The organism is Actinomyces sp. HPA0247 (genome assembly GCA_000411415.1).
Lineage (GTDB): Bacteria > Actinomycetota > Actinomycetes > Actinomycetales > Actinomycetaceae > Pauljensenia.
Genome location: KE150451.1, coordinates 254215 through 310511 on the forward strand (window position 1 = coordinate 254215; position 56297 = coordinate 310511).

A 56297-nucleotide genomic window follows, 5' to 3' on the forward strand; every position below is an offset into this window, starting at 1 on the left:
TAGCGGTTGCGCTGACACCAGCCCATCACGACGATCACAAGTGTGCGTCGATCAGAACCTCGCGCGACATTTCCCCGTATTTCCTAGGCGTCGCAATGCCGTACGCAAGCAAAGGATTCGCCTGTAGCAAGGGTTCAATGACGGTTCCAAGCCAGTCTTCACGGAGCCCAGCACGAGTCGCTAGATCATGGAGAGCGGCGAGAATCTGATAGGACGAGTGTTTATCGAAGGGGCGATACGTTCGTTGTATCCTGCGCCTGGTGTTCTTCTGCATAGCCGGCTCATCTGTCACAGCTGTATTCCAGAGTCTGCCGTAGTGTGAACACCGATTACGCAAGTACACGAAGGAACGAACTTGTGAGGGAAGGACAGCGCGCGAGGTATTCAGAGACTCTGCCATGTCATCAAGAACTCCAGACTCTCCGGAGGCCGTGATCATGCGAGACAGGCACCCAAAGCTCAGTACCTCCACTGCGACCCATATCGGCATCCTGTCATAGGACGCGGGTAGATACATCGCACCTTCTTTGTTTTCGTCGCGGTAGTGCGCAATAAAAGCATCTGTACTGCGGCCAAGGTCGGACAAAATCCGGTCATCGACACGAGCGATTTTCTCGGATGGCGGAGTCGTGAAGCCAACGCCCCGAGCAAAAGTTCCAACGGGACCGACACGTGTTCCGTAGTGGTAAGCGAACCGCGTTCGTAGGACGATTTCACACGTGGCCAATAGATCTTGACACGCAGTGGCGAGTGCCCGCTCTGCCACATACAGCTGATAAATCCGACTAAAGCTGGTTCCCGGAATGAAGTTGTTGTCACCATACTCTGGGTCCTTCTGCCAGTAACGGAAGTACCCCGAGAGCCTGTAGTAGCTGACACAAGACAAAACCTGAACAGCAGTGCACTCATCCTCGATACACATACCACGCCCCGCGAGCAGTTCCAGCTGATCATCGGGGTTAAAGGACAAAAAGAGTTGGTGGAGGGTTAGTCCCAGTTGTTTCGGTGGGGGCTTGTGTGGTGGAGGTCGTGCCAGGCGATGGCGTCGCCCCATCTGGGGATGACACCGGCTGCGGAGTGTGTGCGCGAGGCGTGTTCCCATTGGGCTTCAATCTGGGTGTCTGTGGGCATGATTTTGAGGATCTGGGCTGGTGGGAGCGGGTTTTCGGTGTGCATGTAGCACCACCAGAAGATCGCTTTGATCCGGCGGGTCAGCCGCATTCCCCGGTGGTCCCGCAACAGTTGACGCAAGGGCGCGTTGGTCGCGCCTTCGATCTGGTTGTTCATCGCCGGCAACGCCCCCTCAAACTGGGGGTCGGTGTAGGTGAACAACACCTCGGCTCCGATGAGCCGATTCACACTGTTGCGGGCCCGCACGAGTCGTTCGTGCGTGTATTCCCACCCGCCATCGTCCCTCTTGGTCTTCTGCGCGAGGAAGCCCTCCCAGCGCTTGCACCAGTCCAAGTAGGTGTCTATCCATGAGGCCGCTTGCTCTCGGTCTTTCACGTGCAAGAGCTGCTTGCCCAAGCCGTACAGTTCCTTGGAGGCTGCAAGCTTGGGGCGAATGGTGGTGGCTTGTTTGATGGTCCCGAACGCGTGGAAGGTGCACCGCTGGACCCGCGTGTTCGGCCAGGCTTTCTTGCGGGCTTTTTCGAAGCCACTGCCCCCATCCGTCACCACCACGTCTGGTGGGGCGATCCGGTTCATGAGCGCTTCCCAGGCGCGCGAGTTCTCACTGCGTGCCACATACCAGCCCAAGATGAAATCCCGGGACTGAGCAATCAATACGACCGCTTTGCGGCCCAGGTGGATCCCGTCAACGAACACGACCTCATGCACCTCATCCACCACCGGAGCAAGAGGCCACACCTCCCACAAACCCTGGCACCGCCGCCGAAACGACCTGCCCCCACCTGGCATATCCGCCTGCCGATTACCGCTGAGCAGCCAGGCAAGAAACTCACCCAGGTGCTTGGCCGAGGTATCAATCCGCTGCACGCCAGTTGAGTGGCACGAGGTGCAATGCCACCTCTGTTTGCCCGATTTCGACAGTCCGTACCGGATCAGCTTCCTGCCACAGGAATCGCATTTCGAGATGTTCACTCACCGAATCTGCCAGTACCAACTTTGACGCCCACTCTCCCGCACCACAAAGCCGAAAAGTCGACATTTCACCAACACATTTTGTCCACCCTCAAAGTTGGCCCCCAACAACTTTGAACCAGACTTTCTCGCACCGCAAAGCCGAAAGGTCGGGCTCAGACCAACTCTTTTTGTCCTTTAACCCGATCATCGAAGCTGAGCCAATCTTTCTGCATCGACAGCATCCTCGCTGATAAAAATGGCCCCGGTCATTTGTGCATTGCTGACGCAAGAGGCCTGACCGGGGATCTGTTACTGCAAGGTTACAACACTCCCCCTCTATGGGCAAGTAGGTGCTGCACGATCTCTGGTTAGCCTCGACACGGTACGAATCAACACCAGAACACAGGTAGATGATACCGACTGGTACAGGATTGTCCGGACAGGGTATCACCAGAGGATGGGAAAGCCCCGGGCCACTCGGCCCGGGGCTTTCCCGTGAGATCCTCACGCTCACGCGGTCTCGGGGAACGTGGAGGTGTCGACGACGTAGCGGTAGCGCACGCGCGAGGCGACGACGTTGTTGTAGGCCTCGGTGATCTCCTCGCCGGTGATCATTTCGACCTGCGGGATGACGCCGTGCTCGGCGCAGAAGTCCAGCATCTCCTGGGTTTCGGCGATGCCGCCGATCTGGGAGCCCGCGAAGGACTTGCCGCCGTTGACGAAGGCGCGCAGCGGCAGGGAGACGGGCTCGGTGGGTAGGCCCACGTCGACGAAGACACCGTAGGGGCGCAGGGCGGCCATGTATCCGGCGTAGTCGAGGCCGTCGGCGGACACGGTGCACAGGATGAGGTCGAAGGATCCACGCAGCGATTCGAGGGTCCCCTCTTCGCTGGTCGCGTAGAAGTGGTCGGCACCGAAGCGGCGGGCGTCGGCTTCCTTGGAGCGGCCGTGAGAGATAACGGAGACGTCCGCGCCCATGGCCTTGGCGATCTGCACGCCCACGTGCCCGAGGCCGCCCATGCCGAGGATAGCCACGCGCGAGCCGGGTCCCACCTGATAGTGCTTGAGCGGGGAGTAGGTGGTGATACCGGCGCACAGGAGGGGCGCGCAAGCCGCAAAGTCCAGTTCGGACGGGATGTGCAGCGCGAAGTCCTCGCGCACGGTGAAGCCGCGCGAGTAGCCGCCGGTCGTCGGGTTTCCGTCGGCGTCGGCGCGGTAGGTCCACAGGGTGCCCGGCGTCGAGGTGCACCACTGCTCGTAGCCGGATTCGCACATCTCGCAGGAGCCGCAGGATCCAACCAGGCAGCCGACGCCCACGCGGTCCCCCACCTTGAACTTGGTGACGCCGGGGCCGACCTTGGCGACGGTGCCGACGAACTCGTGGCCGGGCACGAGGGGGTAGACGACGGGACCCCACTCGCCGCGGGCAGAGTGAATATCGGAGTGGCAGATGCCCGCATAGGCGACATCGAAGTAGATCTCACCCTCGCCGGGCTCGCGAATGTCGATCTGCAGGGGGTGGAACTGGGTGGTGGCATCGTCGCATCCATAGGCGATCACGCGGGGCATGACAACTCCTTTGTCCGGTCAAATGAGGATGCTACAAGCATACAGCAGAAACAAAAACCCCGGCGCACTAGCGCCGGGGCAATGGGGTGGCTGACGGGACTCGAACCCGCGACGTCCTGGACCACAACCAGGTGCTCTACCAACTGAACTACAGCCACCATCGTGTCGCCATGAAGGCAACGGGTAGAGCTTAGCACTACCCATCCGAGATTGAAAACTCGAGCACTACCCTCACGGCGGTGGCGTGCGTCACCAGTGGGCGCGAGCGGAGATTGCGTCGGCGAAATTACCGAGCGCGTGGGGGGTGGCACCCAGGTACAGGTCCGCGTCCACGAGGGAGACCTCCATGACCAGGAAGGAGCCCTTACCGTCGGGAACCAGGTCCACGCGGTTGAACAGGAACTGCTCATCATGGCCCAGGCGGGAGCGCACGTAGCCGTGCAGGACGCGGCGAATTTCCTCGCCCCACTGCCACGCGACCGAGTCAGCGGCTTCGGCGGTCACCACGGCCTCGTGCATCTCCGGGTTGGTGACGGAGGCAGGGTGCAGGGCCGAGCGCTTCTCGACGGCGTGGGAGACCAGTCCGTTGAAGAAGACGAGCGAGATCTCGCCGTGCAGGTCGATTTCCTCAACATAGCGCTGGAGCATGACCGAGCGGCCGTTGCCCAGCAGCCCCTGCACCTGGCGCATGGCGGCCTGGCGCTGGCGCGTGTCCACGGTCGTGTAGCGGCCGATGTCGCGCACGCCGGAGGAGACCGCGGGCTTGACGACGAACTCGCCGAAAGCCGGGAAACGCGTGTGGATCTGGTGCTTGGAGAGCTTCTGCTCGGGCTCGAGCCAATTCGTGGGAATCGTCGGCATACCGAGAGCTGCCAGATCCCTCAGGTAGTGCTTATCCGTGTTCCAGTTGAGCACGTCCTTGGAGTTCTGCACGCGGGTCAGCTGACGGGTCCACTCGAGGAAGGCCTGGCGGTCGGAGGCATAGTCGGACACCGAACGCACGACGACCATGCCGGCCTCGGACCAGTCGACGTCGGGATCGTTCCACACCTTGATCTGGGGGTCGCAACCGCGCGACGCCAGCTCATCGAGCAGGCCCTCCTCGCCGGGGAACAGGTGGGGCATGGACGAGCAGGTCACCAGGGTGACTTTGGGGTGAGCCGTCATAGTTATCTTTCTATCGTGGGGTGAAGGAATTAACGAGGCGATGGCTGGGAACTCAGCGCAAGCCGAGCGGGCGCTGCGCGGCCTCGGTGAGAAGTTCGCTGAGCAGGTCCGGGTAGGACAGGCCTGCGGCAGCCCACATCTGCGGGTACATCGAGATGGGGGTGAAACCGGGCATCGTGTTCACTTCGTTGATGATGACGGTGTCGGTGGCCTCGTCGAGGAAGAAGTCGACGCGCGCCAGGCCCTCACATTCGAGCGCATCGAAGGCACGCCACGCGGTTTCACGGATGCGATCGGCGTACTCGTCAGACACGTTCGCCGGGCAGGACAGGCCCACGACATCGTCGACGTACTTGTGCTCGTAGTCGTAGAACTCGCCCTCGGGGATGACGATTTCACCCAGGGGCGCGGTGCCGCTACGCCAGTCGGAGCGCGATCCGAGGACACCGCACTCGACCTCGCGGCCGGAGATGGAGGCCTCGACGATGATGCGCGGGTCGTGGTTCGCAGCCTCCTTGATGGCCACGGGCAGGTCCTCGCGGCAGGTGACGCGCGAGATACCGACCGACGAGCCGGCGCGGCATGGCTTGACGAAGACGGGGAATCCGAGGCGCTCGATGCGGTCCATGCACGCGGAGGCGTCAGCCTCCCACTGACGAGCCGTGATCAGCTCCCAGTGGCCCACGTCAATACCGGCAGCCGCGAGCACGGTCTTGGTCAGGTGCTTGTCCATCGACACCGCCGAGGAGGTCACGCCGCAGCCCACGTAGCGCACACCGGCCATCTCGAAGAGGCCCTGGATGGTGCCGTCCTCGCCGTAGGGGCCGTGCAGAAGCGGGAAGACAATGTCCACGTGACCCAAATCCTCCACGCTGACGACACGCGAATCCGGCGCGTCCGGGTCGCCCTCGTACGTGAGCTCGACGAGGTTGCCCTCGCCCGGGGTCAGGGCCACACGGGTGGATCCAGCGGTGACGGACTGACCCTTCCCGTCCTTGAATTCCAGCGCCGACGGGTCGTCAGCGACGCGCACCCACTGGCCGTCACGCGTGATGCCCAGCGGGATGACATCCCACTTGGTGCGGTCAATGGCGGTGAGGATGCCGGCGGCGGTCGAGCAGGAGATTTCGTGCTCGGAGGAGCGTCCACCAAAAACGATGAGGACACGAGGACGAGAAATTGCAGTCATGGGTCCAAGACTACCGCGCGGAAGGCATCTGTCGCCCGCGTGCACACCGTTCAGACGAGCTCGATTTTCCAGCCGTCCATCTTTTGCGGGCGTGCCAGCAGCATACGGCCCATGTCCTCGATGCTCGCCCGCCCCTCAACAACCTCGACGACGGCACCCGTGATCGGCATGTCGACTCCCACGGAGGCGGCGACCTGCAGGATCGGGGCGGCCGAGGCAACGCCCTCGACGACGCCCGGGGACAACGCCAGGGCCTCGGCCAGGCCCATGCCGGAGCCGAGGCGGTGGCCGAGAGAGAAGTTACGCGAGAGCCGCGATGAACACGTGGCGACGAGGTCGCCGATGCCGGACAGGCCCGCGAAGGTCGCGGGGTCCGCGCCGAGTGCGGTACCCAGTCGCGTCATCTCGGCCAGGCCGCGGGTGATGAGGGTCGAGCGCGTGTTAATACCGAGCCCCATGCCCTCGGCCGCGCCGATAGCGACAGCGATGACGTTCTTGGTAGCGCCCGCCATCTCGGTGCCCACAACGTCGGTGGACACGTAGGGGCGGAAGTAGGAGTTGTGGCAGGCCTTCGCGATCTCCTTGGCGAGCTCCACGTCTGACGCCGCGACGACCGTCGCCGTGGGCTGACGCTCCGCAATCTCGCGCGACAGATTCGGGCCAGACAGGACCGCGATGCGAGAGGCTGGCACGCCCGAGGCCTCGGCGATAATCTCGTCGACGCGCTTGAGGGAGCCGAGCTCGAGGCCCTTGGCCAGGGACAGTAGGGCGACGCCGGGCGCAAAAGCCTCGCGGGCGGCACTCAGGGTGGCGCGCACGGCCTTGACGGGCACGGCGACGACGACGAGCTCACGCCCGGCCACGGCCTCGGTAATCTCGGCGGTCGCACTGATGCGATCCGACAGCGCGATGCCCGGCAGGTACGTCGGGTTCTCTCCCCCGTTGATGAACGAGATGGTGTCGGCGTTGCGCCCCCACATGGTCACGTCCACACCCGCGTCGGCGAGCACCTGCGCGAACGTCGTGCCCCATGCGCCCGTTCCCAGAACGGCTGCTGTTGCCAAAGTCATCGAGACCTCCTTGTCAGGGCCATTCTACTAGGATTGAATCAACCGACTGTTACCAGGAGGAACTGTGTCTCACCGCCGATCTCTCGCCGCGAGCGCAGTCGCCTGTGCGCTCTTACTCGGCGCATGCACACCCGGGGCCCGCACGAACGCGCCTCAGTCAGCTCCGGCCTCGTCGGGTGCCTCCCACTCCCCCGCTGCGTCTGCGTCCACGTCCGCGAGCGAGGCTCCCGCTGCTGAGCCGGGGCTTGACAGCACGAGGCCGATCAACGCCGACAACTGGATGTCGAGTGTGGAGGGGTTGCCGCCGGTGCGCTCGGATGATCCGGCCAAGGCCCTGGCGCTCACGGGGATCCGCGCGGCGGCCCACGAGGGGTTCACGCGCGTCGTCCTGGAATTTTCGGGCGAGGGAACGCCGGGGGTATGGAGTGCGGCCTGGGCGGATGAGGCCGTCGAACAGGGCCGAGGCCTGCCCATCCAGGTAGAGGGAGGAGCGGTCCTGGATCTGGTCATCGACGGCACCCCCATGACGGCCTCCAACACCGCCTACCCGAGCGGGACGCATACGCGCGCCGGGGACCTTGATATCGTCTCGGACGGCTCCTTCGAGGACAACACGCACGTCGTCATCGGCGCGCCGACCGCGCGCGAGTTCCAGATTGGGTTCCTATCCAATCCGGTGCGCATGGTGATCGATATCCGCGATTAGCCCTTCTTGCGGGCTTTCTTCGCTTTCTTTGCCTTTTTGGCGAGTTCTTCCTCCCACCAGGGTCCGGCCTGCGTGGCGGGGTCCCAAACCTTCTCGGGAACGGGCAGACCACGCAGCTTGCCCACGCCCGCACGCACGGCGTCGCTGATGCGCTTGGTCGCCTCGTTGACGGCCTCGTGGTCCTCGGAGCCGGCGGGGCTCATCAGGTCGGAGAGGTCGACCGGCTCACCGAAGTGGTAGGAAACGGGCCGACCCGGGCGCATGTCGATGCCCTTGGCGTTGTAGGGGGCCATGATGTCCTGCGGTCCCCACTGCGAGACGGGGATGACAGGCACGCCCGTGTCGAGGGCCAGGCGGGCGGCGCCGGACTTGAACTCCATCGGCCACTGGTCGGGGTCGCGCGTGAGCGTGCCTTCGGGGAAGATGCCGACGACCTCACCGGCTTTCAAGGCCTCGCGAGTGGGGGCTAGGACGGCGGAGGGGTTGGAGTCGCGGTTAACGGGGATCAGTCCCATTCCCTTGATGATCCAGCCGAACACGGGCACGGAGAACATCGACTTTTTCGCCAGGAAGCGCACGGCGGTGTCGCGCTTCATGAAGTACCAGCACAGGCACAGCGGGTCGACGTTGGACAGGTGGTTGGGGACCAGGAGAAAGCCGCCCTCGGCGGGAAGATTCTCTTCACCGCTCACGGTGAACTTGATCCAGGGCGTCATGATGGGCGTCAGTACGCCCTTCGCGAAGGTGTAAAAGCCGGAGACAGCACTCATGGCTTCATTCTACGGGGACCACTCCACCGGCGCGCACGCCCGCATCGACCTCACACGAGGACGGAAACAACTCCTGGAGCGACGTCCACGGTAAAGGGAATCGAGGCGACGCGATCCCCATCTGCCATGGCGATGGTTCCAGCCGGCGCAGCGAAAGAAACAACACGCGCGCTCTCCACTTCAATGGCGGGATGCGTCTTCGCCCGTCCGGCGACAACGCTGGCAAGCACCGGCAGAGCGCGAGACATAGGCAGGGGCCCCACGTGGCACACCTCGAGAATGCCGTCGTTCATGTCGGAGGAATCCACCAGGGTGATACCGCCGCCGAAACGCCCGGAATTCGACACCGACGCGATCCAGCCGCTCATGTTGCGCTCGCGCCCATCCACGGTCGCCACAATGTCGGTGGGTTCGTGCGAGGCCAGTGCTGCGAACGCCCCGTAGCCGTAGGCCAGCGGTCCAGACGTCAGCGAGGACTCGTTGGCGAGAATATTCGCGCGAGCATCCAGACCGATCGAGACGACGCCGAGGGCGAGGCGCACGCCCTCACGCGAACGCACCCACATACCGTCCAGGGGACGCACCCGGGAGGTCAGGGAATCGGAGGAGAGCGCCCCGGCCTCGTCGGACGTCAAGCCGAGGCGCGCCAGGGAGCGTGCGCGGGCCAGCGGATCCGTGCCGATTCCCAGCGCGCGGCACAGGTCGTTGCCGCGCCCGCCCGGGAGGGGAGCGAAAATCGCGTCGGACTCGTGGCACCCGCGCGCAACCGCGCTCAGGTAGCCGTCCCCACCCAAGGCCGCGACGATCGAACCCGCCACAACCCCACCGGCGATCGCCGCCGGGTCGTCGCCGGGAGTCGTCAGGCGAACCGCGACCTCCCAGCCGCCGCCGCGCAGGATGCGCACGATGCGCGGGCCCAGGCGCACGCTGCGCCCGCCCGCCGACATCGACGAGACCAGCAACAAAATGCTGCGTCGCGCGCCCGATGCGCCCGATGCGCCCGATGCGCCCATGATCTCAGGCGTCCAGGTAACGCACGCGCGCATCCAGCTGATGGAGCTTGCGCGTGAAGTGCTCGTAGCCGCGCGAAATCACGTCGATACCCGACACGGTGGACGTGCCCGTCGCGGTCAGGGCCGCAATCAGGTGCGAGAAACCGCCGCGCAGATCCGGAACCTCAATATCCGCGCTGTGCAGCGGGGTCGGACCCGAGATGACGGCCGAGTGGTAGTAGTTCTTCTGACCGAAACGGCAGGGGGTCCCACCCAGGCACTCGCGGTAGACCTGAATGTTCGCACCCATCTTGCGCAGCGCCTCGGTGAAACCGAAACGGTTCTCGTACACGGTCTCGTGCACGATCGATAGGCCCTCGGCCTGGGTGAGCGCCACGACGAGGGGCTGCTGCCAGTCCGTCATGAAGCCCGGGTGCACGGCGGTCTCCAGGGCGATCGAGTGCAGCGGCTCACCCGGGTGGTAGAAGCGAATGCCATCAGCGTCGATGTCGAAGGCGCCGCCCACCTTGCGGAAGGTGTTGAGGAACGTCGTCATGTCGGGCTGGTGAGCACCGCGCACGTAGATGTCGCCGCGGGTAGCCAGGGCAGCCGCGGCCCACGAGGCGGCCTCGATACGATCCGGCAGGGCCGTGTGACGGTAGCCGGTCAGCTTCGCCACGCCCTCGATACGGATGGTGCGGTCCGTGTCCACCGAGATGATCGCGCCCATCTTCTGCAGGACGTTGATAAGGTCGAGGATCTCCGGCTCGATGGCCGCGCCCTTCAGCGTCGTGATGCCCTCGTTGCGCACGGCCGTGAGCAGGGTCTGCTCGGTCGCGCCCACCGACGGGAACGGCAGCTCGATGATCGCGCCGTGCAGGCCGGAAGCGGGACGCTTGATGTGCACGCCGTCGGGCTGCTTGTCCACGATCGCGCCGAACTTGCGCAGCGTCTCCAGGTGGAAGTCGATGGGACGCCCACCAATTGCGCATCCACCCAGCTCGGGGATGAAGGCCTCGCCCAGCTGGTGCAGCAGCGGGCCGCAAAACAGAATCGGAATGCGCGAAGCACCCGCGAGCGTGTCGATATCCGAGCGCGAAGCGATCTTGACGTTCGAGGGGTCCATGCGCAGCGTGCCACGGTCCTGATCGAAGTCAATCTGGACGCCGTGCAGGCTCAGCAGGTCCGAGACCACGTCCGTGTCGCGGATCAGCGGCACGTTGTAGAGCTCGGAAGGGGTATCGGCGAGCAGCGACGCAACCATCGCCTTGGGGACGAAGTTTTTCGCGCCGCGCACCGTGATCTCACCGCGCAGCGGATGGCCGCCCTCAACCTGAAGGATCGATGACATGAGTGCTCCTCACTATGACGTAACTGGCCCCTACTCTAGCTAGGTAGGGGCCAGTATGCGCAGTGCGTTCAGTCGCGAGCGGACACGACGTCTTCCTTGGGCAGGAATTTCGCCGGCAGCGTGCGCGGCTTGAAGGAGGGGCGCGCCGCTTCGTAAGCCGCGATCTCGTCCTCGTGGCGCAAGGTCAGGGCGATGTCGTCCAGTCCCTCCATGAGGGTCCAGCGCACGTAGTCGTCGATCTGGAAGGTGCCCGAGATCGCACCGGCGCGCCAGGTCTTGTCTTCGAGGGAGACGGTGACCTCGGTACCGGGCTCAGCCTCGAGAAGCTTCCACAGGGACTCGCAGTCCTCCTGGGAAATGATGCCGGTGACCAGGCCCTGCTTGCCGGAGTTTCCGCGGAAAATATCGGCAAACTTGGGGGCCAGGACGACGCGGAAGCCGTAGTCCTTGAGCGCCCACACGGCGTGCTCACGCGAGGAGCCGGTGCCGAAGTCAGGTCCGGCAATGAGGACGGATCCATTCTTGTAGGCGTCCTGGTTGAGGACGAACTCCGGGTCGCCACGCCAGGCGGCGAAGAGAGCGTCCTCGAAGCCCGTGCGGGTCACGCGCTTGAGGTAGACGGCGGGGATGATCTGGTCGGTGTCGACGTTGGAGCGGCGCAGCGGGACGCCGATGCCGGTGTGGGTGATGAACTTTTCCATGGGTGGTTGAGTCTTTTCTTCCGTGGGGGACGAGGCCGGGGCCCTCCCCCGCTGTCGGGTGGCGGAGGGGCGTCAGAGGTCGGCCGGGGAGGACAGGGTGCCTCGTACGGCGGTGGCGGCCGCGACGAGCGGGGACACCAGGTGCGTGCGGCTGCCCTTGCCCTGACGGCCTTCAAAATTGCGGTTGGAGGTCGAGGCCGAACGGTCTCCCGCGTTCATCGTGTCGGGGTTCATGCCCAGGCACATGGAGCAACCGGCGTTGCGCCATTCGGCGCCGAAGTCGGTGAAGATCTTGTCGAGGCCCTCGGCCTCGGCCTGCAGGCGCACGCGGGCAGAGCCGGGCACGACCATGACGCGCACTCCATCGGCCTTGCGGCGGCCCTTGACGACGCTGGCGGCGGCGCGCAAGTCTTCGATGCGCCCGTTCGTGCAGCTGCCGATGAAGACCGTGTTCACGGCGATCTCGCGCATCGGGGTGCCGGCCTTGAGGTCCATGTATTCGAGGGCACGCTCGGCGGCCGCGCGGGCCGTCTCGTCGGTGAAGTCCTCGGGGGCGGGGACGGTGGCCGAGAGCGGCACGCCCTGGCCGGGGTTGGTGCCCCAGGTGACGAAGGGCTCGATGTCGGCAGCCTCGAGAATGACCTCGGCGTCGAAGACAGCGTCCTCATCGGAGGCGAGGGAGGACCAGTATTCGACAGCGCGATCCCAGTCCTCACCCTCGGGGGCGTGGGGGCGGCCCTTGATGTAGTCGAAGGTCGTCTGATCGGGGGCGATCATGCCGGCGCGGGCACCGGCCTCGATCGACATGTTGCAAATCGTCATGCGGCCCTCCATGGAGAGCTCGCGGATCGCCTGACCGCGGTATTCCAGGACGTAACCCTGGCCGCCACCGGTGCCGATCTTAGCGATGACAGCGAGGATGATGTCCTTGGCCGTCGATCCCTCAGGCAGGGAGCCGTTGACGGTAATCGCCATGGTCTTAAAGGGGGCCATCGGCAGGGTCTGGGTGGCGAGCACGTGCTCAACCTGGCTGGTGCCGATGCCGAAGGCCAGTGCACCGAACGCGCCGTGCGTGGAGGTGTGGGAGTCGCCGCACACGATGGTCATGCCGGGCTGGGTCAGGCCCAGCTGAGGGCCGACGACGTGAACGATGCCCTGGTCGGCGTCACCCAGGGAATGCAGGCGAATACCGAACTCCTCGGCATTCTTGCGCAGGGTGTCGATCTGGGTGCGGCTCGTGATGTCTGCGATGGGCAGGTCGATGTTGACCGTGGGCGTGTTGTGATCCTCGGTCGCAATCGTCAGATCGGGGCGGCGAACCTGTCGTCCGGCGAGGCGCAGGCCCTCGAATGCCTGGGGGCTCGTCACTTCGTGCACGAGGTGGAGGTCGATGTAGAGCAGGTCGGGGGCACCGTTCTCCCCCTTGGACACGATGTGGTCTCGCCACACCTTTTCTGCCATGGTTCCGCTCATTGTTCCTCCTCTGGCCTCCACTTTGGAGACACGGTGTCATTCATACTTCGCAACCTATGGAACCGCCTTATCCGCCATGCGACCCGCTGATCTCACGTCTCGGACGCACCTTTGACCTGTTTCACTATCCGGCAATTTGCTATCTCAAAAGCTGAGATATTAAATAGTTGTATGGAAGAGCAAACATCCAGTGGCGTTGGCGTTCTTGACAAGGCTGCGCTGGTTCTCAGCGCTCTTGAAGCAGGACCCGCCACCCTCGCCCAACTCGTTTCCAGTACGGGGCTCGCACGCCCCACCGCCCACCGACTGGCCGTTGCCCTCGAATACCACCGCATGGTCGCCCGCGACATGCAGGGACGTTTTATCCTCGGCCCCCGCCTCCAGGAGCTCTCCTCCGCCGCCGGCGAAGACCGCCTCCTCCAGGCATCCATGCCGGTCCTCCAGGCGCTGCGCGACCACACGAAGGAATCCTCCCAGCTCTTCCGCCGCCAGGGGGATTACCGCGTGTGCGTGGCCGCGTCCGAACGCGAGATGGGCCTGCGCGACTCGATCCCCGTGGGTGCCACGCTCTCCATGAGCGCAGGCTCCGCCGCTCAGGTTCTGCTGGCCTGGGAAGAGCCCGACCGCCTCCACCGCGGCCTATACGGTGCGTCTTTCAACGCCACCATGCTCTCCGAGGTGCGCCGCCGCGGCTGGGCACAGTCCGTGGGCGAGCGCGAGCCGGGCGTCGCCTCCGTGTCCGCCCCCGTTCGCGGCCCGTCCGGCCGCGTCCTCGCAGCCCTGTCGATCTCCGGCCCCATCGAGCGCATGGGTCGCCAGCCCGGACGCCAGCACGGCCCCTCCGTCATGGCGGCCGCCAACAGGCTCACGGAGTTCCTCTCCACCGTCGAAGACGCCGCTGACCTGTAAGCCGTAATCGCAAACAACAGAAACGGGTGGGCCGGGACGATTGAATCGTCCCGGCCCCCCCCGCCGTTTCAGGGTTCTCCCGCTACGCGACCCAGCGACCAGAACGGTCGAAGGTGTAGGCCGTGCCGCCGATGACGACACGCCCGGTCGCCATGGCGCCCGACGCCTGGCAGAAGTACCAGCTGTCGCCGTCCTTGACCCATCCGATCGCCATCTGGCCCGACTCCGTCAGGTAGTACCAGGAGCCGCCCACGGCAGCCCAACCGGTGGCCATCGTGCCGTTACCGTTCAGGTAGTACCAGGCGCCACCCAGGTTCACCCAGCCGGTGGCCATCGAACCGTTGCCATTCAGGTAGTACCAGATGTTGCCATCCTTGAGCCAGCCGGTTTCCATGGCCCCGGTATCGGGATCCAGGTAGTACCAGGTGCCGCCCACGGCAGCCCAGCCGGTCGCCATCGCGCCGGACGGGGCGTAGTAGCGCCATGCGCGGTCCTCGAGCTGCCAGCCGGTCTTCATCCAGCCGCTGGCATCGAAGGAGTAGGTCACGCCACCGCGCACGACGCGCTCGTTCGCGGGGTAGCTTCCGTCCGTGTAGCGCAGCCACCAGCGGCCGTCACCGGAGGCGACCCACTGGGCAGTCTCCGGGTCCGGAGCCGGGTTGGCGTTCGGATCGATGCGGTCGCCCGCCGCCTGCGTGAAGACGGCAACCGTGCGAGCCGGAACCGTCACGGAACCCGTCTTCGCGTCGAAGGAGGACTCCTTAACGACCGCGTCAGAGCCATTCGCCTGAGCCTCGTGCAGCTTGAAGACGCGCCCTGCCAGGCCATCAACAGCCGTCGTCATGTTCTTATCCGTCGCGTTGAAGACGACGAGAGCACCGTCGAGCGCTGCGTCAACGTCGCTGCCCGCCCCGGCCTCGTCGTTGATGAGCATGACGATCGTCCCGTCCACGGCGCCCTCACCCGAGTTCGGGAAGGTCACCTTGGAGCGAATCAGGTCGGCGCTGCCCAGCGTGAACAGGCGCGAGGAGGAACGCACACGCAGGAAGTCCATCGCGATCTCCGAGGAGGTGTCGATCTGCTCCGAGCTCGGCTTCAGATCGGGATTCTCCAGCAGCGGACGCATGTGATCCCAGGCCGCACCGTTCTTGGACTTCACGGGCAGACCACGACCAAAGCCGTTGTCACGCATGGACCAATCGATCGCGTTGAAGTGATCGCCTGAGTTGTAGGAGTCGCGGTCCAGGGACTTCGAACGCAGCATCTCCGTACCCGATGCCCAGAAGGAGGGCGACTGAGACAGGGCCACGGAGGCCTGGCTGATCAGCGACATGCGCACGCGGTTCTCCATCGGGGCGTCCGCGGGCATCTTGTAGGTGACCAGGTCGAAAAGCGTCTCGTTGTCGTGAGCATCCACGTAGTTGACGTTCTCGGCAGGCTGGGAGGCAAACCCCGCGCCCTGACCGTTGTAGTCCAGCTGGGCGCCCGAGACGGTCTTGCCGTCGTAGGTGGTCAACGTGTAGTCCTTCAGGTTGCCCGCCAGGCCCAGCTTCACCAGGTCCACGCGGTGCAGGTAGTCGGCGCGACGCTCCGCCTCCGAGCGGGTGTCGAGGCCGTTGAAGTCCGAGAACGCGCCCGAACCGAAGCCCTGGAAGACGCGGTGATCCTCGTCGAAGGGACCGCCGCCGTGCACGGCATCGCGCAGACGGTCGTTGAACGCGCCGATACCGGTGCCGTCCAGCTGGCCCTGGGTGGCCTGGGTGAACAGCGCGTTGTTCGCGACCTCACCGAAGTTCCAGCCCTCGCCGTAGATGTACAGGCGCGACCCGTCCACACCGTCCTTCTCGAGCGTCAGGGACTTCAGGGCCTCCTTCGCGCGCTTCATCTCAGCGGCCGGGTGGTGCCCCATGAGATCGAAGCGGAAGCCATCGACGTGGTAGTACTTCGCCCAGTGGATCATCGAATCGATCATGAGGTGCTCGCTCATCGCATTCTCGGTCGCGACGTTCGAGCAGCAGGTCGAGGTCTCAACGCCACCAGAGGCGTTGAGGCGCTGGTAGTAGCCGGGCACGACTCGGTCAAGCACGGAGCTGGCCGACTGTCCCGCCGCGGGCGTGTGGTTGTACACCTGGTCGAGGACCACCTGCATGCCGATCGAGTGCAGCCCGCCCACCATGGAGCGGAATTCACGCACGCGCGCGCCACCGTTTTGATGCGAGGACGTCGCGTAGGAGCCCTCGGGGGCCATCCAGTGCAGCGGGTCGTAACCCCAGTTGTAGGCATCCTGGTCCGCCACTGCGGACACCGCGGCCTGCTGTTCCTCGGACGCCGGGCCGGCATCCTCGGGGATTGCGGGCGTCTTCTGCTCGGCGCGCTTCTCGGGGATCGTCGCGATGTCGAAGGTGGGCAGCAGGTGCACCGTGTTCATGCCGGCGCGGGCCAGCTCGTCCAGGTGACGCATGCCGTTGGATTCGAACTGCGTGAAGGCCATGTAGGTGCCGCGCATGTACTCGGGCACCGAGGTGTCGGCAGCGGAGAAGTCGCGCACGTGCAGCTCGTAGATCGAGCGCTGGGCGTCGTCCTGAATGACGGGTGCCTTCGAGTTCGTCCACACGGTGGGTGCAATCGAGGGGTTGTTCATGTTGACGGCGACCGAGCGGGTCGAGTCAACGGTCAGGCTCACCGAGTAGGGGTCGGTCACGAGGTTCTTCTCCACCTTGCCCGTTTCGGGCACGTAGACGCTCACCTCCCACAGGTACTGCGCGCCCTCGTGGATCTCGCCCGCGGCGTTGTTCACGCTCCAACGCCCGTCGTCGCCGCGCACAGCTTCGGTGCGCAGACCATCACCCTGGATATCAGCGTCGGATCCGCTCGGCGTCGAGGTGTTCCACGACACCAGCGCCACGCTCTTCGCCGTGGGAGCCCACAGCGCGAACGTCGGGTTGCCCGCCTCGTTCCAATTCACGCCGTACGAGGCCTGGGTGGCCGCCGCCGCGTACAGGGAGTCGAGGACAGGAGCGATCTGCACGCCGGTAAAAGCGTTGACGCTCTCCCCCGACTTCTGGGCGACCGCGATCTGACCGGTGAGGGCCTCGCGAGCCACGGCCTCGTCGATGGGTGCCTTCAGCGCGATGTAGCCGTTGAGATTGGGATGCGCCGTCGTCACTTCAGCGGGCAGATCGCCTGCCACGGTCAGGGCGGTCGTCGTCGCACCAGTGACCACGCCGTCCGACAGACCTGCGCCGCCCTCGGGGGCAGTCACCAGTTCGTAGGACAGCTTCGCAGAACCGTCCAGCACCTGCGCGCGCGTCACGCCCTCGGGAAGCAGGGAGGTCGGCCACGCGAGAATGTTCGAGGTCACCCAGTAGGCGCGCTGCTCACCATTGCCGGCGACCGGAGCATCAGCGCTGGCAATAGCAACCTTGTGCGTCGAAGAATCGTAGGTGAAGGTCACGAGCTTGTTCGCTTTCGTTGCAAACTGATAGTTGGCGCCGCCGACGGCGCCGTCCTGCCCGTAATTCTCGTTGTCGGATCCGCCGATGGCAACCTTGAACTCGTAGTCACCTTCAGGCAACGCGGTGGTGGAATACGTGTATGTGCCATCGCCCGTCGGCTCCAACAGAGGCGCCAGGCACTGAGCCTGCCAGTTGTCCGAACAGCCGAGCGCCTTCTGGAACGTACCGGGCAGCGTCACCGTCTGATCGGTCGCCGTATTCCACACGCGGTGCGTCGCACGGTCGTAATAGAAGGTCACAGACGTCGTTTCATTGAGCGTGTAGGAGATGTTCGCTCCCCCCGCAGCTCCGCCGACTCCGAAGGCCGTATCCCAGGAGCCGCCCTCGGCGACCTTGTATTGGTAGTCACCGGCGGGCAGCGTGAACGTCGCACTGTAGACGCCGGTCGCGTCACGCGTGAGCGCGGCCTTGGCGCAGTCTGGCGCCCAATCGGCGTCGCATCCCATCGCCTTGTTATGGCTGCCGGGGATTGTCACCAGGACGTCCGCGCTCGTTTGCGCACCTCCCGCATCGGCGGTAGTCGCCACACTGCCCTGGTTTGACGCATCCGTCTCAGGGGCAGCCGACGCGGCTGGCACAACACCCCCCATCACAGCAATTGCAGCGCCAACGCCCAGCGCTCGGCGCAGCGTCGTCCTGTTGAGTCGGTATGTCACGACAGACTCCCTCGTCTAAAAGCGGTCCCCTCCCATGGGGGCTGATTCTAGGTTAGACACACTGCAACGGTTCCGAAACTTTTCTGCAAAGGACAAGACAAAACGCGGACCGTGTGGTTAACAAAAAACCTCGCCACCGCGATGGTGACGAGGTCATTGGTACCCCCAGCCGGATTTGAACCGGCGTTAACGCCGTGAGAGGGCGTCGTCCTAGGCCGCTAGACGATGGGGGCCTTCACTGAAACTTTCGTTTCAGATCGCTGGGGTACCAGGACTCGAACCTAGAATGGCTGAACCAGAATCAGCTGTGTTGCCAATTACACCATACCCCATTGGGTATCACCTGCTTCGTTTTCACGTCGCTGGCGACAGGAGATAACTGTAGCGGACCGAGGCCCCCATGCCAAATCGAAGGCCAGTGGTCCCGATCACCCATGCGCCACTCCCCCACGACCGAGCCTCCTCCACGCACGACGAAGCCCCGGCCTCGTCCCAGAAAAAGGAGACGAGGCCGGGGCCGAGCTCAGCGATCAGGCCAGGGAGGCGCGCAGGGAGCGCAGGCGGGCCAGCGAGGACTGCCGACCCAGGATCTCCATGGACTCGAACAACGGCGGAGAGACCTGGCGTCCGGTCACGGCGACGCGCAGCGGGCCGAAGGCCAGGCGGGGCTTCACGCCCATCTCATCGACGATGCGAGCGCGCAGGGACTCCTCCAGCGAGGTGGTCGTGAACTCGCTCAGGCCCTCGACGGTCTCGATGGCGGCGTCCAGAACCTCCGCTGCGTTGTCCTTGAGCTTGGAGACGGCCTTCTCGTCCATCTCCAGCGCGTCGTCAGCAACGAAGAGGAAGCCAAGCATGCCGGAGGCCTCACCGAGCACCTGGATGCGCGTCTGGATCAGCGGGGCGGCCTCGGTGAGGATCTCGCGCTCACGATCGGTCAGCGCCTCGAAGGAGTCAGCCGACACCAGCTCGTCGCGATGCAGGAAGGGAACCAGGCGACCGCGGAAGTCCTCGCCGTCCAGCAGACGAATGTGCTCGGCGTTAATGGCGATGGCCTTCTTCTGATCGAAACGCGCCGGGTTCGGGTTCACGTCCGAGATGTCGAACGCCTGGGCCATCTCCTCCATGGAGAAAATGTCGCGGTCCGGGGCGATCGACCAGCCCAGGAGGGCCAGGTAGTTGTTGAGACCCTCGGGGATCATGCCGGCGGCCTTGTGCAGCAGCAGGTTCGACTCGGGGTCGCGCTTGGAGAGCTTCTTGTTCCCCTCGCCCATGACGTAGGGCAGGTGACCGAAGCGCGGCATGAACTTCGCGACACCGATCGCCTCGAGGGCGCGGTAGAGGACGATCTGGCGAGGCGTCGAGGAGAGCAGGTCCTCGCCGCGCAGCACGTGGGTGATCTCCATGAGCGCGTCGTCGATGGGGTTGACCAGCGTGTAGAGCGGGTGGCCGTTGGCGCGCACGATCACATAGTCCGGCACGGAGCCAGCCTTGAAGGTGATCTCGCCGCGGATCAGGTCCGTGAACGTAATGTCCTCGTCGGGCATGCGCAGACGCAGGACCGGCTTGCGGCCCTCGGCGCGGTAGGCGGCGATCTGCTCCTGTGTCAGGTCACGGTCGAAGCCGTCGTAGCCGAGCTTCGGGTCCTCGCCCTTGGCGCGGTGGCGTTCCTCGATCTCCTCGGGGGTCGAGTAGGACTCGTAGGCATAGCCGGCCTCGAGCAGGCGCGCGGCCACGTCACGGTAGATGTCCATGCGCTCGCTCTGGCGGTAGGGGCCGTGCGGGCCGCCCTTTCCGATACCCTCGTCCCAGTCGAGGCCCAGCCACTGCAGGGACTCGATGATCTGGTCGAAGGACTCCTGGGAGTCGCGGGCGGCATCCGTGTCTTCGATACGGAAGACGAAGGTTCCTCCCGTGTGGCGGGCGTATGCCCAGTTGAACAGGCACGTACGGACCATGCCGACGTGAGGGGTTCCTGTGGGCGAGGGGCAGAAGCGGACGCGAACGTCGGCACCGGTGGCAGTTGTTTCACTCATGATTCCTCCATCCTACTCCAGCGGTGGCTGTTGCATTTGCTTGATGGGTGGGCGTGCTGCGACGCGTGGTGGGAGCGCGGATACCCTGGTTGTATCACCAGGATCGGCGCGCGCCGCATCCACCGACTCTTCCAGGAGGACACAGTGTCCGTTCGACTCTTTTCCGACTCCCACCTCTACCGCACCGGTTCCCTGAAGTGGACGGGCATCACGACTGCGAGCGGTGAACCGACGATCGGCGCGTGGGTGGCGGAGATGGACTTCGGGACGGCGCCGGAGGTCGCCGATGCGATGAAGGGAGCGATCGACGACGGTTTGCTCGGGTACCAGCCGACCTGGCTGGAGCCGCGCCTGGCTGGGGCGACCGCCGAGTTCCAGAAGCGTCGCTTCGGCTGGGATGTGGACGCATCGCAGGTGCGCCTCGTGGCCTCGGTCCTGCCCGCGCTCGAGGCGACGATCGATCACCTGGTGCGCCCGGGCGCCCCGATCATTGTGCCCACGCCCGCCTACATGCCTTTCCTGACGATTCCGGGCAAGTTCGACCACCCCGTCATCGAGGTTCCTTCCCTGCGCGGCACGCGCGCCGGGGGCCGCGGGTGGGCGCTCGACTTGGAGGGGATCCGCGCCGGGCTTGAGGCCGGGGCCGGCCTGGTCATCCTGTGCAACCCGTGGAACCCGGTCGGCCGCGTCCTGCGCGAGGACGAGCTGCGCGCCCTGCACGACGTGGTCGCCGACTACGACGCCCTCGTGTTCTCCGACGAGATCCACTCCTCCCTGGTGCTGGATGAGCGGGTTCCCTTCGTTTCCTACGCCTCTCTCGGCCCCTCGTTTGCCTCCCACACGGTGACCGCGACCGCCGCGTCGAAGGGCTGGAACATCGCGGGTCTGCCCTCCGCTCAGGTCATCCTGCCCGACGAGGCGCTGCGGCAGCGCTGGGACGTGTTCGCCGCCGACGTGCGCCACGACGCCAACGTCATCGGCACGCTCGGCGCCATCGCCGCCTACGAGCACGGCGACGCCTGGCAGCGCGAGGTCAAGGACCTGATCCGCTCGAACGTGGATCTGGTCGAGCGCGCTCTGGCCGACACCCCGATCGACTTCGTGCGCCCCGAGGGCACGTACCTGACATGGTGGGGATTCGAAGGCGTGGACCTTGGCCCCCTCTCCCCCGCCGCGACGCTGCGCGAACGCGCCCACATCGCCGCCAACGAGGGCCGCACCCTCGGCGCGGACTACGCCTCGTGGGCGCGCATCAACCTGGCGTGCGCCCCCGACGTGGCCTCGCGGATCGTGGAGCGTGTCCTCGGCCTGCTCTAAGCGCCTTCTACACGAAACGAGGCCGTGGCCGGGAACGGTGGTTACCCACCTCCCGGCCACGGCCTCGTCTGTTCTTGCGCGTTCAGGCTGTCAGGGCCGCCTCGATGCCCGCAACCACGGTCTGGCGGGCGGCAGACGCCGCCTCAACGACGGCGGTCGGATCCGTGGGCGCATCGGCGAACGACAGGTCGGAGACGACCGACATTCCGGCGACGCGCACGCCCAGGGCGTGCAGAGTGATCGCCTCCATGACGGTCGACATGCCCACGCAGTCCACGCCGAGGCCCGCGAGGATCCGGGTCTCGGCCATCGTCTGGTACTCGGGGCCGCGCAGGATCGCGTAGATGCCCTCACGTTGACACACCCCGCGCAGCGCATCCGTCATCTGAGCGTCCCACACGGCCGACACGTCCAGGAACAGCGGCCCGTCGAAGGGCGAGGCACCGCTAAAGTTCACGTGGTCGGTGATCGCCATGACGTCACCGAGATTCCAGTCTTTCAGGCAGCCGTTCGCGTTCGTGAGAACCGCGCGGCTGATCCCGGCAGCAACCGCGGCGCGGGCCAGGGCCGTGACGGGACGAGGTCCCAGCCCCTCGTAGAGGTGCGTGCGGCCCGTGGCCACGAGGACCACTCCCTTACGCGCCTCATAGGCGCGCAGCTCGCTGCCGTGACCGTCCGCGACCGGAGCGACGACTCCGGGGACCTCTCCCAGGGGAACAGATGCAACGGGCGCATCCCAGGCCTCGTCGAGGGCGCCCGCCAGGCCGGACCCGAGGACAACGAGCGCGTCGGGGCGTCCCGCAAGCCCGGTGAGTACCCGGGCGCCGGCCAGGGCCTCGTCGTCCAAGAGAGCCTGGGGGAAGCGCGGGTCGACGCTCACTGCTCGCCTTCTTCCACGCCCTCCGCGTACGTGCGCGAGGGCAGCTTCTCCTGCGCGCGCACACGGCCCGCGCTGGTCACCCAGTAGCCGACGAAGCCGACGACCATCGCCAGGAGGATGCCGATGTTGGCGCCCGCCCAGTCACCCTCGCGGCCGCCGAGGGGCCCGAGGAGGTAGCCCTGCCAGGACAGCCAGGAGGCGTTCGCGTTCACGACGAGGCCCCAGCCCACGAGCGAGCCGACAATCAGGGAGGCGACCGCACCCCAGTTCACCGAGCCGTAGCGACCCGACGGCGTGAAGAGCGAGGGCTCGTCGTAGTTCTTGCGGCGCAGCGCGATGTCCGCGAGCATGACGCCGCCCCACGCGGCGATGACGACGCCCAGGGTCGTGAGGAACGCCGTGAAGGGGGTCAGGAAGGAGTCCGCGAAGAACACAACGACGATCGTGCCAACCGTCATGATCGTGCCGTCGATGGCGGTGGCGACCGGACGCGAGACGGGCACGCCCGTGGCCAGCAGCGACAGGCCCGAGGAATAGATGTCCATGACGATGCCGCCAATCAGGCCCAGGATCGCAACCAGAGCAAAGGGCACGAGGAACCAGGTGGGCAACAGCGTCGTGAGCGCGCCAATCGGGTCATTACCGATGGCCTCGGAGAGGGACTCATCGGCCGAGCCAACCAGGAGGATGCCGAAGAAGACGAGGACGACCGTGGGCAGCGCCGCGCCCACCGTCGTCCAGCCGACCACGCCCCGCGTCGAAGCAGCGCGCGGCAGGTAACGCGAGTAGTCCGCAGCCGCATTAATCCAGCCGAAGCCGAAGCCCACGAGGAGCATGCAGCCCGCGCCAAGCACCGCGGTCAGCGGCGCGGACGGACGCGAGGAGAGGACCGCAAAGTCAATCGTCGGCGCGACCAGCACCAGGTAGACGATCGTCAGGGCTGCGGTGGCCCAGGTGATCCACGTCTGGACCTTCATGATCGCCTCAAAACCGAGGATGCCCGAACCCGCCGCCAGGACGACGACGAGGATCAGCGCGATGATCTGGGCGACGACGTGATTCGTGAAGCCGAGCGCTCCCATGACCGTGGCGGTCGCCTGGACGGCCATGATCGCCAGGAAGGTCTCCCAGCCGACCGTCAGGATCCACGAGATCGCCGCGGAAATCCGGTTGCCGTTGAAGCCGAAGGCCGCGCGCGACAGGACCAGCGTCGGGGCAGAGCCGCGCTTGCCGGCGATGGCAATGAGGCCACACACGACGAACGAGAGCGCAACACCCACGACGGACACGACGATCGCCTGGGCGAGGGAGAGCCCGAACCCGAGGACCCACGAGCCCCACGAAATACCCAGGACCGAAATATTCGCAGCGAACCACGGCATGAACAGGTCAGAAGGTTTTCCCTTGCGATCGGATTCGGGGATGACGTCCAGGCCGGCCATTTCGACGGCCAGAGCGCCCGATGACTGGGGTTCGCTCACAGTGTGCTCCTATGCGACGGAGATATTGTCAGAACGACGTAATCCTATCACACAGGTCACACGATCAGGCTCGGACGACAGGATTCGTCAGACTTCCAATGCCCTCGATCTCAATCTCGACTCGGTCGCCAGCCTGAACGAGGCCTGCACCCGCAGGCGCGCCCGTCGCGATCACGTCGCCGGGCAGCAGCGTCATCTGTCGGGACACGTAGGACACCAGCTCGAAGGGGTTCCAGATCATGTGCGCCGTCGAGGAGTCCTGAGCGATCTCTCCGTTCAGATAGGAGCGCAGCGCCAGGTTGGTGACATCCAGGTTGGGGTCGACCGTGATCCACGGGCCCAGCGGGCACGCCGAGTCGAAGGACTTGCCGCGCGACCAGGGACCGCCCGTCATCGCATCGCGGGCGGTCGCATCGTTGGCGATCGTGTAACCGAGGATCACCTGCGGCGCGTCCTCCACGCTCACGTCCTTCGCCAGAGACTTGATGACAATCGCGAGCTCGCCCTCGAAGGCCACCTTGCTCGACCAGGCGGGGATCGCGATCGGATCATCGGGGCCCACGACCGACGTGTTGGCCTTCAGGAAGATCGGCGGCTCGGGGCGTTCATCCGCCGAAATCTGGGTATCCGAGTAGTTGTCGCCGATGCCCACGACCTTGGAGCGCGGGATCACCGGGGAGAGCAGGCGGACCTCGTCCAGCTCGTAGATCTGGCCGGAAGGCTCCACGGGCGAGAACAGCGGGTCACCCTTGAGCCCCACGATCCTCGTCGAGCCCTCCTCGAGGGCGCCGTACACCGGGTTCGTACCATCGGAAAAACGTGCGATTCTCATGGCGGTAGCCTAACGCAGCCGCGCGAGCGTTGCGCCAAGCAGCGCCGACAGAAACAACGCCGGGTGCGCGACACGAGATGTGACGGCGCACCCGGCGAGGTGGTCAGCGGGAATTACTTCTTCTTGTGCTTGGGACGCTTCCAGACGCTGCCGGGAACGTCACCGGGCAGCAGCGGGTTCTTCTCGCCCACGAAGACGGGCTCCTCGATGCCGCCTCGACGCTGAGTCTCGTAGTCGCGCAGCGCGCCGAGCACCCAGCGGGAGAGGAAGACCAGGGCGACCAGGTTCGTGATCGTCATGACCGCCATCGCGATGTCGACGGCGTTCCACACGACGTCCAGGGTCAGCAACGCGCCGATCGTCGCAGAGAGCACGCACACGACGCGCACGGTCCACGTCGCCCAGCGGGCGTCACCGAAGACGAAGGACATGTTCGTGTCGGAGTAGACGTAGGCGGCGATGATCGAGGAGTAGGCCAGGACGAAGATGAGGATCGCCATGGGGACGATCGTCCAGGCGCCAAGCTCGTGGGCCACAGCCAGGGTCGTCAGGTTGGAGGGGTTCACATCCGCACTGCCCCACACCTTCTCGCCTGCGATGAGGATGACAAAGGCGGTCGCGGTGCACACCACGATGGTGTCGATGAAGACACCCAGGGACTGGATGAGGCCCTGACGCACCGGGTGGGATACGGTCGCGGTCGCCGCAGCGTTGGGAGCGGTGCCCTGCCCGGCCTCGTTGGAGAAGAGGCCGCGCTTGGTACCGTTGATCATCGCGGCGATGATGCCGCCGCCCAGGCCGCCGACGGTCGCGTCCGCGGAGAAGGCGGAGGTGAAGATCTGACCCAGCACGGCACCGAACTGCGTGATGTTCATGAGGCAGACGATGGCAACCATAATGACGTAGACGGTCGCCATGATCGGGGCCATCCACTCGGTGACGCGGGCGACAGTGCGAATACCACCGAAGATGACCATCGCGGAGAAAACGAAGATGAGGCCTGCGACCGTGAGCTGCGCGGCCGAGAAGCCACCCGCGCCAGGCAGAGGCTGCTTGGCTGCCTCACCGAAGGCGCTCGTGAGCGTGCCCGCGATCGCGTTGGACTGCACGGACGTGATGACGACGCCGCAGGTCACGACGGTAATGACGGCGAAGATGTTGGCCAGAACGCGGTTCTTCATGCCGCGCTTGATGTAGTAGGCCGGGCCGCCGCGGAAGGAACCGTCGGAGTGCTTGACCTTGAAAATCTGGGCCAGCGTCGCCTCGAAGAACGCGGTCGCCATGCCAACCAGGGCCACAACCCACATCCAGAAGATCGCGCCCGGACCGCCAAACATGAGCGCCGCAGCCACGCCGAACACGTTGCCGATACCCACGCGCGCGGCCAGCGAGATCGCGAAGGCCTGGAAGGAGGAGATACCGCCGTCGGCACCCTTGCGCGAGCCGAGGACCGTGCGCACCATCTCCGGGAAGAGGCGCAGCTGCACGCCGCGAGAGACGACCGTCAGGACGAGGCCCACGCCGATCAGGATGACAATCGTCAGGTGCATCGTGATCCAGTCAGCGATCTCCTTTTCGATCACAGCTATCTGTTCCACAGGAACCTCCCGGGGTGTCAATGGGCGAGGCCGTGGATGGGTCGCGGGGCCTCGCGCGCTTCGCGGGCCGCACCCGCTCGTTGTCATGGGACCCGTTCATCTTGCCACAGGGCTTCGCGCCCGGCAGACGACGTCTCGCCACACGCCCACCCGCGCGTCTGCGCCTGACTGGCCCCGGCCTCGTCGATGAGCTGCGGGAAGGGCCCGGCGGCGCGGGGACGCAGACGTGGGCACACTCTGGGACAATGGGAGCATGAGCGCGACTTTGAACGAGATCCTGGACGACCTGGAGGACGAGGGCCGTCTGGGCGACGACGATGCCCTGTACGAGGCCTTCGTGTCTTGGGCCGAGGGCACCGGGCGTCCGCTCTACCCCCACCAGGAGGAGGCCCTGGTCGAGATCCTGGCGGGCAACCACGTGATCGCGGCGACCCCCACTGGGTCGGGCAAGTCGATGATCGCGCTCGCCGCGCACTTTACGTCGATGGCGCATGGGGGCCGCTCCTACTACACGGCGCCCCTGAAGGCCCTGGTGTCAGAGAAATTCTTTGACCTGGTGTCCCTGTTCGGCGCGGACAACGTCGGCATGGTGACCGGCGACGTGTCCCTGAATGCCGACGCGCCCATTATCTGCTGCACGGCCGAGATCCTGGCCAATCAGTCGCTGCGCGAGGGGCCCACGCTGGACGCGGACATGATCGTCATGGACGAGTTCCACTTCTACGGGGACCGTCAGCGCGGCTGGGCCTGGCAGGTGCCGCTCCTGGAGCTGAGGGCCCCACAGGTGGTGGCGATGAGCGCGACGCTGGGCGACACGACGCGTTTCGAGCGCGCATGGAAGGAGCGCACCGGGCGCGACGTGTCCCTTATCGACGACGCGGAGCGTCCCGTGCCCCTCGAGTTCGAGTACGTCGTGGACCGCCTGCCCGACACGGTGGAGCGACTGCTGGGCGAGGGCCGCTGGCCGGTCTACATCGTGCATTTCTCCCAGCGTGACGCCGTGGCGACCGCGCAGTCCTTTGACCGTTCCTCGCTGATTTCGCCCGAGCAGAAGAAGGCGATTGCCGCGCAGCTGGCGGGTGTGTCGTTTACGAAGGGTTTCGGGCAGACCCTCAAGTCGCTGCTCGCGCAGGGCATCGGCGTGCATCACGCGGGCATGCTGCCACGCTACCGCCGCCTCGTCGAGCGTCTCACCCAGGCGGGCCTGCTGCCGATCGTGTGCGGCACGGACACTCTGGGGGTGGGCATCAACGTGCCGATTCGCACGGTGCTGATGACGTCGCTCGTGAAGTACGACGGTCGGCGCATGCGCCACGTGAGCGCGCGCGAGTTCCACCAAATCGCGGGGCGCGCTGGACGCGCCGGCTTCGACACGGTCGGTTTCGTACGTGTCCTGGCCCCCGAGCACGAGGTGGACGCCGCCCGTGAGCGCGCACGCCTGAGCGCCGCACAGGAGGCCGCACGCGACGCCCGCGAGGCCAAGCGCGCCGCCAAGAAGTCCGCGAAGAAGCGCAAGGGCCCGGGCGAGGGCGAAATCTCGTGGACACGCTCGACGTTCGAGCGCCTCGTGGACGCGGCTCCCGAGCAGCTCACAAGCCGCTTCGAGATGACGCACGCGATGGTCCTCAATGTCCTAGCCGGTGCGCCCGCGGCCGGGCGCGACCCGGGCGAGCACCTCGTGTGGCTGGCGCGCAACAACGACGATCCGCCCACGGATCGCAACCCGCACCTGCGCCGCCTGGGCGAGATCTACACGTCGATGAAGCAGGCGGGCGTCGTCGAGCACGTGTCTTCCGCCGAGGCCTCGGCGTCGGGTGAGCCTCGCCTGCGCGCGGCCACCGACCTGCCGGATGACTTCGCGCTCAACCAGCCGCTCTCCCCCTTCGCACTGGCGGCGCTCGAGCTACTGGACCCGGAGTCCCCGACCTTCGCCCTCGACGTCGTTTCGGTCATCGAGTCGGTCCTGGAGGATCCGCGCCCGCTCCTGTTCGCGCAGGAGAAGGCGGCACGCGCCGAGGCCGTGGCCGCGATGAAGGCGCAGGGCATGGAGTACGACGAGCGCATGGCCGCCCTGGAGGAAGTGACGTGGCCGCGCCCGCTGGCCGATCTGCTGGGGGACGCGTTCGCGGTGTACCTGCACGCGAACCCGTGGATCGAGGATCAGGAGATTTCCCCGAAGTCGGTCGTGCGCGAGATGATCGAAAACGCGCTGACGTTCACGGGGATCGTGGGCCGCTACGACGTGGGCCGCTCCGAGGGCATCGTGTTGCGCTACCTGACGGACGCGTACCGCGCGCTGCGCCAGATCGTGCCGGACGAGCTGATGACGGACGAGCTGCGTTCAATCATTGCGTGGCTGTCGGCGCTGATCCGCGCGGTTGACTCCTCGTTGCTGGACGAGTGGGAGGCCATGTCCACAGGCCAGGCCCTACCCGCGTCCGAGGGCGACGGCACGGAGGGCGCGGAGCTGGCGTTTGGCGCGCGGGAGGACGGGACCGTTCCCTTCAGCGCGAACCGTCACGCGTTCCGCACGGCAATCCGTGGCGCGTTGTTCGAGCGCGTGGAGGCGATGAGCCGCGACAACGTCGAGGCCTTGGCGCGTCTGGACGAGGCCTCGCGCACCCCGGTGGTCGCACCGTGGGGCGAGGACGAATGGGACGCGGTGCTCGAGCGCTACTGGGCGGAGCACGAGTGGATCGGTATCGACCAGCGTGCGCGCGCCCTGTCGCTGTGCTCCCTGAACGAGGCCCCGACCCGCGAGGACGTGCTGGAGCTGGCCCCCGCTGTGGTTTCCTCTGATTTCGAGCGCGCCCAGGTGGCGCGCATCGAGGCGATCGCGGACGCGGTCGATCAGGCTGCGGCCGGTACGTTCTGGCTGGCCACGCAGACCCTGTTCGACTCGGAGGAGGACATGGACTGGCGCATCGTCACCCTCGTGGACGTGCCAGCCTCGGACGAGGCGAACCGCGTCGCCCTGGCGACGGTCACCGTCGGGGCGCGGTAAGTCCCTCCGGCTTCTAGGCGCAGCTGGGACGTCACGGGCCACCACGGCCTCGTTGATGTGGCAATTCGGATGAGTCGGGTAGGAGCGACGCCGAAAGCCGTGCTCACCGCCGTCCGAGTTATCCTCGCCGCGTGGGCCTCTCGCCGATTTCCTGCTGGAGCCGCACAAGGTATCCGTCGGGGTCCTGGATGAGGAACTGCCGGACGCCGATCTCTACATCGCCCGCCCGGTACCACTTCTCCTCGGGTTCGACGAAGATCGGCCACCCTGCCTCGGCCATGCGGTGCCATGCACTGTCCAGCTCTTCGGTCTGAACCTCGAGGTTGATCCCGCGACCAAGCGGGCGCTCAAGAGGACCGGTTGCCCACATCCTCCCGCGGTCGATCTGGTCGAGCATCAGGTGCGCGTTACCCAGGACGAGGTAGCCGAATCCTTCCTCAGGCCGCTCGTAGCGGAGGGAAAAACCGACGAGGTCGCACCAAAAACGGCGCGACGCCTCGTAATCGGTGACGGTAAGTTCAGGAACAAGCCCGGGTTCACTGATCATAGCCCCACTCTAGCGGCCTCGGACGAGACCGCGTCCGCGAGATGCACAGACCGTCAGCGCCGGGAGGCCTTGCGAATCAGCCAGTCCGCGCCCGCGAAGAGCGCCATGAAGAGCAGGGCGCCAATCAGGATCGCCACGATGTTGATCGCGACCTGCGTGTAGCCGATGCGCCACACGTTCACGAAGCCGTAGGGGTACTGGTGCGTGAAGGAGCCTCGCACGAGCGTGTACGCCACCCACGCGACCGGGATCAGCAGGGCGCGCCCCAGCGTTGCCCACGTGATGCCGCCGCGCGGCCCCGCGAGCGCGGCCGTACCCACGAAGGCGGCCGGGACGACGATGTGCTGCAGCGGGTTCGTGACGAGCGCGAAGCCGGAGAGGACCTCGTAGGGGCCAATCAGCGTCGCGTAGACGATGGCCGTCACGGTGATCATCATGAGCGCGCACAGGTGCACGGCCCTCCCCCACGCCCCGACGCGGCCTCGGCGCGCGAGGAGGGTCGAGATGATCGCAACCATGATGTTGGACAGCTCGGTGAAGTAGGACAGGCAATTGATGAGGCGCTCGGGAGCACCCGCCCAGCCGTGAGCGGCGCCCGCGAAGAGCCCCTCCTCGACGTAGGTCGGCGCAGCGTAGCCATCAAAGGCCGTAATGATGAGGGTGGCAGCGACGCCCGCCCACGCGAGGGCGGCAACCACCCAGTAGGCGGCGCACCCGCGGCGGCTTAGTTCAGTCATAGTCATCGTCTTCGATGATGGCACAGCGGAAAAACGCAGTCACGGTAAGGGCGCAAGTATCCCACGACCCGGGCATCCCACTAGCTCCCGGGCATCCCGCTTCCACCCCCTCATTTCCGCATGCAATTCATTATTCGGATCGGCCTTGAGAGCTCAGAAACCGCATGATTTCAACACCTCTCCTTCAAACACTGAAGGAACGGCCGGGGAATTACGTGCGAAATTTGGGGGGCGCGGGAGTATCGGCGGCTGGGACGAAGACCCCGGCAGGAGCGTAGGACAGCGACGAAAACAGGACGAGGCCGGGGCGGGCCGGGCGAAAACACGGAACGAGACCGGGGCTGCCCGCGCGGAACGAGGCCGGGTCAGACCTGTGCGAGGTCCGTGACCTCCGCGTCCGTCAGTTCCACGAGGTCGAGGGGGCTCAGTTCGACGCTGAGGCCTCGGCGCCCGCCCGAGACGATCATGGTCTCGTGGTCCAGGCACGCCGAGTCGATGAACAGACGGTGCGAGGTGGTCTGCCCGAGCGGGCTGATGCCGCCCACGACGTAGCCGGTGCGGCGCTGGGCGACGGCCGGGTCAGCCATGGCGGCGCTCTTCGCGCCGGCTGCCTTGGCGATCAGCTTCATGGACAGGTGAGCCAGAGCGGGCACGCAACCGACGACGAACTCACCGGAGGGCTCCAGGCGCACCATGAGCGTCTTAAAGGCCTGGGTGGGGTCGATCCCCAGCTTCTCGACGGTCTCCTCGCCGAACGCCCGGGCGGCCGGGTCGTGCTCGTACTCGTGAACGGTAAAAGCAACGCCGGCCGCTGTGAGCGCCTCGATGGCGCGGGTGGGGCCACCGCCGTGATCCTTGCTGTGTTTACGAGCCATGACCCCAGTGTAGGACGCGTCAGAGGATGGACGCAGTCGGGTCGTCGATGACGACCTTGCCGAAGGGGAAGCAGGTGATCGGGATCATCTTGAGGTTGGCGATGGCCAGCGGGATGCCGACGATCGTCACGGCCTGTGCGGCGGCGGTGGTCACGTGCCCGATGGCCAGCCACAGGCCCGCAACCAGGAACCACACGATATTCATGAGGGCCGATCCGGCACCCGCACTGGGCTGGTCGACGACGCGCTTACCGAAGGGCCACAGCACGTATCCGGCGATACGGAAGCAGGCCACGCCGGCGGGGATCGTGACAATGAAGATGCAGGCGACGACACCCGCGAGGAGGTAGCCCAGGAAGAGCGGGAGTCCTCCGAAGAAGAACCAGATGATGTTGAGTAGGGTACGCATGGCGTGTCCTTTCGTTGATCTGTGAACATACTAGTCTGACACGCCGCGCCGCTCAGATGCCCCTGAGTCGCCCCTGATTAACCCCTGATAGCGCCTGCCCGTCTACCATGAGGGTATGAGCATTCCCGAGGCCATCGCCGCTGCCCGCGACCGCATCGACCGCGCGACGTCCGCGTGCGGTCGCACCGATTCGGTGCACCTGGAGCTGGCAGTCAAGACGCGCACGCCCGAGGAATGCCGCGAAGCCGCCGCCGCCCTGAGCGAGGCGGGCCTGCCCGTCCTGCTCGGCCACAACCGCGTCCAGGAGGCACGTGCGACGGTGGACGCAATCCGCGAGGTGCCCGGCGCGCGCATCCACCTGATCGGGCCTCTACAGTCCAACAAGATCAACCATGCGCTGGCCTGCGTGGACGCGATCGAGTCGCTAGACTCCCCCGCCCTGGCCTCGAAGATCGACGCGCGCGCGACCGGCACACTCCCCGTGTTCGTCGAGGTGAACGTCTCGGGCGAGGCCACGAAGCACGGCTGCGCCCGCGCCGACGTTTCCGAGTTAATCGACGCGGTCGAGGCCTCGGCCCACCTACAGCTCGCGGGCTTCATGACGGTGGGCCTGAACTCCCCCGTCGAGGCCGACGTGCGCGCCGCCTACGCGCAGCTGCGCGACATCAGGGACGAGGCCGCCGCGCGCCTGGGCATCGAAGAGTCCGACCTGGCGCTATCGATGGGTATGAGCCGCGACCTGGAATGGGCCATCGCCGAGGGGGCGACGATCGTGCGCCTGGGAACGGCCATTTTCGGCGCTCGCCGCGTCTGAGCAGACCGCTCGTTCGCGCGAGCACATCGCCGACTAGGATTGTCCGCATGATGACTGTTCTCGCTGGAATGTCCGCCGCGATCCTGGCGCTCGCCCCGATCACCAATCCGATCGGTGGTCTCGCGGCGTTTGCAGGACTCACCGCAGGCAATGCTCCGGCCGCGGTGCGCTCGCAGGCGTGGAAGACCGGCATGTACGTGTTCGCCATCCTGACGGTGTTCGCGGTCAGTGGCTCGCTCATCATGCGTTTCTTCGGCTTCGACCTGCCTTCCCTGCAGATCGCGGGTGGCCTGGTCGTCGCGCACTCGGGTTTCTCGATGCTGGAAAACAAGCGCCGTGCCACCCACGAGGAGGCTCAGCACGCGACCTCGAAACCGGACGTGTCCTTCTCCCCCATGGCGCTCCCCCTCATCGCGGGGCCCGGCTCGATCGGCGTAGTCATCGCGCTGGCCGCCCGCAACACGGCCATCGGTTTTCATGTCGGCATCGTCCTGGGAATCGCGGTGACAGCCGCCGTCATCGCGCTGCTGCTGCGCTACGGCACGCCCTGGATCGACAAGCAGGGTGCCACCGGCGTCGGCGCGATCGTGCGCATCATGGGCTTCCTGATCCTCGTCATCGGCGTCGAGCTCATCATCCACGGGGTGCGCGCGCTCCAGCTCTTCTAAGCGCAAACCCGCCCCGGCCTCGTCGAAACGACACCGGAGCGGGCAGACACGACAACGGGAGCGCTCAGGGGATGCGGTGCACCCACTCCTCGCGCGCGAACTTCGTCTCGCAGCGCTGGCGTGCGACCTCGAGATCCGCCTCGGTGATGGTGCCGACCGTGGCGTTGTACTTCTCCTTGAAGTGGTCGAAGAACGCCTGGAGGATCTCCTCGCGGGGAAGACCGGTCTGGGAGCGCATGGGGTCCACGCGCTTGACGGCGCTGCGGGTGCCCTTGTCGCGGATCTTCTCCATGCCGATGCGCAGGACCTCATTCATCTTGATGGCGTCGATGTCGTAGGCCATGGTCACGTGGTGGACCATGTAGCCATTCGCCCAGCGCTTCTGCGCGGCGCCGCCGATCTTTCCGAACTCGGAGGCGATGTCGTTGAGCGGCACGTACTTAGCCTTGATGCCCAGCTTTTCGAGGACCTCCATCACCCACTGATCGAGGTACGGGTAGGCCTGCTCGAAGCTCATTCCCTCCACGAGGGCGGTGGGGATGACGAGCGAGTAGGTGATGCAGTTGCCGGGCTCCATGAACATGGCGCCGCCGCCGGTAACGCGCCGCGACACGGTGATGCCGTAGCGCTCCACGCCGTCCTGCTGGATTTCGTTTTGGTAGGACTGGAAGGAGCCGATGACGACCTGCGGGCCGTTCCATTCCCACAGGCGCATGAAGGGCTTGCGGCGCCCCGCGGCCACGTCCTCGACCAGGGTCTCATCCATAGCGACGTTGATCATCGGGTCGACGACGGGGCCGTGGATGACGTCGAAGTCGATGTCGTCCCACGACAGGGCGGCGCCCAGCGCGCGGCGTACGGCGATGCCGACGGCCTCGGGGGTCACCCCCATGAGGGTGTCGCCTTCGTCGAGGGCGCCCTCCACGCGCGCGGCCAGGTCCTTGGCGCTCGACGAGGCCGGGGCCCCTTCGAGGGACGCGGTGATCCGGGTGAGCGCGTCGTCGGGGTCGAGGAAGAAGTCGCCGGACACGCTTACGCGCGCGAGGCGATCCTCCTCCACGTCGGTGTCGACGATGACGAGCTTTCCTCCGGGGACTTTGTACTCTCCATGCATGCCCACGATTGTAGGCGCTCCGCTCACGCCCAGTCGGGCAGGACGCGCACGCCGCCCTTGTCGGCGGACGCCGCGAGCATGCCGTAGACGCGTAGCGCGTCGGAGACCTTGCGGGCGCGAGGCTTGGAGGGCTTCCACGGCGCGGCACCCTTTTCGGCGCGGCGGCGCTCGAGCTCCTCGTCGCTCACATTCGCGCGCAGGACGCGGTTGTTGACGTCGATTTCGATCTCGTCGCCGGTGCGCACGAGGCCGATCGCGCCGCCGGCCGCAGCCTCGGGCGAGATGTGACCGAGGGAGATGCCGGAGGTGCCGCCGGAGAAGCGTCCGTCGGTGATGAGCGCGCACTTCTTGCCCAGGCCCAGGCCCTTGAGGTAGGAGGTCGGGTAGAGCATTTCCTGCATGCCGGGGCCGCCCTTGGGGCCCTCGTACAAGATGACGACGACGTCGCCTTCCTTCACCTGCTTGCTGAGGATGGCCTCGACGGCTTCCTCCTGGGATTCGACGACGAAGGCCTTGCCGACGAAGTGGAAGAGGGACTCGTCGATGCCGGCGGACTTGATGATCGCGCCGTTGGCGGCGATGTTGCCGTAGAGGACCGCGAGGCCGCCATCCTTCGTGTAGGCGTGCTCGACGGAGCGGATGCAGCCGGCCTCGGAGTCGGTGTCGAGGGACTCGAAGAGGTTGGCGGTCGAGAAGGCCTGGGTGGTGCGCACGCCGCCGGGGGCGGCGAGGAAGCGGTGCTTGGCCTCGTCGGTGGCGCGCCCGCTGCGCACGTCCCACGCGCCCAGCCAGTTCTCCAGGTTGTCGGAGTGGACGGAGTGGACGTCGCGGTGGAGCAGGCCCGCACGGTCGAGCTCGCCGAGCAGGGCGGGAATGCCGCCGGCGCGGTGGACGTGCTCGATGTGGTAGGTCGTGGAGTTGGGGGCGACCTTGCACAGGCAGGGCACGCGGCGCGAGATCGCGTCGATGTCGTCGAGCGTGAAGTCGACGCCGGCCTCGTTGGCGATGGCGAGGATGTGCAGGACGGTGTTGGTGGAGCCACCCATGGCCACGTCCAGGCTCATGGCGTTCTCGAAGGCTTCCTTGGTGGCGATGGAGCGCGGTAGGACCGAGTCGTCCTCGTTGTCGTAGTAGGCGCGGCACATGTCGACGATGCGCGTGCCGGCCTCGGTGAAGAGCTTCTTGCGTTCGATCTGGGTGGCCAGGGTGGTGCCGTTGCCGGGCAGGGCCAGGCCGATGGCCTCGTTGAGGCAGTTCATGGAGTTCGCGGTGAACATGCCGGCGCAGGAGCCGCAGGTGGGGCACGCGTTGGCTTCGATGCTGGCGAGCTGGTTGTCGCTGACGGAGTCGTCGACGGCCATGACCATGGCGTCGATGAGGTCGAGGCGGTGTTCGACGACGCCCTCGACGGCGGCGCCGGATTCCATGGGGCCGCCCGAGACGAAGATGGTGGGGATGTTCAGGCGCATGGCGGCCAGGAGCATGCCGGGGGTGATCTTGTCGCAGTTGGAGATGCACACGAGGGCGTCGGCGCGGTGCGCGTTGACCATGGTTTCGACGCAGTCGGCGATGAGGTCGCGGCTGGGCAGGGAGTAGAGCATGCCGTCGTGGCCCATGGCGATGCCGTCGTCGACGGCGATCGTGTTGAATTCCTTGGCGACGCCGCCGGCTGCTTCGATGGCTCCGGCGACGAGGTCGCCCATGTTCTTCAGGTGCACGTGGCCGGGGACGAACTGGGTGTAGGAGTTGGCGATGGCGATGATCGGCTTGCCGAAGTCGCCGTCCTTCATGCCGGTGGCGCGCCACAGGGCGCGAGCTCCGGCCATGTTGCGGCCTTGGGTGGATGTTGCCGAGCGCAGCGGGCGACTCATGATGTGCCTTTCTTTTGCCTTGTAATGACTCAACAGTAGGAGCGTGAGCGTCGCGTTTCCGTGCGGGTTTCGTCTCATGGACGAGGCCGGGGCTGGGTGGGGGTGGTTTTTGCGCGGTATTCCGGGGGCTGTAGCGAGTGGATCGCCGTGTCAGTGGGTGGACGCTTGTGAGCGTGATTGCAAGGAAAACGCAAGGGGTGCGTGCGTGAATTAGCATCTTGCCAGATGAGTGGTTGATCGCATTGGTCACGGTGTGGACATTCGGCCTCGTTCTCGACGCGCGAAACGTAGGCTGAGGGCACAGTGAAGAGAAAGGACTGCGATGACCATTCGCACCACTCATGTTGGTTCCCTGCCCCGTACCCCCGAGCTGCTCAAGGCGAACGCCGCGCACCGCGAGGGTTCCCTGAGCGATGCTGATTTCACCTCTGTGCTGCAGGCCGAGGTTGATGGCGTTGTGAAGCGTCAGGCTGAGATTGGCCTGGATATCGTCAACGACGGCGAGTATGGCCACGCGATGCTCGACACGGTTGATTACGGCGCGTGGTGGACGTATTCCTTCTCGCGTTTCGGCGGTCTGTCCTTTGAGGACGTGCAGCGTTTCGATGTGCGTCCCCCAGCTGGCCGCGATGGTCGTCTGTCTTTCTCGTCGTTTGCTGAGCGCCGCGACTGGCAGCGTTTCGCGGACGCGTACGCGGATCCGGATTCGGGTATTCACATTGCGAACCGCAACCCGATTGCGTTCCCGACGATTACGGGTGAGCTGACCTACATCGGCGCCGAGGCCGTGGAGCGCGATATCGCGGGCGTGAAGCACGCGCTGGAGGCTGTGGGCAAGCCCGTGTCGGATGGTTTCGTGGCGGCGATTTCGCCGGGTTCGGCGGCTCGCGTGGCTAACGCGTTCTACGAGGATGACGAGGCCGTGGTGTGGGCGTGCGCGGATGTGCTGCGCGAGGAGTACAAGCGCATTACGGACGCGGGCCTGACGGTGCAGATTGACGCGCCGGATATCGCGGAGGGCTGGGATCAGATGAACCCGGAGCCGTCCGTCGAGGATTACCGCGCGTTCTCTCGCGTGCGTATCGACGCGCTGAACCACGCGCTGGAGGGCATTGACCCGTCTCTGGTGCGTTTCCACGTGTGCTGGGGTTCGTGGCACGGCCCGCACACGACGGATATTGCGTTCAAGGACATCGTGGATCTGGCCCTGCTGGTCAACGCGAATGGCCTGACGTTTGAGGCGGCGAATGCTCGCCACGCGCACGAGTGGACGATCTGGCGCGACATCGAACTGCCCGAGGGCAAGTACCTGATCCCGGGCGTGGTGTCGCACTCGACGAACGTTGTGGAGCACCCGGAGCTGGTGGCTCAGCGTATCCGCCAGTTCGCGGACATTGTGGGCGATGAGCGTGTCGTGGCGTCGACGGACTGCGGCCTGGGCGGCCGCATCTACCCGTCGATCGCGTGGGCGAAGCTGGAGGCTCTTGCCGCGGGCGCTCGTCTCGCATCGAAGTGATCGCCTGATTGCTGGCTTGGGGCGCGCGGGGTGGATGAGGATCCACCCCGCGCGCTTTTCCCAGGGTTTTCTCAGCCAAAGCTCCCAGTTCTTTGAGCTTGGCGTCACACAATGGATTGTGTGTTGCAGCCCCCGCTTCCGGGTCGGCTCGCCGCGGTGGGGATCGCACGCCGCGTCGGGGTCCGGGATTGGGGGCTGCGGCGCGTTTGGGGTCGTGCCCCTCAATGCGAGCGCCAGCTGTTCACGTTCTTTAAGGGCCGATAGGTACCGGCGCGTGATCGCGCCTACAATTGGTGTATGAACATCCTCGTGATTCAAAACGACCCGATCGTTCCGGTGGGTCAGCTGTCCGCCTTCCTCGGCGGTCACGAGGTGGTGCGCGCCTGGGAGGACCCGCAGCGCCTCCAGGACCTGGCGGCCGCTCCCCTGCCGGATGCCCTCATCCTGCTGGGTGGCCGGGCGAACGCCTACGACGACGAGGCCTGGCCGTGGCTGGAAGCCGAACGCGAGCTGCTGCGCCGCTGCGTCGCCGCACACATCCGTGTGCTCGGCATTTGCCTGGGTGCCCAGCTGATCGCCGCGACCTTCGGCGGGCGAGTGAGCGTCGCAGACCCAGCGGGCCCCGAATACGGCGTTATTCCCCTGACGTGGGGCACAAACGACCAGGCGGGCGGCGGTGGAGCCGTCCCCCTGCGCATGGCCCTGGCCTCGACCCACACGGTCTTCGCCGACCATGGTGACGCCATCGTGGAGCTCCCCCACGGCGCGCGCGAGTGGGCGCGCTCGGACAAGTACACGCAGATCTTCTCCTACGGCACCGCCCTGGGCGTCCAATTCCACCCGGAGGTCACGCGTGAGACCGCGACCGTGTGGGCTGTGAACAACGAGGACGTTGACACCGAGGACATCGTGGCCGGATACGACGCCCACGAGGGCGAGCTGGCATCCACCTGCAAGACCCTGGCCGACTGGGTCTGCGGCGTCTTCTAAGGCGCAAACAGAATCGCAGTGCGGGCACCCCCACGCGGTACCCACACTGCGATTGACAATCGGGCCTCGTCGCAGCGAGCGGAGATGAGGCCCGGCTTCTATTTTAGAGGAAAAAGCCGCAGCTACAAGGCTTTTCCAGGAACCAAGACCACCACGTGGGACGACTTGACAACGTTCCCATTCACAGCCTCGTCACGGCGCGCGACGCACCCCGGTCAGGGGGCCGCGACCTGCACGAACGATCCGGTGCCGTACGCCCACACGCGGCGCTCAGCGGCCGAGATGAACACGGCCTGGCCGCGGCTCAGTTCCACGCTGTCCCCGCCCTGCTCCTCGCTCACGTGCAGGGTGACCGACCCGGAGGTCGCGATGACGATGCGCGGGCCCTCCCCGGGCACGGCGACCTCGTCCACGCGGGAGGTGTGCTTTCCGGGGGCCAGCGTCGTCACCGACAGCTCGAACTCCTGGGCGGGCGCCAGGAAACGGTCCGTCGTCGCCGAGGGGTGCTCGGGTGCCACGCGCACGGGCGGCAGCGCCGAAAACTCGGTGATCTCCACGAGCTGGGCGGAGTCCACGTACTTACCGGTCAGGCCCGCGCGCACGACGTTGTCGGAGGAGGCCATGACCTCGATACCCAGGCCCGACTGGTAGGCGTGAATCTGGCGCGGCGGAATGTAGACGGCCTCGCCCGGGCGCAGGGACACCGGGTTCATGAGGAAGGCGACGATGATGCCCGGGTCGCCCGGGTGCTTCTCCCCCAGGACGCTCACGAGCTCGTCGGTGCGCGGGGATGGGGACGTGCCCGACGCGAGGCGTGAGCGGCACGCGGCCACGAACTCTTCGACGCGTTCGGGGGTCGCCGGGGAGTCCTCGTCGAACAGCCACGTGGCCAGGGAGCGCAGGCCCCCACGCACAGTGGACAGCTTGAGGCGGTGACGCAGGCGGTCCGCGAGCTCGCCCTCCAAGCCGACGAGGAGCTGGCGTGCCTTGCGCGGCACGCGGAAACCGACGAGCGCGCTGAACTCGGTGAGCGCGTAGATCATCTCGGGCTTGTGGTTCATGTCCCGGTAGACGCGGCGCGTGTCGGTACGCTCAATCCCCAGGACCTCCTCGCGCAGGTAGCCTTCGCGCGCGATCTCCTTCGTCGGATGCACCTGCAGGCTCAGGGTCTGCGCGGGGGCGATGATTTTCGCCAGGTACGGCAGGGTCGGCCCGAAGGCGTAGAGCAGGCCTCCGCCGAGCGCTCGCTTGGGGTCCTCGCCGATGTGCTCGGCGAGCGTGTGTCCATCCGTCAGCAGCGTCGGTCCGTCCGGGTGGGCGCCGAACCACACCTCGGACACCGGGTCGTCCCCGGCGGCGGCCCCCAGGAACTCGGGGATCGCGTTCGTGGAGCCCCACGCGTCAGCTTTCGTCCAGCCGATCAGTCTTTCCATAGGTTGAATCCTATCGGTAACGGGTGCGCACAGACACGGGGGACGAGGCCGTGGCCCCTCCTCCGCGCGCGCGTGCTTGTGTCAGGAGCTGGGTTGATCGGCGGTTTCGCGCGCCTCGAGGGCGGTGAGTGCTCCGCCGCGTGCACGGAGCTCGGCGTAGGTGCCGGTCTCCACGACGCGGCCCGCGTCCATGACGATGATCTGGTCGGCGTCGCGCACGGCGCTGATGCGGTGGGCAATCTCGACGATGGTGCGTCCCTGCGCGACGCGCGCGATCCCCTCACGCACGCGCGCCTCGGTGGCCGGGTCGACCTGGCTCGTGGCCTCGTCAAAGACGTAGATCGGGGCGTCGCGCAGGAGGGCGCGAGCCAGGGCCAGGCGCTGACGCTGGCCGCCCGAGAGGCGCTCGCCCATGTCGCCGACGACCGTGTCCAGGCCGTCCTTTTCCGTAGCCAGCCAGTCGGTGAGGTCCACAGCCGCGAGCGCGGATTCGAGGTCCTTCTCGGTGGCGTCGGGTGCGGCGAGCAGCAGGTTGGCGCGCAGCGTGTCGTTGAAGAGGTAGGGACGCTGGGGCGCGGAGGCGACCGTGGCGCGCAGGTCGTGCAGGGACACCTCGGCCACGTTCGTGCCGCCGATGGTGACGATGCCCGAGGCCGGGTCCCACGTGCGGGTCAGCAGCGAGGCCAGCGTCGACTTGCCCGAGCCGGAGGCACCCACGATGGCGGTGCGCTTCCCGGCGGGGATGTGGATGCTCACGCCGTCCAACACCGTGGGGGCGGGCGCGGGCGCGTCCTCGTTCGTCGGGTAGGCGAAGGTCACGTCGGTAATTTCGATATCGCCCGGGGTCAGGGGCTTGGGATCGGCCGGGTCTGCGACGACGGGCGCGCGGTCGGTGATCGCGAAGACGCGAGCGGCCGAGGCGAAGGCCTGATCGAGGTCCGCGGCGAACTCCTCGACCGCGAGGACCGGGCCGAAGGAACCCATGGCGATGCCGAGGGCAAGGCCCGCCTGGGGCAGCGTCAGTGTTTCGGCGAGCACGTTCGAGCCCGCGACCATGGCAACCGTGACGATACCGAGGGCGACCGCAGCCTGGTTGAGGCCTCGGCGCAGCGCGATCCAGCGGCCCTGGGTACCAAGACCCGAGGAGATGCGCTCCTCGATGGCGCTCATCTCGGCCTCGCGGCGATCCTGCGCCCCAAAGGCGAGGACCTCGCGCACGCCCTGCACCGAGTCGGTCACATGGGCGGCAATCGCGCCCCGGGCCTCGCGCAGCTCACGCGCCGCACGGGCAGTGGAGCCAGAACCCAGGAAGGGAATGACCGCGCCGACGATCAAGAGGAAGGGCACCAACACGGAGGCCAGCGTCCAGGATACCGCGGTGCCCATCCACACGACCGACAGGATCGGGACGATGATCGCAGTGGTGACGGGGGCGAGCGTGTGCGCGAAGAAGACCTCGACGCGGTCGATATCCTTCGTCACGCGGTTCATGATGTCGCCCGAATCCAGGCGATCCGTGCCCGCGGGAGCCTGGGGCTCGAGCTGGTCGTAGAAGTAGTTGCGCAGCATCGCCAGACTGTGGAAGGCCACGAAGTGGCCGGCGAACTGCTCGAGGTAGCGGGCCAGGCCCTTCAGCAAGCTCAGGCCAATGGCGCAGACAATGATCAGCGCGATGCTCCAGGCACTCTCCCCCGAGGCGAGGCCGGCGACGGCCCAGCCGCCCAGGGCGAACAGGGCGATGCCGATCATGAGGAAGACGATGCGGGCGGCGATAGAGGCCGCGAGGGGCGGCAAGACGCGCCGCGTGATCGACAGGAGTCGAAGAGACAGTTGCCTGCGGGTCATCGGATCGTTCCTTCCTGCAGGGTCGCGACGCGGTCGGCGCCCTTGATGGTGGCGTCTCGGTGAGAGATCGTCAGGGTCGTGCGCCCGGCACACACGGTCTCGAGGGACGCGAGGATCTCGCGCTCGGAGGCCAGGTCCACGTGGGCGGTGGGCTCATCCAGGATCATGATCGACGCATTCTTCAGGAAGGCCCGGGCGATCGCGATGCGCTGGGCCTCGCCGCCGGACACAGCCAGGCCTCGGGCACCCACGCGGGCGTCGAGGCCACCGGGCAGCGACTTAAAGAATTCGCCGAGGTGGGCGGCGCGCAGGGCCTCGATGAGCTGATCGTCCGTGGCCGCGGGGGCGGCCAGGAGCAGATTGTCGCGCAGCGTGCCGGAGAACAGGTAGGTGGTCTGCTCGACGACCGCGCTCTGGGCGCGCACCCACGACAGCGGCGCTGTGGCCAGGTCGACGCCGTTGAGGCTCACGCGGCCTCGCGTGGGACGCAGGAAGCCCTGCAGCAGCGCCGAGATCGTGGACTTTCCAGCACCCGAGGGGCCCGCGAGCGCGACGTGCTCACCCTGGGTGAGGGTCAGGTTCGCGCCCTGCAGGACCGGGGTGTCCTCGGTGTAGGAGAAGGACACACCGCTGAGGCGGATCTCGCCGCGCTGGGGCGGGATCGCCGGGGCCTTGACACCCTTGGCGTCCGTGACCGGCGGGGTCTGCTTGATGAACTTCTTGATCTCCTTGTTGGCCGCGATGCCGCCCATGCCGATGTAGAAGAACTGGCCGATGCGGTCCAGCGGGTCGAGCATGATCGAGGAGAGGAGCACGAGGGAGATGCCCTCGCCGACGCTGATCGCGCCCTGCTGGTAGCGGATGAGAGCCAGGGCGATCGCGCCGGTGATCATGCCGAGGGAAAAGACGGAGTCGATGACGAGGAGGATCAGCTGGTTGCCGGCCAGATAGCTCATGACCTTTGAGCGGACTTCCTCGGCGGCCTCGGCAAGGCGCTGACCCATGTCCTTGCCGGCGTTCATGAGGGCCAGGTCGCCCAGGCCCTGGATGGCGTCGAGTTCCTTGGCAGCGAGCTGGCGCGAGGAATGCCGGTAGCGCGAGGACACCGGCTTGAAGGCCTTGCGGAAGCCCATGACGCAGATCGGGACCAGCGGGATCGCGATCGCGAGAAAGCCGCCCGAGGCCGGGTCGATCGTGAGGGCGATGACGATGACGACGAGGATCGGGGTCGTCAGCGACGCAATCATGGGGGCCAGGAAGGTGCCCTTGTAGGCGGCGACGCGCTCGACGCCGTCGGTGGCGGAGTTGACGACGCGGCCCGCACGCTCGTTGGTGCGCTGCGAGGGACCCAGGGCGAAGACCTGACGGATCATCGAGTGACGCAGCGCGGGCTCCATCTGGTTCATCTGGGAGGCCCCCAGTGCACTGACCGCCCACGCGAACGCGCCCGATCCGAGAGCGCCGAGCACGGCGATCCACCACGTCGACCAGGCATGCCCATTGACAACACTGTCGATACCCCAGCCGATCGCCAGGTAGGCAGCAGCCAGGCAGAGAGCCGCTGCCCACGAGCAGACGACCACGATCGCGCGTTTCATTGTTCTCCTATCAACATGACGCACACGAGTACACAACCAAGGATAGCCTTAGTTAGGTTCTGACACCAGTGTCACGAAGGACCAATTTCGCACCGCGACCGCATAAAGAAGCCACGACCTCGTGCAATCGACGAGGCCGTGGCTCCCTCAAGCGATGATGCTCAGGCCAGGCGGTACGTCCAACCGTAGGGGTCCTCGGCGCGGCCCCACTGGATGTCGGTGAGGCGCTTGTGGATCTCGCGGGTCTTGTCGCCCACCGCGATCTCGACGTCGAAGTCGTCACCAGCCAGGCGAGTGATCGGGGTGACCACGGCGGCCGTACCGCAGGCGAAGACCTCGGCGACGTCGCCCGAACGGATGCCGTCCACGACCTCGGACAGGGCGATCTTCTCCTCGCGCACCTCCACGCCTTCGTCGCGCAGCATGCGCAGAATCGCGCTGCGCGTGCCGCCCTCGAGGATGACGCCGGTCAGCGAGGGTGTACGGATCGTGCCGTCCGCCATGACGACGAACATGTTCATGCCGCCCAGCTCCTCGAGGTACTTGCCCTCGTAGGTGTCCAGGAAGCAGACCTGGGAGAAGCCCTTGGCCTCGGCCTGGATCTGAGGCAGCAGGGAGGCCGCGTAGTTGCCGCCCGCCTTGGCGCTACCGGTGCCGCCGGGGCCGGCGCGGTGGTACTCGCGCTCCACCCAGATGGCCACGCCCGACAGCCCACCCTTGAAATAGGGACCCGAGGGGGAGCCGATGACGTAGTAGTCGACGACGCCGGCGGGGTGGACGCCCACGAACTCCTCGGAGGCAAACATGAAGGGGCGCAGGTAGAGCGACGAGCCATCAACGTCAGGAACCCACTTCACGTCGGCGCGCACATAGTCCACGAGGGAGGCCACGAAGTCCTCGCGGCTCAGCTCAGGCAGGGCCAGGCGGCGCGCCGAGTGGTTCAGGCGCGCGGCGTTGTAGCCGGGGCGGAAGGTCCACACGGAGCCGTCGGCGCGCTTGTAGGCCTTGATGCCTTCGAAGACGGACTGGCAGTAGTGGAAGACGGAGGCGCCGGGGGTCAGCTCAAGGGGGCCGTAGGGGATGACGCCGCGGTCACCCCAGCCGCCCTCGCGGGTCCAGCGCATGTGGGCCATGTGATCCGTGAACTTCTTGCCGAAGGCCAGGGTCGACATGATCTCGTTGTACTCTTCGGGCGTCGCCGGATGCGGGTTGGGGGTCAGGGGGAAACGACCGGCCAGCTCATCAGCGGCGGGAAGTACCTGGTCGCCGGCAGCCTCAAGTTCCGTGGGGGTATGCTGCGTCGATGCCATGAGGTCTCCTGTCGTGGTTTTTCACAAAGATGAAGCCAGAATATGCCCGCCGTCCGCAATGTGGCCGATTGATTTCGGCATGTGACCCACTCCCCCGCCCCCTGTGGACGTTCTCACCTCATGGAAGGCTCACTCGTAATGGGTCCACATGCGCAGGACACGGATAGTGCACTCTTCTTCGAATACCTCGTAGACAAGCCTGTGCTGAATGTTGATCCTGCGGGAATACATGCCTGCGAGGTCGCCCACGAGGCGCTCGTAGCGGGGAGGCGTCACAAAAGGATCCTCTTTCAAGAGCTCAATGAGAGCCTGCGCTTTCGTCCTGAGGCCACTAGCAGAGAGCTTCTTCGCATCCTTCGCGGCCTGCTTGGAGTAGACGACCCGCCACATCGCTACCACTCCACGTCATCGAGCGCATCGTCAAGGTCTTCGCGAGCGGCTTCCTTCAGACTGTCCGCCATTCCGGGAATCCCCTGCAGGTACAAGGTTTCCTGGATGGCGGACCAGTCTGCCTCGCCAATGAGAACGGCGTTTCCACGACGGCCGGTGATCGTGATGGGGGTCGACTCCTCGTTCACGGTGTCGATGAGCCGGTACAGGTCCGAGCGGGCGGCGGTAGCACTCACAGCAGTCATGATTGTTCCTTTCCACCCCCATCATAACGTACGCTTTTACGTACGTACAGGCCTGTGCGCACGATTTCTGCCAAAAGGATACGATCAACGCATGACGACTTTGCCTGACTCCCTTGCCTCGGCCCTGCCCTCCCGCGAGCGCCGCTCCCCCGGCCTGCAGTTGGAGGACGGGCGCTGGATGGCGGCCGCGAAGTCGGGCCTGTACGTGTTCGGCGCCGAGGCCTCGAACAACGAGGGAAAGCCCACCCCCGAGGTGTTCCCCTGGTCCGACGTGGCGCGAGCGCGCTGGGAGGCCGAAGGCTCGCTCTTCGCCCTGGAGTGGGTGGACCCGGCCCGCCCTGCGCTGGCGGGGCGCGGAAAGGGCGATCCGAAGGACTTCATGCGTCATACGAGCGAGTTCGTGAACCGCTCGATCGTCCTGCACTCCCAGGTGGAGGTGGGCAACGGAACGACGGTGACGGCGTGGGTGCGCCGCGGCGAGGACGGGCTCTTCTCGGTCCTGACGGCCGATGGTCCCCTGGACGCCGACGGGCAGCGCGAGGCGGATGCCCTGGAGGCACGCGTGCGCGACGCGGTCGGTCTCGACTGATCGACGAGGCCGGGGATCCCCATCGGGGCACACTCCCCTCACCCGCGTCCTCAGTCCCCTCACCCGCGCTCACTCGCGCGCACTTACGCACACGCACTCAGACGACAACGGGACCCATCCTCACCGGATGGGTCCCGCTTCCATGTTCAGACGAACGCCCGGAATCAGTGGATGACGTCGACGCGCTCGAAGGGGTCGAGGGAGAAGCCCTGCTCGAGGATCGCGCGGCTCCACTCGCGCGCGCTGAAGAGCGAGTGGTCGCGGTAGTTGCCGCACGAGTAGGCGTCGGTGCCGGGCACGTCCTCCCAGGTGACGTCCTCGGCGATGGCGTGCAGGGAGGAGGCCAGAGCCTCGGTCACCTCACGCACCGAGGGTGTGCCCCACATGATGAGGTGGAAGCCGGTGCGGCAGCCGAACGGCGAGCAGTCGATGACGCCGTCGATGCGGTCTCGCAGCAGGGAGGCCAGCAGGTGCTCGATCGTGTGCAGGCCCGAGGTCGGGATCTCCCCGGCGTTGGGCTGGATGAGGCGCACGTCGAAGTTCGAAATCTGGTCGCCCTTGGGGCCGGACTCCACATTGATGAGGCGCACGTAGGGCGCCTTCACGGCGGTATGGTCCAGGGTAAAGCTCTCAACTTCGGCCATCGGTTAGTCCCTTTCGGTGTAGTTTTGCCGGCGTTGCTCCAGGCGCATGAGCTCCCGGAACGTCTCGGAGTAGTTGGGGTCTTCCTCGTTCATGCGCGACAGGGCCGCGCGGGCCTCGCCGAGCTTACGAGTCAGGTCCATACGCACCATCGCGGCCACCACGCCGCGGCAGTACGAGCGCACATCGGCCTCGCCCGCGACGGGCAGGGGCGCGACGGCCAGCTGGGTGACGGCGGGGCCGATGATCTCTCCGGCGGTCTCAAGGATCACCTGGACAAAGTGGCGCGAGGCCGCGAGCGTTGCGTTCTCGCCCGGGCCGAAGTGGGCCTCGGCCTGGCGCATCATCTGCGTGAAAGCATCGAGGCCGCCGACCGCGCGGATCGCGTCGTGGACGGCGCGGTGCGTGGGCACGGTGAAGGACTGCCCGTCGAGCTCCTCGAAGCCGGAGCCCACGGCGAAGAGCGGGTGCTGGAGGACGGCCTCGAGTGCCTGGCGTTCGACGCGGCTCACCGGATCCTCGGGGCCTCGGCGCTCGGGCGTGGGGGCGGGACGGCCGGCACCCGCCATCTCAATTTCTCCAGGGCGGGCCTCGTGCGAGACGACCTCGACACGTCCGGCCGCGCGGATCGCCTGCTCGACCGTGCGCATGTCCATGCCGAGCCACCCGGCCAGCTGACGCGTGTACTCACCGCGCAGCGCACGATCCTTGATGTGCGCGACGATGCCGGCCGAGGCGCGCAAGCCCTGCACGCGCCCCTCGGCACTGCGCAGGTCCATCTGGGACAGGACAGAGCGGATCGCGAACTCAAAGAGCGGGATACGCGAGTTCACCAGGTCGACGATCGCCTGGTCGCCCTGAGACAGGCGCAGCTCACAGGGGTCCTGCCCGCCCGGGGCAACAGCCACGAAGGTCTGGGCCGCGAAGTTCTGATCCTCGCCATAGGCTCGCAGCGCGGCCTTCTGGCCGGCACTGTCACCGTCAAACGTAAAGATGACTTCGGAGCCATGCGCGCGCCCCGACGACAGGAGAACACCGGCAGCGGGATCCGCGTGGTCGCCCAGCAGGCGGCGAATGATCTTGACGTGCTCGGAACCAAAGGCGGTGCCACACGTGGCCACGGCGTTTGTCACACCCGCGACGTGCGCGGCCATGACGTCCGTGTAGCCCTCGACGATGACGACCTTGTGCTCCGTCGCGATCGTCTTCTTCGCCAGGTCCAGGCCGTACAGGAGCTGCGACTTCTTATAGATCGGGGTCTCGGGGGTGTTGAGGTACTTGGGCGATTCCTTGTCGCTGTCATCCAGGCGACGCGCTCCGAAGCCGACCGTCGCGCCCGTGATATCGCGGATCGGCCACACGAGGCGCCCGCGGAAACGGTCGTACACGCCGCGACTGCCCTGCGAGCCCAGGCCTGAAATCTGGATCTCCTGGTCCGTGAAGCCCTTGGAACGCAGGTGGCGCGTCAGGGAATCCCACGAGGCCGGGGCGTAGCCGACACCAAAATGCGCGCACATCGCCTGGGTGAAGCCGCGCTCGGCGAGGAAGGTGCGTCCCTTATGCGCCTCGGGGGAGGCAAGCTGGCGCTGATAGAACTCTTCGGCGACGCGGTGGGCGTCCAGGAGGCGCTGGCGCTTGCCCGGCTCCTCGGTGCGCACGCGCGCCCCGCCCTCCTCGTAATGGAGGGTGATTCCGGCCTTCGCCGCCAGCATCTCCACGGCCTCGGTGAACGGCAGGTGGTCCATCTTCTGTACGAAGGAGATGACGTCGCCGCTCTCACCGCAGCCAAAACAGTGGAACATGCCCAGGTGGGGGCGCACGTTAAAAGAGGGAGTGCGCTCGTCATGGAAGGGGCACAGGCCCTTGAGGGAGCCGATACCTGCGGGTCGCAGCGCTACGTGTTCGCCGATGATCTCGTCGATCTTCACTGCGTTACGTACCGCTTCGATGTCGTCCTTGCGAATCAGACCCGCCATGTCCCTCAGTCTACCGATGCCCGCCCACGTCTGCGTCCGATCACGCTCACAGCTGCGAGGACAGCATCCCGCACCAGCGAGCGTGCCAAGCGGAAGCCGACACGTCGGTGAGCGAGGCAACCTGGTCGATGACCGCACGCAGGCGCACGCCATCGTCGGAGGCGGCCCGCCACTGCGCGGCGAACACCGGCTCGAGAGCGTCGGCCCCGGCCTCGTACAGGGCGTCGACGAGGTCGGCGAGGAGCGTGCGCTGCTGGTAGTACACCGGCTCGGTCTCGCGCGGGCTCATGACGTAGTGGACGGCCATGCCCTTGAGGATCTGGATCTCGGCGCGCACCTGCCGCGGCACGACGAGGTCCGCGCGGTAGCGGCCCAGCGGCTCATCCCCGAAGGTTTCGCGCGTGGCGGCCACGGTCGCCGAGCAGAAGCGGCCGATCAGCTCACTCGTCGCATCCTTCAGGTGCGCGAGGGAGGCATAGGAGCCATCGAAGGAGCGCAGCCACACGGGCATGGACACGATGCGCTCGAGGGCCTCCTCCAGGTCCGAGCGCGCGACCGACGCCCCGTACCAGTCCAGGGTCGAGGCCACGACCGCGCAGCAGTGCGCGTCGTCGAAAAGATCGGAGGGATCCAGCTTGCGGGTCGCGACCGCGTCCTCGACGTCGTGCACCGAGTAGGCGATGTCGTCCGACAGGTCCATGATCTGCGCCTCCAGGCACCTCCTGCCGGCGGGCGCACCCTGCCGCATCCACGCAAACACGGGCGCGTCGTCGGGGTACACGGAGTACTTGCGCGTCGACTTAGCCAGGTCCGGGCCGCCGGCCTTCACCCACGGGTACTTGCAGATCGCGTCCAGGGTCGCCCGCGTCAGGTTGAGGCCCGCGGGAACGCCGCCCGTGCCGATGACCTTGGGCTCCAGGCGCGTGACGACGCGCAGGGTCTGGGCGTTGCCCTCAAAGCCACCGATCGAGGCGGCCGCCGCATCCAGGGCGCGCTCGCCGTTATGCCCGAAAGGCGGATGCCCGAGGTCGTGGGACAGACACGCTGCGTCCACGACATCCGGGTCGGCCCCCAGCTCCTTGCCGAGCTCACGGCCCACCTGCGCAACCTCGAGGGAGTGCGTGAGGCGGGTGCGCACGAAGTCGTCCGAGATCGGGCCCAGCACCTGCGTCTTTTCGCCGAGGCGACGCAGCGCCGAGGAGTGGAGGATGCGCGCGCGGTCGCGCTCAAACTCGGTGCGCTCGGAGGACTTGTGGTCTTCGGGCACCCAGCGCTCGGAATCGGCGGACGCGTACGGGCGGCGCGCATCGCCACCATCAACACCGGGGATCGCCAAGGAAAACTCATTCACGGGGCCATTTTACTAGGGAAACGCCTGCACAGAACGGGCCCCGGCCTCGTGACCGTCAAAGCGGCACAAATTACCCACAAAATACTGTGAGATAGCCCGTCGCCTCTGTCACTACCTGTTCAAACATGCTAATTGTCAAGTGTCGCATTCAGCGTCGAATCCTCATCCACGGAAGGAGTCCCCCGTGTCCAACACGGCACAGGAAATCCTCGATGCGGTCGGTGGTCCCGGCAACATCACCCACTTCACCCACTGCGCGACGCGTCTGCGCTTTGAACTCAACGACGCGTCGATCGTCGACAAGGACCGTGTCGAGGCCATTGATGGCGTCCTCGGCGCCGTCCCCCAGTCGGGCGATCGCTACCAGATCGTCATCGGCGGTGCCGTGCAGTCGGTCTTCAACGAGATCAACAACCTGCCGTCGATGAAGTCGGGCGCCACAGCCTCGAACGACGACGTCAAGGCCGCCGCCCGCGCGAAGGCCCGCGGCAAGAACGCCCTCGTCGACGCCTTCTTCGAGTACCTGTCAGACTCGTTCCGCCCGCTGCTGCCAGTCCTCCTCGGCGCATCTCTGATCCTGGCGTTCCTGGCAGTCCTCGACGCTCTCGGCGTCGTCGACACGCGCGCCGATGTTATCCCCGCGTGGCTGGGCTACGTGAACTCCATGTGGCGCGCGGTCTTCTACTTCCTGCCCGCAATGGTCGCCTACAACGCCTCCAAGAAGCTGGACATCGACCCCTGGGTCGGCACGGCCGTCATCCTGTCGCTGCTCACCCCCAACTTCATCGGCCTGAGCAACGTCTCCTCGTTCAGCGAGACAACCTGCACGAAGACCGCGCTCGGATCCGAGCAGTGCGTCACCCAGATCGGTTCCCTGCCCCTGCAGCTGGCCGACTACGGCGGCCAGGTCTTCGTGCCGCTGCTGATGGTGCCGATCCTCGCACTGGTCTACAAGGGCCTGAAGAAGATTGTCCCCGCGAACGTCCAGATGGTGTTCGTCCCCTTCATCTCCTTCATGATCATCATGCCGCTGACCGCCTTCCTGATTGGCCCCCTGTCGATCTGGATCGGTAACGGCTTGGGCGGCGGCCTGGCCTGGCTCAACGGCCACGCCCCCATCGTCTTCTCGATCATCATCCCAATCATCTACCCCTTCCTGGTGCCGCTCGGCCTGCACTGGCCGCTCAACGCCCTGCAGCTGGCCAACATCGCCGCGACGGGTTCGGACTTCATCCAGGGCCCCATGGGCGCGTGGAACTTCGCCTGCTTTGGCGCCACCGCCGGCGTTCTCTTCCTGTCCATCCGCGACCGCGACACCGACATGCGTCAGACCGCATCCGGCGCCCTGGCTGCGGGCCTCTTCGGCGGCATCTCCGAGCCCTCCCTGTACGGTATTCACCTGCGCTTCAAGCGCATCTACCCGCTCATGCTCACCGGCTGTGTCGTCGGTGGCCTGGTTATCGGCATCGGTGGCGGCGCCACCACGAATACCTTCGTGTTCACCTCGCTGCTGACGATCCCCGTCTTCACCCCCATGGCCGTCTACGGCCTGGGCGTCGCCGCCGCGTTCATCACCGCGTTCCTGATGGTCGTTCTGTTCGACTACCGCACGAAGGAGCAGAAGGCGGAGGCTCGCGCGAAGAAGTCGCTCCTCGAAGACGACGCCCCCGCGCCTGCCCCGGCAGCCACCCCCACTGCGTCGGCTGCTGCGCCTGCCGCCGCTCCGGCGGCCGATGCTGCTCCCGCTTTCAGCGACGAGGCGAAGGCTGACCTGACGCTCACCTCCCCCATGGCGGGCACGATCGTTGCGCTGTCTGACGTGGCCGACGAGGCCTTCGCCGCCGGCGCGCTCGGCCCCGGCGTTGCTCTATCCCCCGCCACCGGCGCCGTCGTCGTTGCCCCGTGTGACGGCAAGGTGACGGTTGCTTTTCCGACCGGCCACGCATACGGCATTAAGTCCGCCTCCGGCGTCCAGGTGCTCATCCACATCGGTATGGACACTGTGAAACTGGAGGGCCGAGGCTTCACGCCGCGTGTCGCGAAGGGCGACATCGTTCGCCGTGGCGACGTTCTAGCTGAGGTCGATTGGGACGTCATCCGCGAGGCCGGCTACGACACGGTCACCCCGATGGTCGTCACGAACAAGAAGAAGTTCGGCGAGATCACCCCGGCCGCTCCCGGCCCGGTGGGTATCACCGACACGGTCGTGACGGTGTCCCCAAAGGAAGCCGCACAGTGAGCCTGTGACGCGAGAGTGGTGGGCGAGCCAATTGGCTCGCCCACCATTTTTTGTTGCATCGGTGGTAACCGTAGTTCTTTCGTTGATACCGCGCATATTCTTGCACAAGCGCAAGCGAGGCAACTAGACTGTTGACCATTCGGTTACCTTGCCGCAGGAGTGCAAGGTTCCACCTATCGAAGGAAAACGGAGCGATGCCAGACGTTGCATTCGACTCAGAGCGCCACGCGCAGGTGAGTGGCGACATGAGCGCCGGGGGTGGCGAACTCACCACCTCCGCAACATCAGCACTGATGATTGCCACAGCACAGATCTTCGGCCACTGGACAACTGAGAGCGCGGCCCAGAGCATGGGAAATACCGTGCGCTCGTTCCTCACGTCCTTCTCGACGAACATGCAGAACGAAGCGCAGTATTTAGGCGACCTCGATGCGAAGGTCGCCCAGGCTGTCTCTGACTTCACCGGCACCGAAGAAGATGCCCGCGCCGCGATGGCGGCAGTCGGCACCGCCCTGCTAGCACTGAACCAGGGCGAGAGCGCACATCGGGTGTACTCAGATAAGAGCATTGAGCAGATCACCAGCGAGAATCCCCCTGCCGAGACTGCCGATGAGTCTGGCGACAGCGAGGGTACGCCTTCCTACGGCGCTCAAAGTGAAGTCTGAGCAGTATTTTCAAGGAAGAGAAAAACGCTATGGTGTCATCACCCATGTACGACCGGCTCATGGAGTTCGCGAACAGTGCGCCGGACAACGAAAAGCTCTACGGCTGGGACGACGAGCATTCCGCCATCGTCAAGGCCATCCGAGAGGCGCGCGACAAGGTCGAGCACTTCAAGGAGTACCAGGGGTTCACGGGCCAGGCCGGCCAGGCTATGTCTGACGAGGCCGTACGTGCAATCAAGCGCTTTGACAAGCAGGCCAACTACTACATGACCGGCATGTCCTACTACGTTGAGGCACGGCGCGCGATCATGCTGGCCGCCGAGGACGCACGCCAGCTCTCCCCCACGCTGCTGGACCCCATGACGGAATCCCTGCGTCACGCTGGCGAGGTGACCATCCCCATCGCCTCAAAGTTCGGCTTGCCCGGCAAATTCGTCAATTCCCTAGTGGCGGACGGGCTGGCTTACGTGGAGGGTGTCGAGGCTCAAGCCAATGCTCAGCGCGAGGCGAAGGCCACGGAGATCATCGAGCGCTTCGAGTCGACGATGAACGACCTGAATGCGAGGCTGCAGAGTCACAGCGAAGCAGGCGTCGACGGCCCGGAAGAAGGCGGCGATGAATGGACCCCGATTCCTGAGCTCCCCGAGGACGCCGCCGACGCCCTGAGGAAGGGGCACATCGTTATCTCACCCCACGAGGGTGGCGCCTACGGTCGTTCCCGGTCGGATGCCTTCGGCAACGCGGGCATCCGCAGGGCGGACTCGGGTCTGTACCCGGGCGGTTACGACGAGGGTGGGGACATCAATCAGCGGGTCATGCAGTCTCCGCGCATCCCCAACCGCTACCTACCCGAGGGCGACCTCGGATCGCGCACGAACCCCATCACCGACCCTCAGGACCTCATGGACCTGGACCTGCTGCACACCCGCGTCAACGGCGATCGGCACGCGAACGGGATCATCGGCGGACATACCCCCGCTCCCCCGATTGATCGTGATCATCCTCTCTGGGGGCTCAATGCGGCGCGCGCCGCAGAGGCTCAGGCTGCTGGGCGCCTCGGCGGCGCGGGCGTACTTGGGGCTGGTGCCCTGGGTCTGCGTGGAGCCGCACGTATGGGCGGATCCGCGTTGAGTGGCCTCGGGCGCACGGGGGCCCTCGGTGCCAGCGTCACTGGCCGGATGGGAGGGGGAGCGAGCGCCTCTCCGCTGCGCACCGGATCATTCAGCGGTACAGGCATGGGCACCTACACGCCTCCGGGCGCCGCCACCGGGGCGGGTTCATCGGGACGGAGCGCGGGAGGGCCTGCGGGACAACAGGGCGGCTTCATGGGCGGTTCCGGTGCAGGTGCTGGCGGAGCCAAGAACGAGAAGAGGCGTCGCCGCCGCAGGTACGAGGCCTTCCACGTTGAGGACGAGGAGGACGACGGCATGCCGCGCGGATACGTTAATCCCCTCTCGCAGACCTACGGCTCGGATCGTACGATAAGTCCGGCGAAACGCAAGGACGACGGATGGGATATCAGCCAATGGTAAGTACGCGCGTGTTTTCTCCGATTGGCCAGGTTTTTAACCTCCGCACTGCGGGTACCCTATGCGCCACGCTAGCACTCACGGGCATCGCCACCGCCTACCAGGCTGTTCCCACACGGGCCGACGACCGCCAGATCACGTCAGCTGACCAGGCCTACTACTCCTACTATCACCTGGACTCGGCACGAGCCAAGGGGTACACGGGAGCAGGCGTCACCATCGCGATCATCGACGGGACCGTCGACACCTCCGTCCCGGAGCTTGCGGGAGCAAACATTACGGATAAGACCCCCTGTACCGTTCACTCGAGCACAGAGCATGCGGCACATGGGACTGCGATTGCCGCTTTGCTCGTCTCCAACAGCTACGGCATTGTTCCGGACGCGACCCTGCTGTCATATAGCATGCTCGATCCAACAAGTCACGCCGAATCCGATTGCACTGCCCCCTCAGGCTTTCCAATAAACATTCGACCATCCGATCTATCCTCGCTGATCAACCACGCAATCAACGACGGCGCAACCATCATTAACCTGTCCTCCTCCACCAGTTTACGCAGCGAAGATCTCAAGTGGGCAATCGCCAGATCAATGTCCCAGGGCGTCCTTATCACAGCTTCGGCAGGTAATGAGAGTCGTGATGAAAATGAGGATCACCTGTCATGGTGGTCAGGTGTGATCGGCGTTTCCGCCATTGATACCGACGGAAAGTTCGCTTCCTACTCCTCCTGGGGGCAGGGAGTCACGACAACAGCTGTCGGAGGTCCAATCGCATACCATGATCTAGCGACCGGGACGGTCAGGCAAAATCGTGGTACCTCGTTTTCAGCCCCTATTGTCGCCGGCGCGCTCGCGCAGGCACGCGCCAAGTGGCCCAACGCGACCTCGAATCAGCTCCTCCAGCTCCTCATCAATACTGCGGTTGGGCACGAACAAGGATGGAATCAATACGGCGGTTACGGTGCGGCAAACCTCGGCGGAATGCTCAACACCGATCCGAGCCAGTACCCTGACGAAAACCCACTGGCCGACAAGGGTGGCGGATCGAGCCCAACCCCCGAAGAGATTCAGCAGTACACCGATGGACTGGTTGATCCGAGCGAGATCGCGTATGACAACTCCTACGCCTATCGGGGCCTCGACGAATCTCAGGCAACGAACAAGGACAACCCCTATCCCACTCATCTGGGAACCAGCCCTCGCTACCACGCGAAGTAGGTCAGTGAAGTAGGTGGGGTGCCGGGCTCACGCCCAGCACCCCACCCACTTTTTTATTGCTCCCTGTATTTCTCCGTCAGCTCCGGGGTGAGCCACTCCGGCACCCGCCCCTCCAGCGGCAAGAACATGGAAGGATTCTCACTGGAACCATCGCTACGTAGAGGACCCGCCGAGTAGAACGTCGTGCTCTGAATACCCACATGGGTGACGACATCGACAGACGCCGCGTAACTCGCGTTCGTCCACAAGAGCTGAACCATCTGCGAGTCACGCTTCTCCGACAGCGTGAACCCCAACGGCTTCAGCTTCTCATCGTAAACATCACGAATACGATCAGCGTCAGTTTCAGAGAAGGTATACGAGCGAGACATCAGCCGATAGAGCGGCGTGCTATCGGGGTACAGCTCATCAATGAAATCGTTCGCA

Annotated in this window: 46 protein-coding genes and 3 tRNA genes; 13 read left to right on the forward strand and 36 right to left on the reverse strand. The window is 65.9% G+C overall.

The annotated features are described in order from the left end of the window. Window positions 1-34: 34 nt before the first annotated feature. The 7 genes from HMPREF1478_RS06260 to HMPREF1478_RS06290 all read right to left on the reverse strand — a co-directional run bounded on the left by HMPREF1478_RS06260 (window position 35) and on the right by HMPREF1478_RS06290 (window position 7080). Window positions 35-1102 carry an Abi family protein gene (locus tag HMPREF1478_RS06260; protein ID WP_353579749.1) on the reverse strand — a complete coding sequence of 356 codons (1068 nt, stop codon included), beginning with the start codon at window positions 1100-1102 and terminating at the stop codon, window positions 35-37. Then, window positions 988-2103, reverse strand: coding sequence for an IS1249 family transposase (locus HMPREF1478_RS06265; protein ID WP_034475292.1), 1116 nt, complete (start codon window positions 2101-2103; stop codon window positions 988-990). Before HMPREF1478_RS06265 ends, HMPREF1478_RS06260 begins: the two co-directional genes overlap by 115 nt. A gap of 492 nt (window positions 2104-2595) precedes the next feature. Further along, on the reverse strand, window positions 2596-3654 hold the full coding sequence (locus tag HMPREF1478_RS06270) for an NAD(P)-dependent alcohol dehydrogenase (RefSeq protein ID WP_016461235.1): 1059 nt from the start codon (window positions 3652-3654) through the stop codon (window positions 2596-2598). An 82-nt stretch (window positions 3655-3736) separates the two neighbouring features. Continuing rightward, window positions 3737-3812, reverse strand: a tRNA-His gene (locus HMPREF1478_RS06275). Between the two features lie 91 nt (window positions 3813-3903). After that, window positions 3904-4821, reverse strand: coding sequence for an ATP-grasp domain-containing protein (locus HMPREF1478_RS06280; RefSeq protein WP_016461236.1), 918 nt, complete (start codon window positions 4819-4821; stop codon window positions 3904-3906). 52 nt (window positions 4822-4873) lie between these two features. Further along, a complete protein-coding gene (locus HMPREF1478_RS06285) occupies window positions 4874-6010 on the reverse strand; it encodes a D-alanine--D-alanine ligase family protein (protein ID WP_016461237.1) in 1137 nt (378 codons plus the stop codon). 50 nt (window positions 6011-6060) lie between these two features. Beyond that, on the reverse strand, window positions 6061-7080 hold the full coding sequence (locus tag HMPREF1478_RS06290; protein WP_016461238.1) for an NAD(P)H-dependent glycerol-3-phosphate dehydrogenase: 1020 nt from the start codon (window positions 7078-7080) through the stop codon (window positions 6061-6063). A 64-nt stretch (window positions 7081-7144) separates the two neighbouring features. Between HMPREF1478_RS06290 and HMPREF1478_RS06295 the strand changes: the two genes are divergently transcribed. Continuing rightward, window positions 7145-7786: an AMIN-like domain-containing (lipo)protein gene (locus HMPREF1478_RS06295; RefSeq protein WP_016461239.1), complete on the forward strand. Its 642-nt coding sequence runs from the start codon at window positions 7145-7147 to the stop codon at window positions 7784-7786. Here HMPREF1478_RS06295 and HMPREF1478_RS06300 read toward each other — a convergent pair. The 5 genes from HMPREF1478_RS06300 to leuC all read right to left on the reverse strand — a co-directional run bounded on the left by HMPREF1478_RS06300 (window position 7783) and on the right by leuC (window position 13073). Further along, on the reverse strand, window positions 7783-8556 hold the full coding sequence (locus HMPREF1478_RS06300) for a lysophospholipid acyltransferase family protein (RefSeq protein ID WP_016461240.1): 774 nt from the start codon (window positions 8554-8556) through the stop codon (window positions 7783-7785). The genes HMPREF1478_RS06295 and HMPREF1478_RS06300 overlap by 4 nt on opposite strands. Window positions 8557-8606: 50 nt before the next feature. Next, a complete protein-coding gene (locus HMPREF1478_RS06305; RefSeq protein ID WP_034475463.1) occupies window positions 8607-9569 on the reverse strand; it encodes a diacylglycerol/lipid kinase family protein in 963 nt (320 codons plus the stop codon). Between the two features lie 4 nt (window positions 9570-9573). Further along, a complete protein-coding gene (gene murA / locus HMPREF1478_RS06310) occupies window positions 9574-10899 on the reverse strand; it encodes a UDP-N-acetylglucosamine 1-carboxyvinyltransferase (protein WP_016461242.1) in 1326 nt (441 codons plus the stop codon). Between the two features lie 68 nt (window positions 10900-10967). Continuing rightward, entirely contained in the window at window positions 10968-11600 is a 633-nt protein-coding gene (leuD, locus tag HMPREF1478_RS06315; protein ID WP_016461243.1) for a 3-isopropylmalate dehydratase small subunit, read from the reverse strand. Window positions 11601-11672: 72 nt separating this feature from the next. Then, window positions 11673-13073: a 3-isopropylmalate dehydratase large subunit gene (gene leuC, locus HMPREF1478_RS06320; protein ID WP_016461244.1), complete on the reverse strand. Its 1401-nt coding sequence runs from the start codon at window positions 13071-13073 to the stop codon at window positions 11673-11675. Between the two features lie 171 nt (window positions 13074-13244). On the opposite strand from leuC, the gene HMPREF1478_RS06325 reads away from it, so the two are divergent. Further along, window positions 13245-13982 carry an IclR family transcriptional regulator gene (locus HMPREF1478_RS06325; protein WP_003793025.1) on the forward strand — a complete coding sequence of 246 codons (738 nt, stop codon included), beginning with the start codon at window positions 13245-13247 and terminating at the stop codon, window positions 13980-13982. 82 nt (window positions 13983-14064) lie between these two features. Here the strand turns inward: HMPREF1478_RS06325 and pulA are convergent, their stop codons facing one another. From pulA to gltX, 4 genes are all read right to left on the reverse strand, one after another. After that, window positions 14065-18153, reverse strand: coding sequence for a pullulanase-type alpha-1,6-glucosidase (gene pulA, locus HMPREF1478_RS06330; RefSeq protein WP_016461245.1), 4089 nt, complete (start codon window positions 18151-18153; stop codon window positions 14065-14067). Between the two features lie 157 nt (window positions 18154-18310). Beyond that, window positions 18311-18386: transfer RNA gene (locus HMPREF1478_RS06335), tRNA-Glu, on the reverse strand. A 27-nt stretch (window positions 18387-18413) separates the two neighbouring features. Beyond that, window positions 18414-18485, reverse strand: a tRNA-Gln gene (locus HMPREF1478_RS06340). Between the two features lie 198 nt (window positions 18486-18683). Continuing rightward, complete coding sequence (gene gltX / locus HMPREF1478_RS06345; protein ID WP_016461246.1) at window positions 18684-20189, reverse strand: glutamate--tRNA ligase; 1506 nt, start codon at window positions 20187-20189, stop codon at window positions 18684-18686. Window positions 20190-20333: 144 nt separating this feature from the next. On the opposite strand from gltX, the gene HMPREF1478_RS06350 reads away from it, so the two are divergent. After that, window positions 20334-21506, forward strand: coding sequence for a MalY/PatB family protein (locus HMPREF1478_RS06350; RefSeq protein WP_016461247.1), 1173 nt, complete (start codon window positions 20334-20336; stop codon window positions 21504-21506). A gap of 82 nt (window positions 21507-21588) precedes the next feature. Here HMPREF1478_RS06350 and HMPREF1478_RS06355 read toward each other — a convergent pair whose 3' ends face one another. The 4 genes from HMPREF1478_RS06355 to HMPREF1478_RS06370 all read right to left on the reverse strand — a co-directional run bounded on the left by HMPREF1478_RS06355 (window position 21589) and on the right by HMPREF1478_RS06370 (window position 26297). Then, the gene (locus HMPREF1478_RS06355) at window positions 21589-22386 is read right to left on the reverse strand and encodes a purine-nucleoside phosphorylase (protein WP_016461248.1); all 798 of its coding nucleotides are present in this window, start codon (window positions 22384-22386) and stop codon (window positions 21589-21591) included. Then, window positions 22383-23828, reverse strand: a complete 1446-nt coding sequence (locus HMPREF1478_RS06360; protein WP_083940088.1) for a purine-cytosine permease family protein — start codon at window positions 23826-23828, stop codon at window positions 22383-22385. Before HMPREF1478_RS06360 ends, HMPREF1478_RS06355 begins: the two co-directional genes overlap by 4 nt. Before the next feature lie 103 nt (window positions 23829-23931). Beyond that, window positions 23932-24699 carry a fumarylacetoacetate hydrolase family protein gene (locus tag HMPREF1478_RS06365; protein WP_016461250.1) on the reverse strand — a complete coding sequence of 256 codons (768 nt, stop codon included), beginning with the start codon at window positions 24697-24699 and terminating at the stop codon, window positions 23932-23934. A gap of 113 nt (window positions 24700-24812) precedes the next feature. Beyond that, window positions 24813-26297, reverse strand: a complete 1485-nt coding sequence (locus tag HMPREF1478_RS06370) for an alanine/glycine:cation symporter family protein (protein ID WP_016461251.1) — start codon at window positions 26295-26297, stop codon at window positions 24813-24815. Between the two features lie 253 nt (window positions 26298-26550). On the opposite strand from HMPREF1478_RS06370, the gene HMPREF1478_RS06375 reads away from it, so the two are divergent. Further along, window positions 26551-29301, forward strand: coding sequence for a DEAD/DEAH box helicase (locus HMPREF1478_RS06375; protein ID WP_016461253.1), 2751 nt, complete (start codon window positions 26551-26553; stop codon window positions 29299-29301). 118 nt (window positions 29302-29419) lie between these two features. On the opposite strand, the gene HMPREF1478_RS06380 is transcribed toward HMPREF1478_RS06375, so the two are convergent. The 4 genes from HMPREF1478_RS06380 to HMPREF1478_RS06395 form a co-directional block, all read right to left on the reverse strand. Continuing rightward, window positions 29420-29848: a bleomycin resistance protein gene (locus HMPREF1478_RS06380; protein ID WP_016461254.1), complete on the reverse strand. Its 429-nt coding sequence runs from the start codon at window positions 29846-29848 to the stop codon at window positions 29420-29422. Window positions 29849-29901: 53 nt separating this feature from the next. Then, a complete protein-coding gene (locus HMPREF1478_RS06385; RefSeq protein WP_016461255.1) occupies window positions 29902-30585 on the reverse strand; it encodes a Pr6Pr family membrane protein in 684 nt (227 codons plus the stop codon). A gap of 365 nt (window positions 30586-30950) precedes the next feature. After that, window positions 30951-31460 (reverse strand): Cys-tRNA(Pro) deacylase, encoded by a 510-nt coding sequence (ybaK, locus tag HMPREF1478_RS06390; protein WP_016461256.1) that lies wholly within the window; start codon window positions 31458-31460, stop codon window positions 30951-30953. 19 nt (window positions 31461-31479) lie between these two features. Then, window positions 31480-31869: a YccF domain-containing protein gene (locus HMPREF1478_RS06395; RefSeq protein ID WP_016461257.1), complete on the reverse strand. Its 390-nt coding sequence runs from the start codon at window positions 31867-31869 to the stop codon at window positions 31480-31482. 115 nt (window positions 31870-31984) lie between these two features. Here HMPREF1478_RS06395 and HMPREF1478_RS06400 point away from each other — a divergent pair, with 115 nt between their 5' ends. Together HMPREF1478_RS06400 and HMPREF1478_RS06405 are read left to right on the forward strand one after the other, a co-directional pair. Continuing rightward, a complete protein-coding gene (locus HMPREF1478_RS06400; RefSeq protein ID WP_016461258.1) occupies window positions 31985-32683 on the forward strand; it encodes a YggS family pyridoxal phosphate-dependent enzyme in 699 nt (232 codons plus the stop codon). A gap of 47 nt (window positions 32684-32730) precedes the next feature. Further along, window positions 32731-33351, forward strand: coding sequence for a MarC family protein (locus HMPREF1478_RS06405; protein WP_016461259.1), 621 nt, complete (start codon window positions 32731-32733; stop codon window positions 33349-33351). A gap of 64 nt (window positions 33352-33415) precedes the next feature. Here the strand turns inward: HMPREF1478_RS06405 and lplAB are convergent, their stop codons facing one another. Further along, the gene (gene lplAB, locus HMPREF1478_RS06410) at window positions 33416-34465 is read right to left on the reverse strand and encodes a lipoate-protein ligase LplAB (protein ID WP_034475464.1); all 1050 of its coding nucleotides are present in this window, start codon (window positions 34463-34465) and stop codon (window positions 33416-33418) included. 23 nt (window positions 34466-34488) lie between these two features. Beyond that, window positions 34489-36336 (reverse strand): dihydroxy-acid dehydratase, encoded by a 1848-nt coding sequence (gene ilvD / locus HMPREF1478_RS06415; protein WP_016461261.1) that lies wholly within the window; start codon window positions 36334-36336, stop codon window positions 34489-34491. A gap of 322 nt (window positions 36337-36658) precedes the next feature. Here ilvD and HMPREF1478_RS06420 point away from each other — a divergent pair, with 322 nt between their 5' ends. Then, entirely contained in the window at window positions 36659-37852 is a 1194-nt protein-coding gene (locus HMPREF1478_RS06420; protein WP_016461262.1) for a cobalamin-independent methionine synthase II family protein, read from the forward strand. A gap of 297 nt (window positions 37853-38149) precedes the next feature. Beyond that, complete coding sequence (locus tag HMPREF1478_RS06425) at window positions 38150-38842, forward strand: type 1 glutamine amidotransferase (RefSeq protein WP_016461263.1); 693 nt, start codon at window positions 38150-38152, stop codon at window positions 38840-38842. 215 nt (window positions 38843-39057) lie between these two features. Here HMPREF1478_RS06425 and manA read toward each other — a convergent pair whose 3' ends face one another. The 6 genes from manA to HMPREF1478_RS06455 form a co-directional block, all read right to left on the reverse strand. Then, entirely contained in the window at window positions 39058-40275 is a 1218-nt protein-coding gene (manA, locus tag HMPREF1478_RS06430) for a mannose-6-phosphate isomerase, class I (protein ID WP_016461264.1), read from the reverse strand. Window positions 40276-40356: 81 nt separating this feature from the next. Further along, window positions 40357-42120, reverse strand: a complete 1764-nt coding sequence (gene cydC, locus HMPREF1478_RS06435) for a thiol reductant ABC exporter subunit CydC (RefSeq protein WP_016461265.1) — start codon at window positions 42118-42120, stop codon at window positions 40357-40359. Continuing rightward, a complete protein-coding gene (locus HMPREF1478_RS06440; protein WP_016461266.1) occupies window positions 42117-43718 on the reverse strand; it encodes an ABC transporter ATP-binding protein/permease in 1602 nt (533 codons plus the stop codon). Before HMPREF1478_RS06440 ends, cydC begins: the two co-directional genes overlap by 4 nt. Window positions 43719-43879: 161 nt before the next feature. After that, complete coding sequence (locus tag HMPREF1478_RS06445; protein WP_016461267.1) at window positions 43880-45028, reverse strand: branched-chain amino acid aminotransferase; 1149 nt, start codon at window positions 45026-45028, stop codon at window positions 43880-43882. 129 nt (window positions 45029-45157) lie between these two features. Next, entirely contained in the window at window positions 45158-45418 is a 261-nt protein-coding gene (locus tag HMPREF1478_RS06450) for a Txe/YoeB family addiction module toxin (RefSeq protein WP_016461268.1), read from the reverse strand. Between the two features lie 2 nt (window positions 45419-45420). Continuing rightward, window positions 45421-45663, reverse strand: coding sequence for a type II toxin-antitoxin system Phd/YefM family antitoxin (locus HMPREF1478_RS06455; RefSeq protein WP_016461269.1), 243 nt, complete (start codon window positions 45661-45663; stop codon window positions 45421-45423). Window positions 45664-45754: 91 nt separating this feature from the next. Here HMPREF1478_RS06455 and HMPREF1478_RS06460 point away from each other — a divergent pair, with 91 nt between their 5' ends. After that, window positions 45755-46252, forward strand: coding sequence for a hypothetical protein (locus tag HMPREF1478_RS06460; RefSeq protein ID WP_016461270.1), 498 nt, complete (start codon window positions 45755-45757; stop codon window positions 46250-46252). A 164-nt stretch (window positions 46253-46416) separates the two neighbouring features. Here the strand turns inward: HMPREF1478_RS06460 and HMPREF1478_RS06465 are convergent, their stop codons facing one another. The 3 genes from HMPREF1478_RS06465 to HMPREF1478_RS06475 are packed head-to-tail and all read right to left on the reverse strand — an operon-like array spanning window position 46417 to window position 50221. Then, the gene (locus HMPREF1478_RS06465) at window positions 46417-46896 is read right to left on the reverse strand and encodes an S-ribosylhomocysteine lyase (RefSeq protein WP_016461271.1); all 480 of its coding nucleotides are present in this window, start codon (window positions 46894-46896) and stop codon (window positions 46417-46419) included. Between the two features lie 3 nt (window positions 46897-46899). After that, on the reverse strand, window positions 46900-48870 hold the full coding sequence (gene dnaG, locus HMPREF1478_RS06470) for a DNA primase (RefSeq protein WP_016461272.1): 1971 nt from the start codon (window positions 48868-48870) through the stop codon (window positions 46900-46902). 46 nt (window positions 48871-48916) lie between these two features. Continuing rightward, window positions 48917-50221 (reverse strand): deoxyguanosinetriphosphate triphosphohydrolase, encoded by a 1305-nt coding sequence (locus HMPREF1478_RS06475; RefSeq protein WP_016461273.1) that lies wholly within the window; start codon window positions 50219-50221, stop codon window positions 48917-48919. Between the two features lie 184 nt (window positions 50222-50405). Here HMPREF1478_RS06475 and HMPREF1478_RS06480 point away from each other — a divergent pair, with 184 nt between their 5' ends. The 4 genes from HMPREF1478_RS06480 (at window position 50406) to HMPREF1478_RS06495 (ending at window position 55871) form a co-directional block, all read left to right on the forward strand. Next, window positions 50406-52460: a glucose PTS transporter subunit IIA gene (locus HMPREF1478_RS06480; RefSeq protein WP_016461274.1), complete on the forward strand. Its 2055-nt coding sequence runs from the start codon at window positions 50406-50408 to the stop codon at window positions 52458-52460. Window positions 52461-52654: 194 nt separating this feature from the next. Next, entirely contained in the window at window positions 52655-53125 is a 471-nt protein-coding gene (locus HMPREF1478_RS06485) for a hypothetical protein (protein ID WP_016461275.1), read from the forward strand. A 29-nt stretch (window positions 53126-53154) separates the two neighbouring features. Then, complete coding sequence (locus HMPREF1478_RS06490; RefSeq protein WP_016461276.1) at window positions 53155-54657, forward strand: hypothetical protein; 1503 nt, start codon at window positions 53155-53157, stop codon at window positions 54655-54657. Further along, window positions 54636-55871, forward strand: coding sequence for a S8 family peptidase (locus HMPREF1478_RS06495; RefSeq protein ID WP_016461277.1), 1236 nt, complete (start codon window positions 54636-54638; stop codon window positions 55869-55871). The genes HMPREF1478_RS06490 and HMPREF1478_RS06495 overlap by 22 nt, the downstream gene beginning before the upstream one ends. 53 nt (window positions 55872-55924) lie before the next feature. Here the strand turns inward: HMPREF1478_RS06495 and HMPREF1478_RS06500 are convergent. After that, a partial coding sequence (locus HMPREF1478_RS06500) for a DUF4853 domain-containing protein (RefSeq protein WP_016461278.1) occupies window positions 55925-56297 on the reverse strand: 373 nt, incomplete at its 5' end.

Bases quoted from the DNA above. Each gene is read 5' to 3' on its own strand.
- manA (WP_016461264.1), bottom strand. From the start codon at position 40,275: ATGGAAAGACTGATCGGCTGGACGAAAGCTGACGCGTGGGGCTCCACG.
- HMPREF1478_RS06450 (WP_016461268.1), bottom strand. From the start codon at position 45,418: ATGTGGCGGGTCGTCTACTCCAAGCAGGCCGCGAAGGATGCGAAGAAG.
- HMPREF1478_RS06385 (WP_016461255.1), bottom strand. From the start codon at position 30,585: ATGACTGAACTAAGCCGCCGCGGGTGCGCCGCCTACTGGGTGGTTGCC.
- HMPREF1478_RS06420 (WP_016461262.1), top strand. From the start codon at position 36,659: ATGACCATTCGCACCACTCATGTTGGTTCCCTGCCCCGTACCCCCGAG.
- HMPREF1478_RS06455 (WP_016461269.1), bottom strand. From the start codon at position 45,663: ATGACTGCTGTGAGTGCTACCGCCGCCCGCTCGGACCTGTACCGGCTC.
- HMPREF1478_RS06485 (WP_016461275.1), top strand. From the start codon at position 52,655: ATGCCAGACGTTGCATTCGACTCAGAGCGCCACGCGCAGGTGAGTGGC.
- HMPREF1478_RS06270 (WP_016461235.1), bottom strand. From the start codon at position 3,654: ATGCCCCGCGTGATCGCCTATGGATGCGACGATGCCACCACCCAGTTC.
- leuD (WP_016461243.1), bottom strand. From the start codon at position 11,600: ATGGAAAAGTTCATCACCCACACCGGCATCGGCGTCCCGCTGCGCCGC.
- dnaG (WP_016461272.1), bottom strand. From the start codon at position 48,870: ATGGCGGGTCTGATTCGCAAGGACGACATCGAAGCGGTACGTAACGCA.
- HMPREF1478_RS06445 (WP_016461267.1), bottom strand. From the start codon at position 45,028: ATGGCATCGACGCAGCATACCCCCACGGAACTTGAGGCTGCCGGCGAC.
- HMPREF1478_RS06325 (WP_003793025.1), top strand. From the start codon at position 13,245: ATGGAAGAGCAAACATCCAGTGGCGTTGGCGTTCTTGACAAGGCTGCG.
- HMPREF1478_RS06490 (WP_016461276.1), top strand. From the start codon at position 53,155: ATGGTGTCATCACCCATGTACGACCGGCTCATGGAGTTCGCGAACAGT.
- HMPREF1478_RS06260 (WP_353579749.1), bottom strand. From the start codon at position 1,102: ATGGGAACACGCCTCGCGCACACACTCCGCAGCCGGTGTCATCCCCAG.
- gltX (WP_016461246.1), bottom strand. From the start codon at position 20,189: ATGAGTGAAACAACTGCCACCGGTGCCGACGTTCGCGTCCGCTTCTGC.
- cydC (WP_016461265.1), bottom strand. From the start codon at position 42,120: ATGACCCGCAGGCAACTGTCTCTTCGACTCCTGTCGATCACGCGGCGC.
- HMPREF1478_RS06460 (WP_016461270.1), top strand. From the start codon at position 45,755: ATGACGACTTTGCCTGACTCCCTTGCCTCGGCCCTGCCCTCCCGCGAG.
- ilvD (WP_016461261.1), bottom strand. From the start codon at position 36,336: ATGAGTCGCCCGCTGCGCTCGGCAACATCCACCCAAGGCCGCAACATG.
- HMPREF1478_RS06380 (WP_016461254.1), bottom strand. From the start codon at position 29,848: ATGATCAGTGAACCCGGGCTTGTTCCTGAACTTACCGTCACCGATTAC.
- HMPREF1478_RS06305 (WP_034475463.1), bottom strand. From the start codon at position 9,569: ATGGGCGCATCGGGCGCATCGGGCGCATCGGGCGCGCGACGCAGCATT.
- HMPREF1478_RS06365 (WP_016461250.1), bottom strand. From the start codon at position 24,699: ATGAGAATCGCACGTTTTTCCGATGGTACGAACCCGGTGTACGGCGCC.
- HMPREF1478_RS06300 (WP_016461240.1), bottom strand. From the start codon at position 8,556: ATGAGTGCTGTCTCCGGCTTTTACACCTTCGCGAAGGGCGTACTGACG.
- HMPREF1478_RS06405 (WP_016461259.1), top strand. From the start codon at position 32,731: ATGATGACTGTTCTCGCTGGAATGTCCGCCGCGATCCTGGCGCTCGCC.
- HMPREF1478_RS06375 (WP_016461253.1), top strand. From the start codon at position 26,551: ATGAGCGCGACTTTGAACGAGATCCTGGACGACCTGGAGGACGAGGGC.
- lplAB (WP_034475464.1), bottom strand. From the start codon at position 34,465: ATGCATGGAGAGTACAAAGTCCCCGGAGGAAAGCTCGTCATCGTCGAC.
- HMPREF1478_RS06400 (WP_016461258.1), top strand. From the start codon at position 31,985: ATGAGCATTCCCGAGGCCATCGCCGCTGCCCGCGACCGCATCGACCGC.
- HMPREF1478_RS06495 (WP_016461277.1), top strand. From the start codon at position 54,636: ATGGGATATCAGCCAATGGTAAGTACGCGCGTGTTTTCTCCGATTGGC.
- HMPREF1478_RS06395 (WP_016461257.1), bottom strand. From the start codon at position 31,869: ATGCGTACCCTACTCAACATCATCTGGTTCTTCTTCGGAGGACTCCCG.
- HMPREF1478_RS06425 (WP_016461263.1), top strand. From the start codon at position 38,150: ATGAACATCCTCGTGATTCAAAACGACCCGATCGTTCCGGTGGGTCAG.
- ybaK (WP_016461256.1), bottom strand. From the start codon at position 31,460: ATGGCTCGTAAACACAGCAAGGATCACGGCGGTGGCCCCACCCGCGCC.
- HMPREF1478_RS06440 (WP_016461266.1), bottom strand. From the start codon at position 43,718: ATGAAACGCGCGATCGTGGTCGTCTGCTCGTGGGCAGCGGCTCTCTGC.
- HMPREF1478_RS06285 (WP_016461237.1), bottom strand. From the start codon at position 6,010: ATGACTGCAATTTCTCGTCCTCGTGTCCTCATCGTTTTTGGTGGACGC.
- HMPREF1478_RS06360 (WP_083940088.1), bottom strand. From the start codon at position 23,828: ATGGCCGGCCTGGACGTCATCCCCGAATCCGATCGCAAGGGAAAACCT.
- HMPREF1478_RS06465 (WP_016461271.1), bottom strand. From the start codon at position 46,896: ATGGCCGAAGTTGAGAGCTTTACCCTGGACCATACCGCCGTGAAGGCG.
- leuC (WP_016461244.1), bottom strand. From the start codon at position 13,073: ATGAGCGGAACCATGGCAGAAAAGGTGTGGCGAGACCACATCGTGTCC.
- HMPREF1478_RS06290 (WP_016461238.1), bottom strand. From the start codon at position 7,080: ATGACTTTGGCAACAGCAGCCGTTCTGGGAACGGGCGCATGGGGCACG.
- HMPREF1478_RS06280 (WP_016461236.1), bottom strand. From the start codon at position 4,821: ATGACGGCTCACCCCAAAGTCACCCTGGTGACCTGCTCGTCCATGCCC.
- murA (WP_016461242.1), bottom strand. From the start codon at position 10,899: ATGTCATCGATCCTTCAGGTTGAGGGCGGCCATCCGCTGCGCGGTGAG.